The following is a 57,671-nucleotide window of genomic DNA, read 5'->3' as shown; positions in this document are numbered from 1 at the left end:
CAAAAGCATTACCACTGATGTAGACGGAAAATTTACCATCAATGACATTAAAGAAGGTGAATATAGTTTACAAATCAGCTATATTGGTTATACCTCTACTGATATCACCGTTAATTTAAAAACTGATGAAACTACAGACCTTGGAACAATAAAACTTTCGCAACCCAGAAAGAATATTGATGAAGTTATTGTTACCGGAACTTTAAAAAACACTGAGGCAAGAGCCTTAAACTTACAGAAAAATGCCATTAACATCACCAATGTTATTGCTTCTGACGGCATCGGAAAACTTCCGGATAGAAATGCAGCAGAAACTGTTCAGCGTGTGCAGGGAGTTTCTATTGAAAGAGATCAGGGAGAGGGAAGATTCGTTTCTTTAAGAGGACTTCCACCATTTTGGGCATCCACAACCATTAATGGAAACAGGCTTCCCACAGCAGAAGAAGAAACCACTTCCAGAGCTACAGCTTTTGACTTTTTTCCAACGGAACTGATTTCATACGTTCATGTCAATAAGTCTTTTACTCCTGATCTGGAAGCAGATGGAATTGGTGGCGGAGTCAACTTTATTACCAAAACGCCGCCTATGAAAACGGAGTTTAAAGCCACATTAGGAAGCGGTTACAATGCTAAAGCTGATAAAGGAGTCTATAATCTTGGTTTTTTATTTGGTGGTAGAACAAAGGATAAAAAATTCGGATACTTATTCAACTTTGCGCATTTTATCAGAAACTGGTCAACGGATAATTTTGAGGCGAGAAGAAGCGGTGATGAAGGGGTTTTCAGAATGGAGCTTCGTGATTATAACGGTGTGAGAAAGACAACCGGAATTAATGCTGCATTTGAATATGTGCTTTCTCCTAAAAATACCCTGTACTTAAAAGGAATGTATGGAACTTTATCTGATGATGAAACCCATTACAAACACAGAGTGCGGTTTGATAAGTTCAGTTCAGCTAATAATACAGCCAGAGTAGAGCTTCAGAATATCCATAACTTACTGATTACGGAGCTTACTTCAGTCTCATTAGGCGGGGTTCATAATTTAAATAAAGGAAAGATTGACTGGGATTTATCATATTACGACAATCAATTTAAGTATGGAAATATCCCTGATAAACAGAACAATTCTTACTACGTAATTAAATACACCCAATCCGGAGTTGGTATCAATCCTGATTATATTTCTGATCGTGGAAATGGCCCAAGAGCTTATTGGAAAGCCGATGGTGGAAAGCTGGATTACAAAAACCCTGATGCCTTATTTGGCTTCTATAGCAATCCTGATTTTAAAATGGATGCTACTCAGATGAAGTTTACCGATCTTGAGTTTTATAAGGTTTTCGTACAAGAAAAAGATAAGATTGTAGCAGCCTTCAATCATGAGATCAATGCTTCTGATAAACTGACCTTAAAATATGGCTTCAAGTACAGGGATAAAGAGCGTAATGCCAAGTTCTCTGATATTTTCTATAACTGGAGCAACGGAGCCGCTCCTCTTCTATCTGGCTACTCTCAATTTATTACCACCCAACCCAATGGAAGAAAGTACTTGAGCGAAATGAATGCTCATATCGGAAATACTTTCGGGCCAGTACTTTCTACCGGAGGAATGAATCAGTTTTGGTATGACAATCAGGGAAATCTGAAAATCAATACTGCAGATTCTGAATCGTTAGAATACAATAAAGCATTAGGAAGGAACTTCGACGTCTTTGAAAAACATGCGGATGCCTTCGGAATGGCAACTTATAAATTGAATGATAAGATCACCCTTTTAGGAGGAATCAGATTATCAAATACCAACACCAAGGTAAAAGGATATAATGTAATTGATGATGTTCTGACACCAGTAGAGCACACCAAAAATTATCTTGCTGTTCTCCCAATGCTTCATTTGAAATATACTTTGAATGATAAAACTAACCTTCGTTTTGCAGCAACAAGAACTTTTTCAAGACCTAATTTCGGAGATCTGACACCAGGCGGAACTTATAGTGAAGCAGACAATGAGTTTAAGGGTGGAAACCCTAATCTTAATCCGACCTATTCATTGAATTTTGACCTGATAGGGGAATATTATTTCTCAAATGTCGGAATTCTAAGTGGCGGTATTTTCTATAAATCTATTACAGATCCCATCTTCCAGGATTCTTTTATTGGAGAATATAATGGAATGAACGGAGTACAATTCACTGCCCCAAATAATGGAAATGCTGCATGGCTAGGTGGCCTTGAACTAGGAATTACCAAAAGATTTGATTTCCTGCCGGGCTTCCTTAAATATTTCGGAGCTCAGGTAAATGCCACCTTCATGACCTCTGAAATGGAAAAACCAAGCGGAAGAAAGGTAGCTCTTCCTTATCAGGCTAAAGAGCTGTATAACGTACAGCTATTCTTCGAGAAAAAAGGCTTCAATGCCAGAATAGCCTACAACTATAAAGGAAAATACGCTGTAGAATATGCAGAGGACGACATCAACGATTCTTATTATGGAAAATACAGCAGCTTAGACTTCGGAGGTTCTTATCAGTTCACCAAAAATATAGGGCTGTATATGGATATCAACAATATTCTGAACAAACCACTGATCTACCACTTCGGAAAAAATGAAGATCGTCCTGAGCAGGTTGAATACTACGGAGTACGATGTAACCTTGGAATAAAACTGAACTTCTAAACCATCACCATGGCCAGAACCATCAATAAAAAAACAATAGTAACACTAAAGGCAGCCTTTGCCGCCTTTGGTGTATACTTCTGCATGTACGGCTTCAGAAAACCTTTTACTGTAGCCTCTTTTGAAGGACTCTCCTATTTCGGGGTTGATTATAAAATCCTGATTATCATTGCGCAGGCTGTAGGATATTTTATTTCCAAGTTTATAGGAATTAAATTTATTTCTGAATTAAAACCCGCGAAAAGACTAACTTATCTATTTTCTTTTATCGCCATTGCAGAGCTTTCTTTATTAGGATTTGCCGTTGTCCCTGCTCCTTATAATATTCTTTTTATGTTCTTAAATGGAATCCCGCTGGGAATGATCTGGGGTATCGTTTTTTCTTACATCGAAGGCCGCAAAACAACAGAAATCATCGGACTTTTCCTGTGTTCAAGCTTTGTAGTTTCTTCAGGTTTTACCAAGTCTGTAGGAAAATTTTTAATGGATACTTTTTCTGTTTCAGAATTCTGGATGCCTTTTTCTGCGGGATTAATTTTTATTATTCCCTTGATTCTTTTCGGAATCCTTTTGGAAAGAATTCCCAAGCCAAGTGAAGAAGATGTTATGCTTAAAAGTAAAAGACAGCCTCTGAACGGAAAGGAAAGAAAGGCTCTTGTTCAGCAGTTTTTTGTTCCAATCGTGTGCATTATTTTTCTTTATATCTGCCTGACGGTTTTAAGAGATTTCAGAGATAATTTCAACCGTGAGATCTGGGATGGGCTTCATTTTAGTTTTGACAGTTCTATTTTTACCCTTACAGAAATTCCGATTGCGATCATGGTTCTCCTGATCCTGAGTTTCATGGTGAAGGTAAAAAATAATAAAAAGGCTTTCGCTTACTATCATTACATTCTTTTTGCAGGAATTCTTACAGTGGGGCTTTCTACATATTTATTCCAGCAGCAAGCATTATCTCCTTTTTTATGGATGACCATTTCCGGTTTTGGGATGTATATCTGCTATATTCCGTTTAATGGAATTTATTTTGACAGAATGATCGCTGCTTTCGATATTAAAGGAAATGTAGGATTTCTGATCTATATTGTAGATTCTTTCGGATATCTGGGAAGCGTTTTGATCCTGTTGTATAAAAACTTCGGATCTGCACAGACTTCATGGCTTACTTTTTATATCAGCCTGAATTATATTATCACCATCAGTGTTTTAATTCTTTCAATTATTGCTTTTCTGGCTTTCAGAAGAAAGGCAAAACCTAATTCAAATTCTAATCAATTCATCAATTTCGATACGTCGAAAATCTTATAAATTATAGTACAATGACAACAAAATTTGATTTACTCGTTGTGGGCGGCGGAATTTTAGGAACATTCCATGCTTATCATGCGCTGAAGAGAAACCTTAAGGTAGCTTTACTGGAAAGAAACTCAATCCCTCAGGGCGCCACGGTAAGGAATTTCGGACAGGTAGTGCCTTCCGGAATGGATCTTAAATGGCAAAACTTCGGAAGAGAAAGTCTCGCAATATATAATGAACTTCATACTCAGGCAGACCTTACCATCAGACAAAACGGATCGGTTTATATTGCTTCCAATGATGAGGAGCTTCAGCTTATTGAAGAGCTGTATGAGATCAACAGAAATAATGATTATGAATCTATTTTATTATCCAAAAATGACTGCATCAAGAAATATGACGGTCTTCGTTCCGACTATTGTAAAGGCGGATTGTTCTTTCCACAGGAGCTTTCTGTAGATTCTGCGGATATGATTGTAAAACTTCACCAGCTTTTACAGGAAAAAATGGGATTGCAGATCATTTATAACACCACTGTTATTGAAACCCATGAAGACGATCAGAAATGTATTGCCATCACAGCAGACGGAGAAGAATATACAGCCTCAAAGATCATCATTTGCGGTGGGCATGAGTTCAAAACTTTATATCCTAGCGTATTCAATAAAAGTGATTTGGAAGTAAGCAAGCTTCAGATGCTTCAAACCAAACCTCAGGGAATCTATTCTCTTCAGGGAAATATTCTGACTGGGCTTTCAATCAGACGGTATGAATCATTTAGCGAATGTCCTTCTTTCCAGAAAATCAAATCATTAGAAGATCCTAATTCGTTTGAGAAGAAATTTGGAGTTCACATCTTATTCAAGCAGGCATTGGACGGATCTATCATTTTAGGAGATTCTCATGAATATGCTGATGCCAAAAATGCTGATGATCTTGGTTTTGATCTGAATATGGAAATTGATGAATTCATGATTCATGAAGCGAAGAAAATCATCGATCTTCCTACTTATGAAATCCAGAGAAGATGGTTTGGGGTATATTCTCAATGCAAAACAAAGGATATTTTTGAACACAGTCCATCTCCAAACATTCATATTGTAACGGGAATTGGAGGAAAGGGAATGACAGGAAGCGGAGGCTTCTCTAAGTTTAACATAGACAAAATTTACGCATAAATTTCAATGAAAAATATAGAATTATTGGTTCTGGATATGGCCGGAACTACGGTGGATGAAGATAATGTAGTGTACAAAACGGTAGCTGAAGCCGTTAATGAGCATGGTTATGACGTTACTCTGGAACAGGTACTTATTACTTGTGCAGGAATGGAAAAATTGGAAGCCATCACCAGTTTATTAAAGGAAATCAATGGAAATGAAGCGGATGCTCCCACTATTTTTGACAACTTCTCCGGAAAATTAAAAGAGGCCTATCAGAATCTTGAGGTAAAACCCATCAACGGAACGGAAAACTTTCTCCTTAAAATGAAGGCTCAACATAAAAAAGTGGTTCTAAACACCGGCTATACTTCTGAGATTGCCCAGCAGCTTCTGGACAAACTTCAATGGAAGGAAAATATACATTTTGATGCTTTAATCACTGCTGATGATGTTTCAGAAAGCAGACCAAGCCCGGAAATGATTCATCTTGCTATGAAAAAATTCAATATTCAGGAGCCGGAAAAGGTGTTGAAAGCCGGAGATTCCGTGATCGATATTGAAGAAGGGAAAAATGCAGGATGTGGATTAACAATTGCCGTCCTTTCCGGAGCCCAAAACAGATCAGAACTGGAAAAGGCTAAGCCTGATTATATTTTCAATACGATTTCTGAGGCCGAGAATATTCTTTAGTTACTTCTTTTTTAAATACCTAGGCACAAATGTTTTACAGCTAACATTTGTGCCTTTTTAAACCACCCCCCGTCAAATCTACGATTTGCCACCCTTCCAGGGGAGGGGAATTATCACTCTCTCGACGGGATATTTGCCTTCATTGAAACTTTGCTTCCTGTCATTCTGAATGGAGTGAAACGTAATGAAGAATCTCAGAATAACAAATGCCAAATTTTGAATATTTGTCAACTTTAACAATTCTCTTACTCTTTAAATCTTCTTCTATATGCAAAGTTGTATTCTTAAAACAATTTAAAAATTAAAACTCTAATAAACTTATAGTTACAAACACAATTAAGAGACTCACCTTTCAATTTCACCCGACTTTTTTAATTATCAATTAATTAATTTTCAGTTCACACAAGTTTACAAATAGTAAATTAATTTTACAATTATTAAAAATAAATCACTATTTGTAAACTTTTACATTCAAAATCTTTTTCCCCATGAAAACAAAACTATTCTCAATGGCTGTTGTAATGAGCTGTTTCCTTGGAGCTCAAACTAAAAAAGTCCTTTTTATCGGCATTGATGGATGCCGTGCAGATGTTATGATGTCTACCAACACTCCTAATATCAAAAACCTCATCAGTCAATCTATTTATTCACTTGATGGTTTGTGTGCCGCCACAACCTGGAGCGGAAATGGCTGGAGCACAATGCTTACAGGTGTTTGGCATACTAAGCATAATGTCCAGGACAATAATTTTACCAGTCCAAACTATGCAAATTATCCGGATTTCTTAACCAGAGCGGAAAGCCACAACCCTAATCTGAAAACCATTTCGCTGGCACATTGGGCTCCCGTGAATGATAAAATAGTGCAGAATGCAGATGTAAAAACCAATCTGGCAACCGATCTCGCGGTAAAAAATGCAGCAGTAAATGCTTTACAGAATGATAATCCCGATATTTTGTTCGTAGATTTTGATGATGTGGATCATGCAGGACATTCTTATGGATTTTCTTCTGCCGTTCCACAGTATATTTCTTCTATTCAGACAATTGATACTTATATTGGTGAGATTGTAAACGCTATGAAAAACAGAGCCACTTACAATAACGAAGACTGGCTTGTGGTTGTAACAACAGATCACGGAGCAACAGATACTTCTCATGGTGGGGGAAATCTATCTGAGCGAAATATCTTTACCATCTACTCTAATCCTGGATTTACTCCTCAACAAATCAGTAAAACCATTCTGGAGTCCAATAAGACCTTTAATCAACTTAATCTTCCTTCGGGAACTTATGCAAAACCTGCTAACCAGACTTCATTCAATTTTGGTTCAAACCAAGACTTTACAATTGAATTTTGGGTAAAACCTAATGCAGCCTACACCAGCGATCCTGTATTTCTAGGTAATAAAAACTGGGCGAATGGAAAAAACAAAGGAGTCATCTTCTCAGGATTCTCTGGACAGACTTTTAAAATGAATATCGGAGATGGGACCAACCGTATTGATCTTGTGGGCGGAAAATTAGAAACCAATAAATGGAAACATATTGCTGCAAGCTTCGACAGAGATGGTCTTGTTACTTTATATGAAGACGGCGTTCCGGTGACTTTTGCAAAAATGAATACCATCGGAAATATTGATTCTGCGCTTCCATTTACATTAAATCAGGACGGGACCAATACATACAGCGTAAATCTTGCTGCTTCTTATAAGGATGTAAGAATCTGGAAATCTGCACTTCCTAATGACGTAATTGCCAATTGGGCGACCCAGGATATTACCTCTTCGCACCCTTATTATTCTCAGCTATTGGCTAACTGGAAGTGTAATGAGACTTCGGGAAATACTTTGGCTGATTCAGGGCCTAATGCCAATCATATGAGTATTACAGGGGCTCCGAACTATACGGTCAATGCTTCAAACAATTTTAAAGCTTATGATTATACCTCAACCACAAGAGAAACAGATCATTTTCCAACAGTATTAAACTGGCTTTGTATTCCGATTCAGCCTTCATGGGGAATAGATGGTGTTAACAGAGGTCCGGACTGTTCAAAACAGGTATTATCAACCAAAGAAATCAAACTGACGGCTAACGATTTTAAAGTATATCCTAATCCTGCTTCTACTCAAATCAATATCATCTATCAATCAGAGGATAAGGAAATTAAGGCTGAAATATTGGATACTAAAGGATCATTGGTTTCCACCAAAAACTTAAAGTCTTCCCAAGGAAATTACGAGGAGAAAATCAGTATTGAAAATCTTCCTTCCGGAATGTATTTTATTAAGCTTAATGGAACTAAAACATCTATGACAAAAGCATTTATCAAGAAATAAAACAGAACAACAATTAGATTTAAATTTTGATATTGGAACCAGGATATAAATATCTGAGTTCCAATATTTTTTTTAATTAAGATTAAAGGTCCAGTTCCATTTGCACATCTACACGGTCATAGCCGGGATTGGTAATTTCAATATGCTTAAATCCTAGTTTTTCATATAGCTTTATTGCTGGAACCAAGATTGAATTGGTTTCAAGGAATACTTTTTCCGCTTTCAGCTCTTTGGCTTTTTCAACAAGAGCATTTCCCAACAGATAACCGATCTTCTTGCCCTGTGCTTTAGGGCTTACTGCCATTTTGGACAACTCAAAAGCAAGAGGTTCTTCCTGAGCCCTCACTAAGGCACATGTTCCTACAGCTTCGCCATTCAACAAAGCAAAAGCTATATATCCACCTTTATTTATAATATATTCTTCAGGATTATCCAGCAACTTATAATCGCTGCTTTCCATCACAAAAAATGTTTTGATCCATTCTTCATTCAAAGCTTTGAAAGCTTCTTTGTACTGAGGTTCGTAGGCTACAATTTTTACTTCATTATTGATATCATTCATCGCTTTAGGTGTATTATATTCTGTTTTTTATCATTTTCCCCAATTTCTCCAGGTCACTTTCTACACGATCGGTCCATTCCAGTGCATAGTTTAGCCGCATACAGTTCTGATACTGATTATATTGAGAAAACATTCTTCCCGGTGCAAAATTCACTTTCTGGCTGACTGCTTCGTCATATAAATCTTCTGTACATATTCTTTTATCCAGTTCCAGCCATAGCATAAACCCTCCTTTGGGCTCTGAAATTTTGGTATTATCCGGAAAATACTGTGTCACAGACTTTTGAATCTGTAAGTAATTGGCATACAACTTCTTTCTGAACATTCTCAAATGATGATCGTAACGGCCATGCTCAAGGAAATCGGCTATCACATCTGAAAATAAGGATGGACCTGATACAGTCTGAACCAACTTCTGACGGATAATTTTTTCTTTAAATTTCCCTGGTGCCACCCAACCAACACGATATCCTGGTGCTAAAGTTTTAGATACCGAACCTACCCACATCACAATGCCTGCTTCATCATAAAATTTACACGGTTTGGGCCTTCCGGCCCCGAAATAAATGTTTCCATAGACATCATCTTCCACCAAAGGAACATTATGCTCAGTAAGCATTTTTACCAATTCTTTCTTATTCTCATCCGGCATCTGAAAGCCTAATGGGTTGTTATAATTTACTACAAAACAGCAGGCAGAAAGCTTCGGCATTACCTTTTTAAAGCATCCAGATCTATTCCGGTAATGGGATGGGTAGGAATTTCCACAGCCTTCAATCCCAGCAACTGGATAGCCTGAAGAATCCCAAAATAAACAGGACTTTCTACCGCTACATAATCACCCGGCTGAGTTACAGCCATCAGACAATGGTAAACCCCATTCATAGCACCTGAGGTTATCACCAGATCATCTTCAGTAATCCGCCCTTCCATCACGATAGACCACTTGGCAATTTCCCTCCTGAGTCCCACACTTCCCTGCACCGGCTCATAATTGGTTCCACTGTCACTCTTCCGCTTTATTACTTCAATCATACATTTTTTCATTTTGGCTACCGGAAGGAGGCTTTTCCCCGGAATCCCTAATGCAAACTGTGTCATATCTGTTCCGCCAATGGCACCAAACACTTTTCCGATAAGATCTTCCGGGCTGTTTTTTTCTTCCGAAACTTTCATTTTAGCCACAGAAGGTAGTGCCAGCTTTCTTTGAGAGGTTTGGCTCACATAATATCCATATTTAGGGCGTGACTCTACAAGCGAGCGGCTTTCAAGCTCCATATAAGCCTGTTTTACTGTATTCAGGCTGACATTGTAGAGCTTTTGGGCACTCCTCAGCGAAGGCAGTCTGTCTCCAAATTGCAGGGTCTCACTTTTGATCTGCTCCGTGACAGAATTCGCTATTTTAAGGTATAGAACATCTTTCAACATTGAATTACAGTTTTAAGTAAATGTACAATTTTATCCAGATCTTACTGAAGATCAAGCCAGCTCATCATACTTTTGATGCTGCTTTTTAATTGTTCAGGATTTCGAAAATTAGGGGCTGTATTCCTTTTAAAGTAACTTTCAACTCTTGTTGAAAAGGATCTCTTTTCTATTTCACTCGTTCCTTTCTTATCATAGACGACAAATTTGATTTCTCCTTTCTCCCCCATGACAAGACTGGCAAATAATATGATTTCTTTTTTCTTCTTTGCCAAAAGGAATGGTATTCCAAAATCTGAAGCGGTCTTTGAAGGAGTCCATATCTGTAAAAATATGTTTTTCAATGCTAACATGTCTGAAATATAAACTTCAGCATATTGAAGCTGTTCCTGATGTTGTGCCATTGTTTCCATAGTATTTCTTCTTTACCTTAACAAAATTATGGAGTCTATCAGTTTGGATACAGATACAGAAGTATAGAATATTATGGGTACAGGCAATCAGTTAATAAGCCTCAGCTGCAATGAAAATTTTTAAAGCTTGTGTAAAATAATCTATAAATATGTATTTTTATTTTTGAATCTAAACAAGTGAATAAACAATGATGGGAAAATTTTTGAGATTTATTAATCTTCATTTCGGGGAAGAAGATAAAGGGAAGGTTCTAGAAAACATCACCGATAATATCTCGTTTCGGGGCTCAAATTTATGGATTTTAGCGTGTGCGATTGTTATTGCATCCGTGGGACTCAATGTAAACTCCACGGCAGTTATTATCGGGGCAATGCTTATATCTCCTCTTATGGGACCTATAGTAGGAGCCGGGTTTGCCTTGGGCACCTATAATTTTCAATTACTTAAAAGATCTGCTAAGAATCTTCTTATTGCAACTATAGTCAGTTTACTGGTATCTTTTATCTATTTCTCATTAAGTCCTTTTAAAGAAACTCAATCTGAGCTATTAGCCCGTACATCACCGAATATTTATGATGTCCTGATCGCTTTTTTTGGTGGTCTTGTAGGCGTTATAGCCATCACCCGCGTGAAACAAGGTAATCCAATACCGGGAGTTGCTATTGCTACGGCATTAATGCCTCCACTCTGTACGGCAGGATATGGACTTGCTATAGGAAACTGGAGCTATTTTGCAGGAGCCTTTTATCTTTACACCATCAATTGCTTTTTCATTTGCATCGCAACATTTCTTATTATTAAATACCTGAGGTATGAGCCAATTGAACTGGTAGACAGAAAGTATGAAAGACAAATACGATATGGGATAACGGCTTTGATCATTATTATGATTGTACCAAGTTCTTACCTGGCTTATAATCTCTTGAATCAGAAGAAGTTTGCTCAAAATATTGACCAGTTCATCAATAATGAATTTACACAAAAAGGGTATACCCTCATTTATAAAAAAGTAAACTACAATTCTTCTCCAAAAACAATAGAGTTGGCTTTTTTATCCAAAAAATTTAGTAAAAGTGAACTGGATACCATTAATAAAAAAATTAAAGACCTCGGAATTGCCAATACAAAATTGGTGATTAAACAGGATGCTACTGATATTAAATCAGAAATACTTAACGAAATTGGGCAACGGAATAATGTATTGTCTGAAAAAGACCTTGTCATCAACCAATTAAGACAACAATTGGATAAATACACAGTAAAAGACTCAAGCCTTATTAAGGAAATACATATCTTATTTCCGGATTTTAACCATATTTCTATTGGTAAAGTAACCAATTTCCCTAACACAGACAGCGCCAATGTAAGCACCGTAATCCTTTATAGGTCTGAAAAAGAAGAAAAGGAGCAAGAGGAAAAAATGCAACAATGGCTATCGGAAAAGCTATCCGATAAAAATGCTAAAGTTATTCGTCAATAAATATTAATAAAACAGCACCCATATATACAGGGTGCTGTTTTTGCTTTTATGATAAAGTAAGGCTAACTATTATTTTTTCAAAACCTCTTTTATCCCTTCAAGACCATCTCCAAACTGTGCAAGGAGTGCAACAATCTGAGACATTCTATCGTTTTCGCCTAAGCCTTTTAGGGTTTTATTTTTTACAAAGGTCTTCTTGATCTCTTCCCAACGTTCTCTCTCTTCTTCCGAAAGGACTTCTATCAGCTCTTTCAATTTCAACATGTTTGCTTCTGCACCGATTGTCAGCGTTTGGGATTCGTTCTGATAATGGTTCAATACAAGCTGAATAACTTCGCTTTCTTTTAAAATAGGCTGTATCTGAGCAATAAGCTTATTCATATTACGGTAAGATCCCTGAAGTTTAAAGGGCGGTTCATTTCTGTAGTCATCAGACATCGCTGCAGAGGCAATATATTCTTTGTTGACTTTCAGAATCATATTTCTAACCATAATGGTATTTTTCAGTACTGCCCTGAAATCTGATATTTCATTGGAGCTGAAATTTCCTTTCAGATTATCCGCAGGATTATCTGTTATCACACAATCATAGAGTTCATACAGATTTTCCATACCTGGCTGGGTCAGCCTAGTCAGATATTCATTGGACATGAGTGAGTTTTCAATTAAACTCAGATCAAAAAGGTCTGTTTTTGAACCTGATATTTCACCCAGATTGTAGGTATCTGAACGGTTCGCCAGCATATCCGGTATTTTAAACTTCTCCCCGCTTTCCGTATATGGATTTCCTGCCATTACCAGACAAAATCTCTTAGAGCGTAAATCGTATGTTTTACTTTCTCCATTGTAAATTCCTTCAATTTTTCTCTGTCCATCTGCCAGGGAAATGAATTTCTGAAGGAATTCAGGATTACAATGCTGAATATCATCAAGGTAAAGCATTACATTATCACCCATTTCCAATGCAAGATTCAGTTTTTCGAGTTCTTGTCTTGCCCCTGCATTTTTAGCTTCTGCCGGATCTGTAGAAACGATATCATAGCCTAATGAAGGACCATTGATTTTCATAAATACCAATCCCATACGCTCTGCCATATATTCCATGAGGGTGGTCTTTCCATATCCAGGAGGAGATACCAGAAGAAGCATTCCCATTCTGTCTGTCCTTTTATCAGAACCAACAGTTCCAAGCTGTTTGGCAAGATTTGCTCCTATTAAAGGGAAATAGACATCATTAATCAATTTATTTCTTACAAATGAGCTTAAAATCTGAGCCTGGAAAGTATCCAGTTTCAATGCTTTTTTCTTTTCATCTATCCAGCTGTATTTCAATTCCTGAAGTCGTTTGTATTTTGGAACGGTCACTGTATTGAAATGATTCAGTCGGGAAACGAATTCAAAGTAATTAAGATGATACTCTGCATCCTTTTCAAGAGACTTCAGTTCTTTTATCGCTACTTCATAAGTGATTCGGCGGATATTTTTCGGATCAAACTTTTGAGTGATGACAAATGCCAGCACTTCATGGATGATCTCCTTTTCCGCATTCGGATCAAAAGCCTGCAATGCTCCTTCTGCAATATAATAACATGCTGAAGGATAAGAATACATAGCCTGTATTTGAGCGAAAAACTCCAGATCTTTGCCTTTTTCCTTAAGCTCTTTTAAAAATAAACCATACAATGCTCCTGCTTTTTCTGAGATCAGGAAATTTTCTTTGTCTTCCAGTTTTAGGTATATTGCAGCATTGATATAATCTGTCTCTGCAAAAATACCATTCACCGATGCAAAAGATTTCATCTCTGCTGCCAATTCCCTGCTTAGGTATTCAAATCCCTGTTTTACAGCAAAAGATTGAGCAATAATAGCGGCTGCTTCAAATTGCTTGGTATAATATTCTTTTCTTTCCGTATCCAGAAAAAGCCAGAATATCTGCGCCATAGCTCTTTCCTGTGTGGTAAACCTCATCAATCCCAACTCATTATGCATTTGCTGTAACCTTGTTACAATGAGCTGTGCATCTTTATCATGAATTCCTTTCACCAACCCTTCTCCAAAATGCTCGGCAGTAAACTGTTGAACAGCCTTTTCATTTTGTTCTTCTGTTTCTATTTCTTTATGATTTGAAAATACATTCCAGGCAAGGTATTCAAACCTTTTTATCTTCGTATTTTCAGAAACAAATTCCTGGTTCCAGACTTCTTTGAATTCATCTGCCGTATTGAAGTTTAATGGTTCATAGAAGCTTGTTCCGGTGAGATGATAGTAATATTGTGCATTTCGAAGGACAAGGGTAAGATCCAGTTTCTGCTGATTAACGGCAAACTTATAATTTCCCAGTGCAATAACGCTTTCCCCGTCTACGTAGATTTCCTTTTTATCTTTAAGCTTTCTTGCAGATTCCTGCTGGCAGGTTTTTAAAAGAGTCTGAATTTCTTCCGATTTTGCAGAATCTTCTAATTCCGCTAATTGTCTTGAAAGGTCTCTTACTTTTTCAACCATCAGGTCTGAAGCAAAATACCCATTGATTTCATTTTCAGAGTCAAAGGATTCTGCCTTGGTCTGCACTGATTTCAGAATTCTTTGGGCAGCATCAAACAGACTTTGTGTCCTTTTATTTCTAGATTCTGTAAGCTGTACTCTTTTATTCTGGAAATGTCCGTAGACTTCTTCTCTTTTGGTTCCTATCTGCTGTATAAATTCATCAAAATCAATGAATTTGGTTTCCATTTCTTCCAACTGAATGGAAAGCTTGGTGAGATATTCATCACATTTCTCCGGCGTCTGGGAAAGCTCCAGAAAATTAATCACAGATTGATCAAATAAGGTAATCTGTGCCTGGAAATCTGAAGCCAGTTCTTTTCCTGAGATCTCTCTTTTCCTTTTGCTGAGCTCAAGCCTTTCCTGGTTTAGTCTTGCAAAGATCAAAGATATGTTTTCAATGATCTGGGTAGATTGGGAAGTGTCTTCAATTTTAAGGTTATTGACAATATCTACCAACAGTTCCAGCTGTCCTGATAAGGTGCTTATATTTTCATCAATGATTTTAGCATCAATAGCCTTTTGTAATGCAATAATATCCTCTGAAATGGTCTGCGCTTTCTCTTCATAAGGCAATAGTGCCCCTTCCTGCAGCAGAAAATCCACACAGGCATTAGAAAGTTCGGTATAGCGGTCTGAAAGAGCTTTTTCAAGAGAGTCCAACAGATTTGTATCTGCATATTTCATTTCTCTCGCCCCTGTAACCTCTCCTCTTAAGGCTCTTATTTGGGAAAGAGCATCAATATATTCTGTGAGCTGAGAATAATGAAGCCTTTTGGTATCATCAATGATTTTATCACAGGCCTGCTTTATTTTTTCTAAAGCTTCTTCTGTGTTTTTTCTTTGCTCAACTACTTTTTCATATTCGTTGATCGCTGAATGAGCAATTTTTCGGATCTCTTTAAGTGGCTGGTCCAGTTTCTGAACTTCATCTTCACCCAAAAAGTAATAGGTATCGAGAATAAAGGTGGAAAGCTTTACAATATCATCGTATAATCCGCTATAGGAATCCTTTTTATTCAGAAGGGTGATAAGCTCCTGACTTTCTGCCATTACTCTTACAATATCTTTGTTTCCGATCTTGTAAATCAGACTGTCTGCTTTTTCAGCATTCGCTTGCAGTTCTTTGGAGAAAGGAGTCTGCCAGATCTGAGCAAGATGATGCTTGGTTGTTTCAATACTCTCCCGAAGATAAATCAGTTTTCCATCATTGAGAAGTGAGAAACCGCTGCAACGAATGGGTGTTTCTATCGTTTGGGTGATGATATTATAGGAGATCAGCTGATAATTATTCGTTTTATCATCATAGAAAACATATAAGAAGTTCTCTCCGTTGGGTTCTGTAACGGTTTTCAGATAATACAGCCTGTTCTGATCCTGTGAAATCACTTTTAACCCACCTGTCTGCAGAGCATATCCGTTTGAAAACAGTACTCCCTGATTTTCCGGGAGCAATAACCCTGAATATTTAAGAGCATCAGCTCTGGAAACGGTCTTTTCTTTATGATTATAAATAAAATAGCGCTCTGTTTCCTGGTAGGGCTTTATTTTAAACAAGACAAGGTTATCCAGGTCACAGAAATGGATCTCAGCATCATCTAGATTCTGATCTTTATGGATCACATCTTCGGAATAAATTCCTTTTCCGGTATCTGTATTATCTTCAACCTTAATGGTGATATCTCCACCGATACTTTCCACAAAAACCTTATCGGCAAGGGAAATATGCGGATGTTTTCCGGATCGCTGCATGTCTCTTGTCGCTTTCGTCCACGCAAAGCCATGCTGCGGCGGGTATGCAGTTTCTGAAGCACTTCTTGAATCTACATAGATCAACTGATTGTCTTTGATCAGCCATTTGAATGCTTTAATATCTGTAGTGCTTTCCGAAAGCTGGAAAACCATATAAAGGTAGTTCTCTGTAAAAGTAAATCTTGCAAAGAATGTATTTCTGTAATATTTGTAAAGGTTTTTAAACTCATCAATAAAAACTTCATCATTGATAAGGTCATAATCCTGAGGCTCAAACCTGTTTTTATTGATTCTATAAATGGAAAAAACGTCTGAAATATTAATTTCTGTCTGTAAGCCAAAATGAGCATTGGAACCAAATAGCAAATAATCTCCTAATGAATAGATATCCTTGGCTATACAGTTATGGTCTGTGGAAATCCTTTCATTGGCAATCAACGAAAAATCTATTCCACCGAAGATATTTTTACGGTCCTCATTAAGCTGATTCAACCTTTGTATAAGGTCATTTTTCTGCTCATTAAGACGGTTCTGAATAATTTCGTAGGTTCCGGAATTAAGTTGTTCTGACATAGTGTTGGGTTAGATGGTCATGGCTGTTGTTCAACAGCAAATCTTTGTGTAGAACTTATTATACTTTTTATTTTCATGTAAACCCTATAGGTTTTGAAAACCTATAAGGTTTGTCATGCAAACAGCTAACCTATTTTAAAAAATTGATTATCAATAAATTAACTGTTCTTTATATATTAAACATGGTTATTGTTTACCGGTTTATGTTCTACACCCATATGTCTGGCCATATCAAGGGCTCTTTCCAGAATTCCTTTTTCCTGTTGATTGGCTACACCGTTCAGTTTAAAGATCAGGGAGGCGATACTCATGTTCTTGATATCATCTGATGAAATATTGTATTTGTCTACCATTCCCATTACTTTAGCAATGATATTTTCACCGTCTCCCAACAGGTTTTCTCTCACCATCTGTGCATTTTCACTATGGCTCACGAATTTATCCAATCCTTTTCCTGCTGAAACCTGACGGATTACATTATCAAAGAATGTATTATCACCTCCTACAATATCGATCTTCGCTGTTTTGAATGCTTCTGCCAATACCAGAGACTGAGCTTCTGCAATATCTTTCTGGATAGCAATTTCTGCTAACTCTACTTCTTTTTCTTTGTTCAGCTTCAGACGGAATTCCTCGTGATCTTTTCCTGCATCGTTCAGTTTCTTCATCGCTTCTGCTTTTTCATTGATACCCGCAGCTTCTGCCAATGCTTTTTCTTTAATCACTTCTGCCTGTGCAATTCCTTCTTTCCTCACTGCTTCGGCCTTTTTCTCAATGACTACTGCTTCTACAATTCCTTGTCTTTCTGCAGCATCTGCTTTTGCGTGCAGCACCTGAGCTTCAGATAACCCCACAGTAGCTTCTTCTTTTGCTTTAGCATCTGCAATGATCTTACGTGCCTCTGCTTCTTTTTCTGCTGCATCTCTCTTCGCCTGTGCTTCGATCACATATTTCTGAGCATCTTTTTCTGCGGCCAGTTTACGCGCTTCTGCTGCTCTGGTTTCTTCGATTAATCTTTTCTCTGCTTCCTGAGTAGCGACTGTAATTTCAACCTGTTTGTTTCTTTCAGCCGTTTTGAAAGCTTCCAGATCTTTAATTCCCTGCTGCTCTTCCACTACCGTTTTCTCCATGGTCAAACGTTCGCGGATCGCATCCTGAATGCTTTTCTTTTCTATTTCTATCGCTTTCTCTTTTTCAATCTGGGCAAGGGAAACAATTCTTTCTCTTTCTGTAGCCTCTAAAGCTTTGTCTTTTAATACTCTTTCTGTTTCTACCAGATCTGCACGTTCTTTATTTTTAGCGGCAATCACCACCTGGCGAAGTTTATTTTCTTCTGCAATCTGTAATTTCTCTTCCGTTGCAATACGAACGGTTTCATATCTCAGGCGTTCTTCTTCTTCTACTTTTAAGATTTCAGCATTTTCACGGGCTTTGATATTGGCAACTTCTCTTTTTGAGACTCCTGCTTTTCTGCCAGCTGTTTTTCAAGCTCAAGAATAGCTTCTCTGGCTTCTACATTCTGTTTCGTAATTGTTTTTTCCTCATCACGACGAACCTGATTGGCTTTAATATTCTGTGTTGCTGTAAGTTCTGTAATTTTCTTAATTCCCTCAGAATCAAGAATATTGTCTTTATCTAATTTATCGATGGAAGTCTGTTCAAGGTAGTCGATCGCGCAATCATCTAAAACATAGCCATTTAAGTCTGTTCCGATGATATCAAGGATTTCCTGACGGAATTCACTTCTTGCTTCGTATAATTCAGTAAAATCAAATTTCTTTCCTACTGTTTTTAGGGCTTCTGAAAATTTAGCTTCAAAAAGTTCTCTTAGTGTCTGAGCATCAGATGCTCTCTGACAGCCAATCGTTTGAGCTACGTTGACAATATCATCTACTGATTTATTCACACGGATAAAGAATGCCACCTGAATATCTGCTCTCATATTGTCTTTACAGATCAACCCAGCCCTTCCTTCTCTTGATATCTCCAGTTTTTTCACGGAAATATCCATAGATTCCATACGGTGAATGATAGGGATAACGATTCCTGCATTAAAGAAAACTTTTGTGCCACCATAACCGGTTCTTAAAATAACAATTCCCTGAACGGTCTTTTTATACATGGATAAAATCCAGAAAATCAACCCGATTGATGCTACTGCAACAATGATAATTCCAGCAATTAATGGTAAGTTCATAGTTTTATAAGTTTAATAGTTTATATATAAATGTGTTTTTTTTAAAAGGTGTTGAGAAAGATCTGCAACATATAGTTCAACATGATTAAAAATAAGCTGAGCATGGTTATTGTTTTTTTTAGTATCTCATGGACTTCTGTACATAGTAAATTCGTTTATCGAGGTCTTCATCCACAATCATGACATGAGTACCATGTTCCAGCTTCGTTCCGTCATTACTTCTTACCATTAAGGTCATAGGATCACTTCCGATAAAGACTTCCATCATTCCTATTTTATCTCCCTGAATGCTTGATTTCAACCTTCCCTCTCTTCCCAAAAATGCATAAGAGGCTTCTCCTTTGTGGTTAATCTCCTTGAAAAAAGGATTTAAAGGTTTCAGAATTACCTTTGTAATTAACATTCCTGCGATAAAAAGCGGAAATAAGATTAATATTCCTGCCCATGTTGGCAGTGGAATGAAATAGGTAAGATAAAATGATCCTAACCAGGTAATCAATAAGGAAAGGGTAAGAAAATAGGTGACCGGAACAATATCCAGATTGAGAAACTTCAGGAAATGCATCCACGCAGAAGGATCGTGATCTGGTGCATGAAGGTGTCCATCCGGAAGGTGGGTATCTGTACCCATGTCCAAATCGGAATGAATACCTACATCAATATCCAATCCAGTGATAATGGTAAACAGCCAATAGATCACAGACAGTGCAAGCAATACGCTTAATACTGTATTTACTGGTGAAAATGCTATGTTTAAAAATTCCTGAAAGGTCATATATTAGCCTTTTTTAAGTGTTTCCTTTAATCTGCTTAAAGCTTCTTCAGCTTCTGTATCGTTGTTGTTTACAATGGCATCTATCTCTTCATCAATCGTTTTTTCTGATTTTGTAATATCAGAATAAGCTTCTGCCAGTGTTTCCTGCTGTACCACTCTTTCTTTCAGCTTTTCCAGCATGCTTACGGTACTTCCGTTATCCATCTGGGTCATCTTCTGATTAATATCTCTGGTGGCTTCACTCACCTGTACTCTTGCCTTTAAGGTTTTTAATTCGTTTTCCCATTTGGCAATACTGGATTTCAGATGATTGATTGTTACCTGCAATTTTTCGCATTCGGCATGAAGCTTTTCATGTTCTTTGTGCAGCTTTCCGGCATTTTCCTGAGAAGAGGCCTGTCTTTTTAAAGCTTCTTTAGCCAGGCGGTCTGCTTCTGAAGCTTCTACCTCTCCTTTTTCGGCTTTCTGGACGATAACTATTGCTTTATTGTAATAGTCTTGTGCGGTTTGTTCTTCTGTTTCCGCCTCATTTTTCTTACGGATGGCAAGCGCTTTTAACTGAGCAAGTGATTCAACACTTTTTCCCAGTTCTTCTTTCATTTCACGGATTCCCTGTTCCGTTACATTGATAGGATCCTCAAAGTTGTCGATCACAGAATGGATCTCTGCTTTTCCTATTGTTAATAATCTTTTGAAAATGTTCATTTTAAATATCTTTTGTGAATTACTTACTCATTTCAAGCATCTCATTGGTAAACTCGCCTACCAGAATTCCTAATGAATTGATGGATGCCATTACTTCATTCTGTGCCATATGGTCTGTAGGAAGGGTATCTCTGAAAATCACCCGTTTTCCTGTACTGTCTAAAACAAAAGCTCCATGCACGATATCTCTGTTTTTCTGAAGCAGTCTTCTAAAGGTTTGTTCTGTAGGATTTTTTATTTCGAAAAGAAACTGTTCCATAATAAGGATAGAATCTGATATAATAAGGATCATATTTTTGATTCCGTTGGATTCTTTTTCAATGATTAAGATTCTCTGAGCCTCATCTTCCAGGGTAATGTTAAACTCGTAATCTAACAACCACTCTTTGACCGTTCTAAATATTTGATTTTTCATGCTGGCTGGTTTAGTGTTTTGCTTTTTCGTTCTACACAAATATACCATAAAATTTTCAAATTGCAAATATTTTTAGCAATCATTTATTTAAGTTTCTCTATCTTTGCAAAAAGATTAGACAAAAATGAGCTTCTTTGGAACTAATATTAAGAAAATAAGACAGGTTAAAGGGCTAAGCCAAAAGGCTTTTGCTGATTTATTTGACTTAAACAGAGGAGTAATAAGCTCTTATGAAGAAGGACGTGCAGAACCGAAGATTGAAACCATCCTAAAAGTGGCCAGCCATTTTAATCTTGATCTTGATAAATTACTAACCGAAACGCTGCAAGTAAACCAATTAGCAAGTGTTTCAGACATTGACCAACTGATGCTTTTCCCGGAATTAGCCATCAGCGAAAGAAAGGAAGCTGCAAATCCTAGAACAAATAACACTGAAAACAGTTCTGTTTTGCAAAAAATATTAGCATCTGTAGATCTTGTCTATGAATTTACTCCAGAAAAGCAATTGATCTCTCCTTATCATTATGGAGATATTTTATTTCTGAATAAGGGAGATGCCCAAAAAGATTCAATTTTTCAGCTACTGGAGTACACTGATGGTATTTTACATTATGCATCTCCTAAAAGCAAGGATCTTTATAAAATTGTAGGCCATGTTTCTACTGCAGAGAAGAACGTTTTCACAGATATCTTCGAAAGGTTGGAAAGGCTGGAAAGAAGCAACAATAATAATTGATGCTATTCTTACCAATAAAAGAATATATTCAAAGCTCTTTACAATAAAATGTAGGGAGCTTATTTTTTGGATATTATTTTATATTCAATGAATACAAGAAACAAAAAACCCTCCGTATTCAAAATACAGAGGGCTTTGTACCCCAGACGGGACTTGAACCCGTACGTCCTTGCGGACACAGGATTTTAAGTCCTGCGTGTCTACCAGTTCCACCACCAGGGCTGGTGTGTGGTACAAAAAAAGGATTTGAAAACAAATCCTATTGTTTGTATGGTGCGGATGAAGGGACTCGAACCCCCACGCCTCACGGCACCAGATCCTAAGTCTGGCGTGGCTACCAATTACACCACATCCGCTGGTTATATTGATCTGTTTTCACAGATTCAAAATCAATTCTCTTACAAATATAAGAAATTCTATTAAAGAACACTCTCTATATAAACAAAAAACCCTCCGTAACGAAATACAGAGGGCTTTGTACCCCAGACGGGACTTGAACCCGTACGTCCTTGCGGACACAGGATTTTAAGTCCTGCGTGTCTACCAGTTCCACCACCAGGGCATGGTGTGGAGCGAAAAACGGGATTCGAACCCGCGACCCCAACCTTGGCAAGGTTGTGCTCTACCAGCTGAGCTATTTTCGCATAGTGCGGATGAAGGGACTCGAACCCCCACGCCTCACGGCACCAGATCCTAAGTCTGGCGTGGCTACCAATTACACCACATCCGCTGGTTTTTTTGTATTGTAAGTTTTAAAGAGCTTGCTTCGTTTTTGTGAGTGCAAATATAGGACAATTTCCTTTACCTCCAAACTTTTCCGGGAAAAAAATTAAAATTTTTAGTTTTTTTTTCAGCGGCACCTATTATTACATTTCATTTTCTTATTTTTACAACGTTAATAATTACGATATGGAATTACAAGGAACGGTAAAGAAACTTTTTGAAACTCAAACTTTTGCAAGCGGATTTCAAAAAAGAGAATTGGTTATTTTAACCCAGGAACAGTATCCACAGCCGATAAACATAGAATTTTTATCTGATAAAATTAGTTTGTTAGATAACCTTAAAGAAGGTGAAAATGTAAAAATAGGAATCAACATCAGAGGTAGAGAATGGGTTTCTCCGCAGGGTGAAACTAAATACTTCAACTCGATTACAGGATGGAAAGTAGAAAAAGTTTTTGATAATGGATCAGAACCTACTCAGGCTATGCCTCAGCAGTCTGCTTCTCCTGTTTCTAACGAGAATCCGTTTGCCGGAGATGACGATGATGATTTACCTTTCTAATTAAAGAATTAAGATCAAATATAAATCCTGCTTTCCTAAAAGTGGGATTTTTTTTCTAAAAAATGGTCCGACTAGACGAAAACGAGATTTCATTTCCCGATCCTGAAGTATATGATGGGCATGACGGGCTGATTGCCTTTGGCGGAGATCTGTCTGTAGAACGTATTTGGTTTGCTTATCAATTGGGTATCTTTCCCTGGTACAACCCGGGAGAAGAAATTTTATGGTGGAGCCCGGATCCGAGATTTATTTTAATCCCTGATGAAATAAAGGTTTCCAAATCGATGAGAAAGATCTTAAACAGGAATGTTTTTACTTTTTCAGAGAATAAAAACTTCAGGGAAGTCATCAAAAACTGCCAGCAGGCTGAAAGAAAAGGCCAAACCGGCACCTGGCTTTCTGATGAACTGATGAATTCTTTCATCAAGCTTCATGAATATGGCCTTGCCAGAAGCATTGAAGTATGGCAGAGCGGAGAACTTGTAGGTGGTTTTTATGGTTTACAGATTGGAAATGTTTTCTGTGGTGAAAGTATGTTTGCCAAGGTAAGTAATGCTTCCAAAGCAGGATTTATCCATTTTGTAGAAAGCAATAAAGACCAACTAGAATTAATTGACTGCCAGTCTCATACTGAACATTTGGAAAGCCTGGGCGCTAAAATGATTCCCAAGAAAGAATTTTTAAAAATCCTACACGAAAACAATGAACGCAGATAAAGAAAAATGGCTTCTTCTGGCCACTCTAAGTATTATTTGGGGATCGTCTTTTATTTTGATCAAAAAATCACTGGATCATTTCAATCCTTACCAGGTAGGATCGCTAAGGGTTCTTATTGCCGGAATTATTTTACTTCCGGTGGCTATTTCCAATTATAAACTTTTTCCGAAAAAACATTTAAAGTGGCTTATTTTAGCTGCATTTACCGGAAACTTTATCCCGATGTTTCTTTTTCCGATTGCAGAAAAAGAGATATCCAGCAGTATTGCGGGAATCATTAACTCAATGATGCCTATTTTCGTCATTATTGTTGGCGCTTTGGTATGGAAGTTTGAAACCACGAAGAAACAGATCATAGGAGTTATGATAAGCTTTACAGGAGTCTGTATCCTGGCCTTTGGGGGAGGAGACAGTGGTGAGCTTAAGATGATCCCTATTTTGCTGCTATTACTGGCTACTTTATGTTATGCAATGAGTACAACCACTGTGAAATCAAAACTTATGGATGTTTCTTCTGTAGTTTTATCTTCTTTTATATTTTCTTTTGTTTTAATTTTTCCCTCCATAATTGCCCTCACAAGTACCGGATTCTTTTCTGAATTTAGCTTTTCAAAAAACAATATGCTTGGGCTTATGTTTGTAAGTTTACTTTCTATTTTTGGAACCGGCCTTGCCATGACCATGAATTATCGATTATTGAAAGTATCTACTCCTCTTTTCGCCTCAACGGTTACGCTTATCATGCCTATTGTAGCAATTATTTGGGGACTCATTGATGGGGAAAAACTAACGATTATGCAATTTATTGGTGCAGGAATCATTATTGCGGGGTTGATCTTTTTAAGAAGCAATCCGAAAAAATAAGGATAACATGCTGGGAGCTGGAAGATGGAGGCAGGAAGTTTATTGTGGTTATATAATTCACTAATTATTTTCAAATAAATTTTATTTTAACGCAGAGTTCTCAGAGAATTTTAAAAATGGGCTTATGAAACGTTCACAAAGGCGTTTCAATTAGCGATGTTCACATTCCTTGCTGAACAAAGTGCCCTTGCGCACGAAAAATATCCATCTAATTTTATACTCCTTGCGTATTGTTTGCGTTAAAAAGAACATTTTATCAATAAAAAAACCTGCATCTCTGCAGGTTTTTACGTTATTTGGAGTTCATTTAGTTCTTTTTCTTCACTTTACTCACCTTCACTTTTTTTACTTCTTCTTTGATGAAGGGATATTTCTTTTGCATATCCTTTACCAGAGACGGATCCAGTTCTAAAGCTTTCTGAAGCGATTCTATCCCTTTCTCCTGATCTTTCAGATTGAAAAAACAGTTGCTTAGCTGGTAAAATAATTCCGCTCTGTTGTGGTGCTTTATGGCTGCATTTAAAACAGTTACGGCGTCTTCATATTCTCCTACAAGCATCAGAACTTCTGAGTACGCGTACCAGTTGTAAAATCTTGACGGCTCTGCATCTACAAGCTTTTTAAGGCATGAAAGACTCTCTTCAAATTTGCCGGAATCAATGAATAAAAAAGCTAATCTTTTTTGATAATCAAGATTATTTTCATTCAACTGAGTGGCTTCTTTAGCAAAATGAAGGGCTTCAGACATCCCGCCCATTTCTTCATACAGATAAGACTGCTCCATCATCGCCAGATAAAACTGAGGATCTTCTCTCAACGACTTCTGAAATGAGTTTAAAGCCAAAATAGGCTGCTTTAAAGCTTTATTACACAATCCGATTTTATAGAAAGTAAATGCTTTGGTATATTCCAGCTCAAGCATTTCCTCATAGGTATCAATCGCTTTTTGGTATTGTCCTAAAGCTTCATAACAAGCTGCTTTATTGGCATATACTCCTACAGAATTTGAATTGATCGCTAATAAATAGTCATATCCTTTTATCGCTTCATCGAAGTTCTTCCTGTTGAAATAGAATTGTCCGTATTCAAACCAAGCGGTTTCAGAATAAGGAAATTCATCTAAATATTCATTAAGAAAGGCAATCGCCTCCTCACTCTTATTCAGGTCACTGAAGCACACCATTGCGTTTTCCAGTGAATATTCATCGGCTGGATCTTCTTTAAGTGCTTTTCTGTAATGTTTAAGAGCGTTAAAAGGATCACCCAGATTTACATATTCATCTGCAATAAAGTTGTGAAGGAAGTTTTCTTCTTCCTCCAACGTAAGGGCTTTTTTACAGATTTCAATGGATTTTCTAGGGTTACCCAGGTTCGAATAATACTTGGCGTAGCAAACTAAAAAGTCTGTATTCTCCATAGAGGAACCTTTCAGTTCGTCGATAAGATCTTTCGCCGCATTGTATTCTTCCCATTCCAGAAGAATTTCAAGTCTTTTGATCTTGATATCTAATGAATTGGGGTGAAGCTTCAGTCCATAATTAACGGCCATATCAGCGTAATTAAAATCACCAAGCTCCAAATAATAAACAATAATATCTTCCAACTCCTCTGTATCGAAGTAAAATTCGTCATTGTTTTCCATCATTTCTTCGAACTTTTTTACAAGTTCATTTCCAAAATACTCTTCCAATAGTGTCCTCTCCGTCGGCCCAATGCCTGAATTTACTTGCAGACCTCGGCAAACTTTATTAATTAATAATATATCTGAAACTGATATTCAAATATTTATGCAAAGTTGCAACTTTTTTTTGATATATCCATTTCATAAATTTCTATTATAAAAATAGTAAAAAAGAAAACCGATAAAAGAATTGTGGATAAAAAAACGGAAATTGGGGTTAAATTTTTATTACAAGCCTTTTTCCACTTTGTATCTCAGCATTCCATACCGTTTCGATATCTTTTATATCAGCCTCTTCTGTTTCTATTTTAATTTTTCCTTCCACAGCAGCCTGGAATATTTCAGGAATAATTTCTGAAAATAGTAATGCTGATTCTTCCTTCGTCCAGCTTCCCAAACCTGATCCCGAAATATGAATATCTGTTGCTCTGAGAATCTGTGAAGACAATTGGATGGTATCGCCGCTCATTCCGCCTATCGTAATCAGCTTAGTTCTATGCGAAAATGTCCCATCACCTTTAAAGGCTGATAAAATCATTTCCACAGAGTGCCCCCAGATATAATCAATCACAATATCAATAGGAGTTTCATTATGAATTTCCTTTATTTTCTTTTTAAAATCCTCATCACTTAACTTCAGGGAAACCACTTCATCCGCACCCAGCTCACGAAGCGCCTGTAGAGATTCTTCATTTCTTCCTGTAACAATAATTTTTTTAGCTCCATATACTTTTGCAATCTGAACGGCTATTCTGCCTGTAATTCCGGTTGCACCATTCACCAGAACAACGTTCCCAGACTGTATACCGGCCCTGAATTTTAATGCCATTGCAGATCCCATCACCGCATTGGGAAGGGCCGCTGCTATAGAAAAATTCAATCCCTCAGGAATAGCCACCATCATTTTAGGATTGGCAGCTGCCTTTTCTGCAACGGTTCCTTTTTTACTGAAAAAATAAACTTTTGATCCGTTTTCAAGGTAACCTACTCCATCTGAACCTACAATCGTTGGCTGATGGACTTCGTTTTCTGTAGAATAGTGCTTTCCACTGGCTCTTGCTTTATCAAGGTTTTTAATGGATGCTGCCTTTACAGTTACTAAGACCTCGTTTTCATTTGATATTTCCGGTTCCGGAAAATCTGCATATTGAGGGATACCTCCTTTTTCAAATACTACTGCTGCTTTCATTGTTTTAAATTTTTATACAAAATTATGGCAGAGAAAATGGAGGGACGATAACATTTGTTATCAGTTGGGGGAAGAAGGGCTGGAAGCTGGAAGAGGGAGGCTGGAAGTTATATGAGTCATTATTATCAATACAAGGTTAAAAAGATAAAGCCTGCGTGCAAACGAAAAATTACAAAATGCAAAAGTCACAAGATTCTTCAGCGTACTGCTTTATTTTCAGCTCGCAAGGGCGCTTCACTCAGCCATGTTCGGCTTCTTAGCTGAGCGGAGCGCCCTTGCGAACGTTTTTATAAATATTATTTTTTAATTCTTTGCGTAGGCTGCGTTAAAAATTCAATCAATCAATCAATCAATCAATCAACAACCTTCGTTTCTATATGGTCTGCGAGAAACTTCCAGCTTCCTGCATCCCACTCCCCGCCCTAAGAGCTCCTCTCTTTCAATATTTTAGCCTTTATTCGACTGAGGTGTACTGTTGTAATTCCTAAATAAGATGCAATATAATGTTGAGGAACTCTTTTAATGATTTCCGGTTTTTTTTCTGCAAGATTTATATATCGCTGTTGGGGAGTATCTTTTATAAAGGAAAAGAAATGTTTCATATAGTCGAAGATTCTTTCAAAAAGGGCATCCATAAAAAATGTTCTCATTTCAGGACTTTCATAAATCTCTTCCAGAAATGCTTCTACGTCCGGTTTTTTAATTTTATATAAAACACAGGGTTCTACTGTTTCAAAGGAGACCATACTGGGAAGGCCCTTTTTAAAGCTTTCAAGAGAAGAAAACATAGTATTTTCAAGAAAAAACTGGAATGTCACATCTTTACCATCATTATTATACCAGGCTCTTACAATTCCTTTTTCCAGATAGAATGCATTATTGGATACTTCACCTTCGTTTAAAAGCACCGTTTTAGCAGGCACTTCCATCCGCTCAAAGCAGCCTAGGAATTTTCTCCACTTCTGTTTGGAAAAGGGAAATTTGTTTTTGATATGTTCAAACATACAGGTATAAAAAAAGAACGGAGCAAGTCCGTTCTTATGCATTATTTAAATTAAACTTTTAATCTTAGCGATGATATCATCTCCTAATTTATCGGCTTCTTCCTGAGATTTTGCTTCTGTATAAATTCTGATGATCGGCTCTGTATTGGATTTTCTAAGATGCACCCAATTATTTTCGAAGTCTATTTTCACACCGTCTACAGTAGAAACATCTTCGTTCTCATATTCTTTCTCCATTTTGCTTAAAATAGCATCCACATCGATCTCCGGAGTCAGTTCTATTTTCTTTTTACCCATGAAATAGCTTGGATATCCAGCTCTCAATTCGGAAACCGTTTTATTTTCTTTTGCCAGATGGGTAAGGAATAAGGCAACACCTACTAAAGAGTCTCTTCCGTAATGAAGATCAGGATAGATAATTCCACCGTTACCTTCGCCTCCGATTACAGCATTTTTCGCTTTCATTAAGGTTACCACATTTACCTCTCCTACAGCACTTGCAAAGTATTCTGAATCGTGGGACTGCGCAACGTCTCTCAATGCACGGCTTGAAGAAAGGTTAGAAATTGCTGCTCCTTTTTTATGTTTTAGCAAATAATCTGCAACGGCTACCAATGTATATTCTTCACCGAACATTTCTCCTTTTTCATCAATAAGGGCTAGTCTGTCTACATCCGGGTCTACTACCACTCCAAGATCTGCATTTTCTTTTTTACCAATTCGCAGATATCTCCTAAGTGCTCTTTTAACGGTTCAGGATTATGCGGAAAATGGCCTGTTGGATCGCAGTACAATTTAACGGTTTCACAACCTAACTTATCTAATAACATTGGAATCGCAATTCCTCCTGTAGAGTTTACAGCATCCAACACCACTTTAAAGTTTTTAGCTTTAATGGCTTCAACATCTACCATTGGTAAATCAAGGATTTGTTGAATATGAATATCAAAAGCGTCTTCTCTGGTTTCATATTTCCCAAGATGATCTACTTCTGCATAGTTGAAGTCTTCACTTTCTGCCAAAGCAAGTACATCTGCTCCATTTTCACCGGTGATGAATTCTCCTTTTTCGTTTAAAAGCTTAAGCGCATTCCATTGTTTTGGATTGTGGGATGCGGTAAGGATAATTCCTCCATCAGCTTTTAACTCTGGAACCATTATTTCAACGGTAGGAGTTGTGGATAGGCCCAGATCAATCACATTGATTCCTAGTCCTTGTAATGTTGCTGTTACCAGTGAAGAAACCATTTGTCCTGAGATTCTGGCATCTCTTCCGATGACCAACGTTAAGTCTTTTTTATTTTTATTATTCTGAAGCCATGTTCCGAATGCGGAAGCGAATTTTACCACATCTAATGGTGTCAAGTTATCATTTACTTTTCCACCTATGGTTCCTCGGATTCCCGAAATAGATTTTATTAACGACATTCTGTTTTATTTCTTATTGATTAGTGTAATAATTTATGCGAAACAAAGATACTTAAAAAGACATTGTCCTTATAAAACAGGGATCTTTTTTTGAATTTTATCATAGGTATTCGCTACAACTCTCGGAGGTGCAAAACGATAGCCAATGTACAGTAAACCATATACGCTATTGTTCTGTACAGCTTGATTTTTTGTTTGGTTATAAGCATAGGCACTGAAATTCATTTTTCCACCGAATAAAAACCGATCTGTATTGTATCCTATATGAAGCCCGCCTTCCATTCTTAAAGTCAGATATTGGACATTCTTTATAGAGCCATCTCCAAAAACATCGCGATACGTTGAAAATTTTCCTCCGAGTCCGAGAGCCAGGTAAGGGGCAATATTTACATTTTTTCCGAGTACCCAATTGTAGAAGTAGCCCATATTGGCTCCTAATTTATACTGTGTTTCTTTGGCTTTCTGATCTTCTATTTTATTTCTTAAAATCGTAAGGTCATAGTCCAGAAACGGAACCCAGCTGCCACTGCTTTTCTTTTGCCATTCACCCTGGGTGTAGATACTTCTTGCGGAAAAGTTTTTATTCAGAATATAGGCGGTAGAGCCTCCAAAGCTTTGTACTCTTAAATCCGGGAATTGCATATAAGGATCTCCTTCCTTCCAATCAGGAAGGACTTCTTTCATATTTTCAATATAAAAGCCCTTTACATTTTTGTAATAAAGGTTCTGGATCAATCGATTAGGAAAAAACCTGACACTAAAGTCTGTATAAGAACTATTCCCTTTCAGGTCGTTGTCATTATTTCCATCAAAAAATCGGGGAGCAAAGGATATGGTAGCACTTATGATCTTATAATCTATGGAAAAGGAAACTTTTGTTTTATTATTGATAGAAAAGATTTGTTTCTTTTCGTTTCCTTCTTCGCCTTCTGTAAAAATATAACTTTCGATATTGGTATCCAGATTGGCACGAATCATTACCTGATCAGCGTAAGATTTAATATCTGTGGTATCTCTTTGTGCATTGACCTGGATAGTCAACAGTAAAACCGATGCAACAAATATTCCTTTTGTAAGACTCAATCTGGATATTTTAAATTAAAAAAATGAAAATACTACATTTTTTTCAATTACCCTTGAAATCTATATTAGGAACAGACTCTATTCCTTACTCGCTATTAACCCCAAGTACATTGTTTTTTAATAAAACCGCACTAATATTCAATAAAAATAAAAAAAAATACAACATAAATTAAATACATTTAATTATTTAAGCATATAAACTGCTGTTTTTTATAATTTTATCATAAAAAAACTTATTTACTATGAGAACAAATTTAATAAAAACAGCTTTGCTTACCTCATTGCTATTCTTTATGAATACATTAATTTTTGCACAAAAAGTGTACGCAAGTAACCAAACCTCACAAATTTATGGAGTGTGCCTTCTCTGCTCTATTCAAAATCCACAATATGCCGTGGGAAATAATGAAAATGATTATTCTTCTATGCAGATTCCATTGGGAACTATTGCCAGACTCGAGCAGAATCTGATTTTTCCTACAACAACAAAACAAAATAAGGTTGTCATTGGGATCGGAACTGCCCAAGCATTGTCTTTAGCTTTACTAGGAGGAGTAGCAATAGAAACATTCAATGGTAACACTTCAAATAATGATTATAAAATCATCACCAATGATTTACTCAAACTGGAAATATCAAATCCAAGCAGAGGAACTATTGAAGTTTTTGTTTCTAAACCATATGACCGGCTAAAGATAACTTTAAACAGCGGCCTTCTTAACCTTAATGGTGCCCTTAGGATATATTACATCTATCACAAACCCGAAGCCTGTACTTTCCCCCCTTTCGACCCCTTACATTATTATTCTTTCAATGGTAATATTAACGACGCTGTTAATGGCTACAATATGACAAGCACTGCCAGTCCTATATTCCAGAATAATATGCCTTGTGGCCAAGGGCTAGGAACTACATCAGAGACTCCAAAATATAGTCTGACAGCCGGATATAAAAAAGAAAATGGTAAAACGTCCAGCGACTTAGCACTTCATCATACTATTTCTTTTTGGGCAAAAACAGAACAGCAAGAAGGAAGCGAATCTCCAAAGGTAGTTGTTGAGCCAATACTTGATAGACTTATCATACTTCCTGATAGTCTAAAGCTAAAACTTTCGTCGGCATATCCAAGTTTCGGATTTTTCGATAATATAGAGTTTGGTCAAGTACCCAACACATCAACCTCTTTCAACCATTATGTAATTAATACAAAGAATGGTTTGATACTGGTATATAAAAATGGTAAGCAAATAGCTAATAATGAAGCACCATTCTATCTGGAATGGGGAACTATGCCTATATTCTTAAATTTATTAGGAGATGATGTTTCAAATATCATTACGCTCAACCAAGCACAAATTGATGAATTTATAGTATATGACAAAGTACTTACTCCGGAAGAGATTCAGATATTGTATACTTCATATAACTGGTCACCATCAACTCCGTCTGATTCTACTATAAGCAGAATGAAAAACACTTCAGCAGAAGAGTGGTTCACAGTATCTCCCAATCCATCTTCCGGTCAGATTACTTTAGATGGCAATATACTTCTATCAGACTCACAGATCTCCCTCAGAAACCTTTCCGGAAAAGAAGTATACCAATCGAAACTGAATTTTAAAACATTTGATTTGCCGGATATTTTGCCGGACGGAGTATATATTCTTAGCCTTAAAACCAAAGACAACAAAGTATATAGCCGTAAGATTATTCTGACAAGATAACAGGAACAATTAAAATATCTGTACAAGCAGTCTCTTATGTTTACTAAATATAAGAGACTGCTTTTCCTTTTCTATTTACTGTTATCTCCAAACAACAGCTTCTGGCTTACCAAAATTGAATTTTTCATTAAAATGAAATTACTTATTTTAAGAACAGCCGCAATCTTTGTCGCAGCTTGATCTTTTGGAGCTGAATTTTTTAGGGGCAAAATTCTTTTTAAGCACTTTGAATAAAGAATAGCAGGCAAATGCTACCAATAAAGCAATAAGTACATACTGAATAATTAATGAAGAATCCATTATTTTAAAATTTGATATACTATCATCGACACAAAATATGCCAAACCTGTCATCATAGCTACCTGAAAGCCCGTCCATTTCCAGCTTTTAGTTTCTCTATAGACTACTGCCAGTGTAGACACACACTGCATTGCAAACGCGTAAAACAGAAGAACGGAAATTCCGGTTGCAAAACTGAAGACTTTTTCTCCGTTTGGCTTTACATCTCTTCTCATTTTATCAATTACTTTTACTTCCGGAGCATCATCCTCGAGGCTATACAGCGTTGACATGGTTCCAACGAATACTTCTCTTGCGACAAAGCTGGTCAGGATTCCTACTCCCATTTTCCAATCGTAACCCAGCGGAGCGATCAGCGGCTCTATTCCTTTCCCCATTTTAGCCAGGTAAGAATGATCTAAGTGAACATCTGAAGCTACAAACTCATTTGGTTGTTGTTTTGGTCCGAAATAGCTTAAAACCCAGATAATAATACTTACAATGAAGATTATTTTCCCTGCTCCGGTAATGAAATCCCATACTTTTCCTAAAACCATTTTAAGGTCATATCCAAAAAGTGGTTTTTTATAAGCAGGAAGGTCCATTACCAAATATGTTTTTCCATTGTCTTTAATGAATCTTTTCAGAATAGCCGCAGAGAATAAAGCCACTAAGAACCCCAAAAGGTACATTCCCATCAGAACCAAAGCTTTATATTTTATTCCTAAGAACGACCCTTCTGAAATAATTAATCCGATGATAATACTGTATACCGGAAGTCTTGCAGAACACGTCATAAAAGGTGTTACCAATATCGTAAGTAATCTTTCTTTAACGTTCTCAATATTTCTTGTGGAAATCACAGCCGGAATTGCACATGCTGTTCCTGAAACAAGGGGCACAATACTTTTCCCGTTCAATCCAAATGGGCGAAGAAGCCTATCCATCAGGAAAACAACTCTTGCCATATATCCTGAATCTTCCAATAGGTAAAGGAAATATAGTAAAATACCAATCTGTGGGGCAAAGACTACAATTCCACCTATTCCCGGAACAATCCCGTTAGAAATCAGTGAATTGATTGGCCCTTCCGGAAGATGTTCTCCTGTAAAGGCTGACAGCCAAGAGAAAAATTCTTCAATCCAATTCATCGGATATTCTGCAAGGAAAAAAACACTTTGAAATATTATTAATAAAATCAATAAGAAAACTACATATCCCCAGAATTTGTGCACCAAAATTTTATCCAGTTTCTCTGTCAGCAATTCTTTGAACTGAGGTTGTTTGGAAATGACGTTAGCCAGTATTTTATCTACATTCTGATATCTCCTAACTGTCTCCTGAACCTGTAATCTTTTAGGAACCAAACTTTTAACCTCAGAACCATTGATCTGATCCATTGCGGGATCTATTTTTTCAAGATCTGTTCCCAGTGAAAGACTCATCCAGGCCTTATATTCATTCTCAAACCCTTTTTGAGAGATCAGTTTCTGAATAAAATCTTTATGTTCGTTCGGTGTTTCAAAAGAGGCTTTATCAGCCTTCAAAAATGTATTGTTATAAACAGCTTCCCTCACTTCATCAATCCCAATCTGTTCCTTCGCATTGGTTTGAATGATCTTAATCCCTAATGCTTCTGAAAATTTCTGAACATCTATTGTGATCCCTCTTCTTTCCGCCTGATCGATCTGGTTAACGATCAGAATCATCGGGATGCCAAGATCCTGAATCTGCTGGAATAGAAGAAGACCTCTTTTTAAACTTAATGCTTCAAGAATATAAACAACTCCAGCATAGTTCTTTTGTTCATCAATAAGGTATTTTGAGAAAATAGCTTCATCTTCTGAACTTGGATATACACTGTAAGAACCCGGAAGGTCAATAACTTCAACATCCTCGTTTTTATAAGAATAGTTTCCCGAATGACTTGCTACGGTAACTCCGGCATAATTTCCGGTTTTCTGCTTTTTGTTACAAAGCGCATTAAAAACCGTTGACTTTCCTACATTAGGATTTCCGACTAAAAGTATCTGTTTTTTCTTGTTTGCCTGCATTAATTCAATTCTTCAACAATGATATAATCTCCTTCTTCCTCACGAAGAGCAATCCGGCTTTTCTCAGCTCCAAATTCCACATACATCGGTCCATTGAACGGAGCCTGGTACAAAATCCTGAAAACGGTCTCCGGTAGAAGCCCCATTTCAATGATTTTATTGGGCATTTTCAGATGGTCATTATCATATCCCAATATCTTTCCCATTTTGTTTTTAGGAAATCCACTTAATTTATGTAAATCTTTCTCTTTCAAAGCCCTATTTTTTTGTAGTGCAAATATACGCTATTTAAATTTAATCTAAATAACGTTAGGCCGATAAAAAAATCAACCCAAATACATTGCTGTACCTGGGTTGATTCGGAATATAATTTAGTTGATATGAATGCTTATTTTTTCTTTTTGTCTGAAGAAGACTGTCCTTTTTCAATAGGGTTATCATTCGCGTTAAAGTAATCCTTCGTCATTTTTTCCTGTCTTTTAAGGGCGTCCCCAATGGTTACATCTGATCCCGGCATCTTCATATTCATCATTTCCGGAGTCACTCTTTGTCTGATTTCGGCCATGGGATCTTGTTTAAAACTCGCGTAAGCCTTCTCAAATTTTTCTTTTGTGGTAGGTGTCACGGTATTAGAAATACCATATTTCGCATTGATCTTATCCGAATAGGATAATTCCTCATAATTTTCAATCTTTTTATTTCCGCTCAACATCCACGAATAGTTCTTCTCATCATCTTCAATTTTAATGATTAAACCCGGAAGGCCATAAAACTTATAAGGACCATCCTGAAAGGGAATATCTGAGCTGAACCATGCCGTCCATTTTCTTCCTCCATATTCTGTAGTTGCTTTTTGAGTATTATATTCCCCAATTTTTTGTTTTTCAGGCTGAATACTCCAGTTGAACTTAATAGGGTCATCGTATCCAAATAAATTCATGCTTACTCTATCCACATACTGTTCTTTCATTTCTGGATAAGTCTTCACGATTTTATAAGCAAACTTAGGCATTCTGATAAGTTTCGAAATATCTTTCCATGTTTTGGCTTTCTCCATTTCCTCAACAGCAACTCTGATAATAGAATCCTGTGAAGGAATGGTATAATCCTGATAAATAGATTTTTTAGGAGTAATATCCAAAATTGTTATCAACTTATCCAGCTTTGCAGAATCTTTTTTGGCTTAAAAGTAAGCTCATAAAAGAATCGGTTAGCTGTTTCTTTAGTCTCCTGAGCATAAGCAAAGGCAAAAAGTGTAATAAGAAATACTGAAAATAGCTTTTTCATTCCTCAAGTTTTATTAATTAGTAATCACTCTTGGAGATTTGTTACAGTTTTTTTTCATTTTTTTTATGTGGGAAGATGAGGATAGAAATTAATATTGATCAACCTATAATTGCCTGCATGGAAAAATTATGATTCTCTTAAAACATTTTCAGGGATAAAAGCTATAACTTTAATCTTCTCAAAAACAAAATATTATGGATACTTTATCACAATTTAAAAATGAGTTAGAGGCCGAATACCAAACCACCAGAAAATTCTTTGAAAATTATCCTGACGGAAAAAACGACTTTGCGCCTCATGAAAAAAGCATGAAAATGCTGCCCCTTGCCACTCACATCGCTGAAATTTTTGAATGGCCCAACACGATGCTCACCACTTCAGAACTTGATTTCGGCAAAGGAGATTATCAGCCTAAACAACTTTCTACAAAGGCTGATCTTCTTCAAACTCTTGATCAGAATTTTAAATCTGGAAGAGAAGCCCTTGAAAGTGCTAATGAGAACGATCTTACGTCAAGCTGGGCACTGAAAAACAACGGAGAAGAGCTGGCAAAATGGTCTAAGTATGAGTCTATCCGCCACGCTTTGAATCAAATTACCCACCACAGAGCGCAATTGGGTGTTTATTACAGGATTAATAATATCCCTTTACCTGGAAGTTATGGTCCTTCTGCTGATTATCAGGCTTTTTAATTAATGCGTTATATATATCAACAAAAAACCAATCCGTTCTGGATTGGTTTTTATTTTATTTAAAGTTGAATTTTACAGTAAACATCACTTGGCTAGGACGGAGCTGCATTGTTGTTTGTTGAATCGTTGCATCTTTTACGCTCACTTTTTCAAACACTTTTCTGTCTGCAATATTCATCCATTTTAGCTCGAAATCAACTTTTTTCTTAGTCCAGCTAAACTGATAAGATAAGTCAAAAAATCCATTATTGAATTTTGTGTCTCCCAATTTTGAATTGATCTGATCCCAATAGAAACCAAGCGTATGACCTTCCAAAGGATAGAAGAATACATTTAAATTGTGTGTATAGCCTTCAACCTTTCCTAAGTTTCCCGTCAAATAAGCATTTGACTGCTTACTCCAGGTTTTGGTTGCGTTAAAATCTATACTCATCCATGAGAAATAAGTATTATTAAATTTAAATCCCAGTGTATTTGCATCGGTCTTATTATCAATTAAATCCGCATTTCTTATCAACTGTGATTTTGATAAACTATTCGTGAAACTAAAAGAAGCATTAGTTTTAAATTTTGGAAAATACTTACCAATTTCTGCATAATAGCTATTGCTTGTTCTTTTATTTTCTCGTTCGATATATTCAATCACACTAAATCCTAACTCATTAACAACACTTGATGCCAATAAATTGTTTTTAGCGTCACTTAATCTATACCCTACATTAAAAAAGAGATTATTGAGCGGGTTTCTGTACTCCAATCGAATTCCTCCATTTTTAGTGGTGGTCTCAGGTATTGGGTTTTTAGGGTTCATTACATTAAATCCTCCCGGGCTTGTCAAAATATATCCCGCATATGCAGTTTGTATATCTCCAAAATTATTAGTGATTCCTCCACTCATACTTGCTTTAAAGAAAGAAGCAAAGGAATATTGTGCAAAAATATTAGGTGTAAAGGTTACTTTATTTAAAGACTTTGAAACATTTCTGAACTGATCTTCTGCTTTTATATTATTAAAGTTGACTGGAAAGCTGGAAAATATGCTCCATGCTTCTGATTTATAATTTATTCCCACTGAAGCAGATGGATTTACCCTTGTAAATTTTAAATTGTTTTCATAAGCTGGACTGGTAAAATCTGGTTGATTATTATTGGTAATCCCGTAAAAATCACTAGTTAATTTATCTGATGAAAAGTCAATTCCCACTTGCGGCGTAAATGTCCATCCTTTGGCAGAAAAGCTAATGCTTGCGGAATGAGATGTATCTAGATTTTTAATTCTAAAACTTTGTAAAACAGAACTTCCCGGAATAAATTGAATTGTTGAAAACTTTGTACTATCCGGCGCTTTGTAAGGAAACTTTAAATAATCTGCTGGAGTAATTTCCAATACCTGCTTATCATCCTGATAGCTGATATAAGATTTAAAGTTTACCATTTTTTCTTTCCAAGGGATGATAGTACTCAAGGAGTTCTGAAATGAGGATGTTGGAGACTGTAGCGCCTCATTCCCAAATCTATATCCTATTTTGTCATTTCTCTCCGCTAAGGCTCTGTCTGCATTCCAAAACTGAGAGAATGTTGTTGTATTTTTAAAGAAACCCTTTTTGGCATTTTTAGTAAAGATTAATTCTCCTTTTAACTTATCTGTATAAAAATGATTCAAAAATCTCATATTATACTTTGTTCCTTGCTGAATATCTGTAGTTGAAGTATTTGATTCTCTTTCCACCGCGTTGTTTGTATAATTAGCGTTGGCTTTAAGTTCCCATTCTTTTTTCTTATCAATATTGGTAAGGTAATTGGCCGAAAGATAGTGTACACTGTTCAATAAATATCTTTTTACCGGAAGATCTGGTGTTTCAGCATTTTCAACACTCAACCAATTATTTGGGGTAACATTACCCCTTCTTCCTTCCCAGCTATTTCCAAAAGCAAGTATATTCCCTTCATTTTCTACCTGCTCACCCATATTATTCGTCTTGTAATTAACTACCCATTGGCTTTTCTGCCCGAAAAACATGGGAGTCAGTTTTACATTCCAAAGCCAAGGTTCTCCAAAGCCGGTTCCTACTTCGCCACGACCTGTCATCGTTACGGAATTCTTAAGCTTAATATTAATTGCAGCCTGCTCTGAGGGTACTTTATCCTGAAGGATTTTTACCGGCTGGTGGTTTTCAAGGACTTCCACTTTTTGTACAGCATCTTTTGGCAGAGAATTGTTGATGGTCCCATATCCGCCTTCCATAAGGTCTTTCCCGTTAACATAGAATTTATTGATGGCATTTCCCTGATATAAGATGGTTCCGTCTGTATTGACTTCAATTCCAGGAATTTTTTTCATAACATCAGCCAGGGTTCTGTCATTTTTACTGTTGAAAGCTTTAAGATCATAGGAAATGGTATCTCCTCTTGCTGTGATCATTTTGGTTTTCAGCTGTACTTCCTTAATTTCCGTAGCTTCAGACTGCATTTTAAAATTCAGGGTCTGATCGCTGTTGCTTATTTGTTTTGTAAGAGGTTTCTGGTTGAATGCTTTTACTTTAAGATCTACATTGGATTCCGAAGAGGTAAAAGTAACCTTGTATTCTCCTTTTGAATTGGTAATTCCATAAGCAAGAATAGCATCTTTGCCAGGTTCTTCAATGGTTACGCTGGCACTTGGTATGCCTATCCCGTCATCATCTGTAATTTTTCCGGAAATTGTTTTCTGCGCAAAGGTGAATACCACCATAAAAAGCATTAGAAATAAGGAAATATTTTTTTTTCATATTCATGATTTGAATAATTAGTTAATCATTGTTGTTTTTCGTTACACTTTCTTTAAAGATATATTTTTAGCCGAAAAGTTAAATTGTATCACTATAAAAATAGTGATCTTTTGGTTTTTTAGGAAGAAATCAAAGGAAATTATAGTTTGTTTTTACCATCCGGTATAAAAGTACCTATAAAAGATTTTATAACCGCTCTTTACTCCATCTCTTTAAGACATAAAGCATTATTAATCAAAGGATTCGTATTTTATTTAAAAAAGTTGAACATTTTTTTAAAATAAAAAATATTCTTATGTCAACTTTTTTTTAAAATAAAAATCAAAATTATTTCCCCATATGTTGAATTGAAATAATATAAGTACCTTTAAATCTTTATTTTATCCTCTTTTTGCAAAAATTGACTGTGAAATAAAAATAATATCTTTGCATCAGAATGGATTTTTATTCATCTATTTTGTGTTTTTTACCCTGTCATTCAATTGCAGGGTATTTTTATGTATTGATAGGTAAATAAACATTTTAACAGTAATTTTGAGAATATTAAATTTTAATTTAGACTAAATAATATAATTAAAATTGCATGATAGATAAAAAAAAATTTAAACGCTGGTTTGTAAATATTTATTTAATAATTTTGTAACATAAAATTTACAAAATGGGAATTATTTTAAAGCCTATAGATGTTGTAGATGACATTTCTAAAGAGGAATTCTTCGAAAAATATCTAAAGCCAAGAAGGCCCGTTGTCATCAAAAATATGGCAAAAAAGTGGCCTGCTTACCAGAAATGGACAATGGAGTATATGAAGGAGGTAGTAGGAGATGTGGAGGTCCCGTTATATGACAGCTCAAAGGCAGATCCTTCAGCTCCCATCAATGCTTCTGCAGCTCAAATGAAATTCGGTGATTATATAGACCTTATTCAGAGAGAGCCTACTGATCTTAGAATTTTCCTTTTTGACCCCATAAAATATGCCCCAAAACTTCTGGAAGATTATATTTCTCCAAAAGAACTGATGGGAGGTTTCCTTGACAAATACCCGAATATGTTCTTCGGTGGTAAAGGTTCTGTAACTTTCCTGCATTTCGATATTGATATGGCGCATATTTTCCATACTCACTTCAATGGAAGAAAACATATTCTTCTTTTTGATTATAAATGGCGAGAAAGATTATACCAAATCCCTTATGCAACTTATGCTTTAGAGGATTATGATATTGAAAATCCTGATTTCACAAAATTTCCGGCATTGGATGGTGTAGAAGGTATTGAATGCTTCCTTGAACATGGAGATACATTATTTATGCCTACAGGATGGTGGCACTGGATGAAATATCTTGACGGATCCTTCTCTATTTCATTGAGAGCATGGGATAAATCATGGGCAGTAAAGGCACATTCTTTATGGAATCTTACAGTACAGCGTAAATTTGATGACATTATGAAATCTAATTTCAAGAAGAAATACATGGACTGGAAAGAAAAGATGGCGATAAAAAGAGCAGAAATAGCTTTAAAAAGAGGCTTACCAAAATAAATAAAAAGACGTTTCAATGAAACGTCTTTTTATTTAGCTTATACATTAATAATCAATTATTTACAAAACCCTATATACCGGGTACTGCCTGAATGTTTTTTCTTCAAAATAAGGAGAATGTCTGTACACCCAATCCAATTGAGCCTCCCCATCTTCGGACAGCTTTTGATCTGATTTTTTTGCCGCTTCAAAGGCTTCTTTCAGCTTTTGATCTTTTTTTAGCAGTTCTGCTGCAGTGTCTTCAAAGATATATGCTGAATAATATTCTTTCTGAGCCAGAATACCATCAAAGAAATTCCAGTTAAAAAAAGAATCTAATGCTTCAGGTTCAAGAGTTTCTATAATGTATTTAACTCCAGGCTGATCAGTAGAAACAATATAATCCCCTGAAGCAAATATCTGATCTTTTTTGGAAGCATCTACTGTAGTTTCGTAATGCAGATAATGTCCTTCGTAAGGGTTTTTAACGGTTTTAAAGTCTTTGATCTTATAGGATTCGACAGTGATGGTACTGTCCTTTCGAATTGATTTCAACTGAATTCCGTTTCTCTTAAATTCTTCAATGATCCTGTATTGTGACTGTGGAATCACATAGTACTTAGGAATTGTAATGTATCCTGTAGGAACGGCAGTCGTAAAAAGTTTTATATTTTTTGTAAAAGGTTTGTTTCTATCATAATATAATCTTGGTTTTCCTGAGATTTCGCTTGGTTTATATTTGCCTTCATACCCCTTAAAATCCATGGTTGTATACTTTGTAGAATCTATTTTCCAACGGATTCCATATTGTTTACCTGCCTGATACTGTTTAAGATTCTCTATACGAAGCTGTTTTATCTTTTGATAATCTTTATCGAGATTCTGTACATTCACCAACATATATTTATAGGTAGCATCAACTCTTTTATCATAAGGTTTCAGCATGTGTGTTTCAGGAACGGTTCCTAAAGAATTGAATAGAGTGGTATATCCTGTAGAATACCTCGGAGAGTCTTCGAACGAAGCGAAACCAACTTCCGGAACATCCCCATGAATATTGACGTAAGGAGTACTCTCATAACCCAGCTTTTTCATATCATCAAGATTTTTAGCTTGATAATCATTATAGAAATAGGATCCTAATGTGTTTCCTAAACGTTCTTTAAAGGTTGAAATATAGGTAAATGTATATTGATAATCTGCTCCGTTACTGACATGGTTATCTATGAAGACATCTGGTTTCAGCCATTGGTAGATTTCCTGGAAGCTTCTTGCATTTTTAGTGTCAGCTTTGATAAAGTCTCTGTTCAGGTCATAATTCCTAGCATTTCCTCTGAATCCATACTGTTCCGGGCCGTTTTGATTGGCTCTGGAGTGAGACCCTCTGTTCATCATTCCGCTGATATTATAAGCTGAAATAGCAGCAATAATAAAGTTTTGCGGAGTTTTAATTTTTTGGGTTGCCAGATCTCTCATCAACATCATCGTGGCATCAATTCCATCCGGTTCTCCAGGGTGAATCCCATTGTTGACAAAGAGAACTGCTTTGTTTTTTCTCAATTTTTCGAGATCTTTTTCAGGAAAAGGATTGTACACCACTACATAAATAGGCTTTCCATTATCATCTTCTCCTTTTTTAAGGTATTGGATGCTATTAAAATTTTCGGCCAGATCCTGATAATAGGCATTCATTTCATCATAGGTAACGGTTTGATTACCATTTCCTTTTTCAAAAGGGGTCTGAAATGATTTCTGAGCAAAAATAAAAGAAGAGCTTAAGGTAAGCAGGAGATATTTCAGTTTCATTATTGTCATAATTTTCAGGATTTAAAATTAGGCAATATGATTGTGTCAAAAAAACGAAATATGAATCAATCTGTTATTTTTTCTGCATTGTATTCATTGAAAATACGATTACAAATTTCTTGATTTGATTTCTTTATTGACCAGATTTAAGTTGATCAGTAAAGGCATCATCGTTACAGGCATTACGATGAAAGGGGTGAACGCAACAAAGGGAAACCCATTAGTTCCTTTAATAACCAGAAGTGAGATGAAAGCGATGATTCCCAGCGCAAAAATAACTCCGAAGCCAATAGAGACCCCTTTAAGTGTATTTCTTTTTTTAATCAGGTCATTATCCGTTAGTCCTTCGTAAATATTTTTCTTCATGATGCTTACTTTTTACAAATATAACTGGTTTCAGCGATATAAAATATTGGACAGAAAAGAGGAAAAATCACTAAGTTTGAAAAGTGGGTAATAAGATCACTACTCTAACCAGATTATAGAACTTTAATAATGAAGACAGAATTTATCAATGCTTTGCATACCCTGAAAGAATGGATTTCAAAAAATGAAGTTATTTTCGAAACTCTTCAATGGAAAGATAGCCAACAGATTGTAGAATCAGAAATTTTAAAGTTTATTGTTCAACCTATTTCGAATGCAGAAATAGATGAAATAAAAGCTTTTACCCAATATTTGCTTCCTGATTCTTATTATCATTTTTTAGCCGAAATTGGAAGCGGGCAATTTCTAATAGGTGAATATTTACCTTGTTTTGAAATCTATAACCTAAAGCAATTACAAGAATATAACGCTCATGTTCAACAGGAGATTGAAGCTGCAGAAATAAACGATCATTTTATCATGATTGGTTCTCATTGCTCTATGGGTGACTGGATGGGATTCTGCACAACAAGAAAGGATGAGAGAAACTATGATGTCTTTTGTCATGAATATCCTATTGATGAATATACAGAGGTTTCGGATGAATTGAATTCATGGAGAACTTTTGAAGAATGGGTTATCAAAGCTGTTGAAACGAAAGGAAAAGAAACGTTGTAGAATGTATATAGGAACTACCATACAAGGAAGACCGGATCAATTTATTATCCTCGAAAAAGGAGATTTGGCAGAGGACTGTTCTTCGTTAATGAAAGAGAAGGGTATTTACAATCTTATTGTTTCAGGGAAACAAATTGATGAAAACGTCCTGACTAACATCACATTCTCTGAGGTATTCAGCGAAATCAAAATATTGCATATAAAAGATACAGCATTCAATACAAGCGAGGAACTTTATCAATTTAAAAATGTTACACGACTAGAAATCAAAAACTGTAAGTTCAAAGGAAAGGAAGCTATCGAATTGGCCCAATTGAAGCATCTGAGGGAGCTTTTTACAGGTTATTCCAAACGTTTTCAGAATTTATTTAATCATCCTTCACTCAAAACGCTGTTTATTGAAAACTTTGAAGATCCAGGATTTGAATTTCCTGTTAATCATCAGCTGGAAACGCTTTCGATTGAAGAAAGTAAAGAGTGCCTTTGGGCTTCATTACCTAATTTAAAAGCAATAAAATCGCTCTATTTAGTGGATATTCCTTCGGTTGTGGATATTAGCTGGATTACTGAGTTCTCACATTTAACGGATATTGATTTTACTTCCTGTAAAAACATGGAAAATGTAGTGGAAAATATATCTGAAGTCCTCACTTTAAAAACCATTTTCTTAGCGTATTTGGGAGATTTTAATTCATTGTCTCCTTTAAAAAAACTCATCCATTTGCAAGAACTTACCATTGAAAATGGCGGCAGACTAATGAATAAAAAGAATATTGACTTCCTTCATAAAATATCTGATCTGGAATTTAGTATTGACATGAAAAATTGTGTAATGAGTAATGACAATTAAAGAACCCATACAATCCTGTATATCATCTTTTTAACACGTCTCCATTCCTTCCTTTTTCATCAGGATATAAGAAAGGAAGAGGATCACTTTGCCAAAATTCGTTGGTTTCAATATCCATGATGGATAATGCTCCAGTAAATGCAGCTCCGGTATCCATATTCCATATATTGGCTTTCTGGACGGGCGTTTTACTTCCAATATCCAGTGTCGGAGTATGTCCAATAAATATTTCCTTGTAAAGAAGCAGCCTTTTAGGATATAATATGGAGTGTTTTTGCAGTTTCTTATCCATGGCTACCGCTGTTTCCCAAAGAGTTCTGTCCCAGCGGTAATTACTAGAGTAAACTTCTTTCTCAGGGCCATGCATGGAAGAATATCCGGCATGAATAAACAAGCGGTTCTGGTCATCAACATGATAACTTTTCATGCGTTGAAAAAACTCAAGATGAATTTCCAGATCTTCCGGGGAATACTTTTCATAGCTTTCTACGGTGCTTTTTCCTCCATTGGAAAGCCAGACACCAGGTCCCTCCCCACGGGCCAGCCAATCTTCACACCAAACATCGTGATTTCCTTTGATGAAAATACAATCCTGTTTTTCGGAAAGTTCTATTAAAGACTGAATGACCTGGGAAGATTCGCTCCAGCCGTCTACATAATCTCCAAGAAAAATTAATCTGTCATCCGGGGTAACCTCGGCTCTTTTCAGTACCTGCTGCAATGCCTTAGCTCCGCCGTGAATATCTCCTATTACTAATGTTCTGTTCATTTCATGCTTTAGTTGGTGAAAAGATAAGCCATTATCTTTACATAATGGCTCTGTTTTTAATTCAATACTGTTGTTTTTTATTACTTTGAAATGTATTTCGGATCTATAAACTCTGTGAGCCACACTCCGTTCGCAGATTGGAAAAAAGACAATCCATCCTCATGCATTTTTCCTGTTCTGATGGTCAGAATTATAGGTTTCCCATGTCTCATTCCAACCTTTGTAGCCGTCTCTTTATCAGCACTTAAGTGTACATGCTGGCGGGTTCTTTTTTCAATTCCTTTTTCTAAAATGGATGAAATATTGGCTTCTGCGGTTCCGTGGTATAAAAATTCAGGTGGTTGTATAGCTTCCAAGGCTAAATTGATATCAATAGAATGCCCCTGGCTGGCTCTGATTTTCGTTTTATCATCATTAAAGGCAAATCTCTTTTTATTATTGGTTTCTACCACCTCATCTAATTCTTCAACAGAAAAATGCACTCTTTTTTGGGCTGATTTTACTCTCAGCTCTTCTACATCTGCCCAGCCGTTTTCATCCAGCTTTAATCCGATAGTCTCGGGTTGATGCCTCAAAATGAGGCTTAAAAATTTACTTATTCTTTTTGTTTCTATTTCGTTCATAATTTGTTTTTTAATTTTTTAATAAGTCTGCTAACCATAAAATAATCCTGTTTCAAATGATTATAAACAGAGAGCTCATCTCCTGATAATCCTTCCAATATTCTTTTCTGCTCATACATACAATGCTCAAAATCTTCATCACTTACACAGAGATCCATTTGATCTTCAAGTTCCAAATATTCACTGATGATGGCTTCACCAAGATTATACGAAAGCAGTCTCTCCTTTATATAATTAGACCAAGCCAGATCTTCATCATATTTTTCTTTGCGCAATACTTCAATTTTCTTTTTATTTTCATCCGTTATAATGTAATGATTGAGTCTGCGCCATAACAAATCCTCAATAACACCTTCTCCAAACTCGCCCCTGTTTACAGCATATCCAGGATCATAAATGTTCAGATACTTCAGGAAATTATCGTTTTTATTTGGGTAAATAAATACATTTCGCAGATACATTCCCAAGCCAAAAAAGTTTTTCATATCATTAAGCTTTGAAGCTAATGATTCATTCCGGATATCACTGATCCTATCTTCACTCAATTCTTCATAAATCAAAAAATCAACAGCTTCTTCTACTGTTTTTATTTTTGAGGTCTTTTCCTCACGGTATTTTGCATGAGCTTTCTCTTCTTCAATCAAATTTTCAGGCTCTTCTTCTATAGAAACCAGTGGATTGTAAACCTTTCGAAAATAATCATAAGATATAATATCTCTGCTATTTGTTTCCAAATATTCCTTTAGCCTACATTCAAAGAACCTTTTTTCATTTTCCAAAACATCAAAAACTTCTTTCTCAACTTCTTCAGTATAACCAAAGAAATCAACAATTTTTATTTTATCTGCAATTAAAGTATTGAAGAGCGGTATTTGATTAGTTTCTATCCTCAACCCTCCATCCTTCAATATTTTAAAATTACTGGTTGTATTTTCTCCGATCTCGCATTTGATAAGAAACATCCCGTGATCCGGGATATAGTCAGGTTTAGAAACGGTATAGAAATTCAAAGGAATATCGGAAACAAATTCTTTAAAAAAAGTTCTTTCTATTTCCAGCAATTCTTTTTCTGAAATAAATTTATATAGAGTCATCAATGGTTTTTGTTTTTTTAAGCATTATAAAATTCCGGGGAAAAAGTGACGGTAAATCCTGTTGTTCTAGTGATCTCATCTGCATATTGATCAAAATAATAGATCTCTGATGATATTGAAAGCGTTACAAATGATTTTTCATACAGATAAACCCATAAACAAGCTTCTGCTGGTCCTCTTCCTTTCAACATATTTTGAATTTCTATTCCATTGATTTTATTCAAAGGAATTAATAAAGTTCTCTTTTGATCTGAGAAACCCAGCAGACTATTTTGATTATCTATCCAGAGTAAAGACTGATTCTTTAAAATATTCAATACTTGATCCGGCGTCTGAAATAAATAGTCCGGCGAAAAGTGAACCCGGCAGTTTCCTAATTCTACCACTTTATTGATTTCAATTCTTCCTTTATATTTCTTCAAAGGGGTATTCCGAAATACATCCTCAGGGTCGTATTTGGAAAACATATTGAGAAGGGCTTTTAGGAAAGATTTCATTCAATTACAGGGTATTTATTGTTTAACTTTTCACATAGTTTTTCAATATCATCTTTTCTCACCAGTTTATCAACCCATTCCTGAGGAATATTTTCAAATCCATAATAGATTCCTGCCAATCCTCCTGTAATGGCTCCGGTTGTGTCTGTATCTTCACCCAGATTTACAGCTTTCAAAACTGCTTCCGAATAACTTTCCGAATTCAAAAAACACCATAAGGAAGCTTCCAGACTATGCAGTACATAGCCACTTCCTCTTATTTCTTCTTCGGAATACCCTGAAATATCATTTTTTAAAACCTTATGAAAAAGCTCAACCTCACTTAAGCTAAACCATTGTTTTTCTGCATATTTCAGGACCCCATTTTGTACATGTGTATATGCTTCCGTTTTATTTTTTCCTTTTATTAATTGAATCGCAAAAATCACATAAATAAAACAAGCAAAAACAGATCGGAAATGGCCATGAGTGATGGTGGAGACTTCCTTTACCGTTTGGTAAATCTTTTCAATATTTTCTTCGTCTTTTAAATAAAAAGCAAGAGGAAGAATCCTCATCAAAGATCCGTTTCCGTTATCTTCTTCAAAAATATTTCCTGAAAATCTGGCGCTTTCTCCTTTAATTAGTCTTGCAATGGCTTCCCTTGTAGTTCCTCCAATATCGAAAAGTCTTCCGTGGGCAGTCCAGTGACCATCTTTTACCCATTTTACAAAGCTTTCTCCAATTTTTTCGAGATCATAATCTTTTGTAAGGACCTCAGCAAGGCAGAGTGTCAGAGAGCTATCATCACTCCATGTTCCTTTAGGTTGATTATGCGAACCAAATTCCTGCATTTCTGTAACAGGAAACCTTTTCAGATATTCTCTATCTTTAAACTCCACCGGAACACCAAGCGCATCGCCGATGCATACTCCCATAATTCCAGCCTTTACTTTATTTTCCATCAGGCAAGGTTTACCAGTTTATCAAATAACAATTTCATTCCCTGAGTGGCCGTTTCTTTCATCACCACTGCTCTTTGTCCGTAGCCAAAGCCTGTTTCATTAGGGTTAATAACAATTAAAAGACAATCATCTTTGATATCGTGAATCAAACCTGCTGCAGGATATACCTGCAAAGAAGTTCCGATCACCACTAAAATATCTGAGTCTTTTACCATTTCTCTGGCATCCTGATACAAAGGTACATCTTCCCCGAACCAAACGATAAAAGGCCTTAATTGAGCACCATCTTCTGCTTTATCTCCTATCTTAATATCATCTTTCTGCTCATAGATTAGTCTTTTATTATTGCATGAGCATGATTTGAATAATTCTCCGTGGATGTGAAGGATTTTAGTAGAACCGGCTCTTTCATGCAGATCATCAATATTTTGGGTAATAATCTGAACATCAAAGTGTTTTTCCAGCTCTGCCACCAGTTTGTGAGCTTCATTAGGGTGTACTTCATGAAGCTGGCGTCTCCTCTGGTTGTAAAATTCCAATACCAAAGCTCTGTCTTTTCTCCATCCTTCCGGACTCGCCACATCGGTTACATTATGATTTTCCCAAAGCCCGTCTCCGTCTCTGAAGGTTTGTATTCCGCTTTCTGCACTGATTCCGGCGCCGCTTAATATGGTTAGTTTTTTCATTGGTTTTTAATTTTGTTTTGTGCACTGTATTTTTAGCCACTAATGCACGAATATAATTGGTTCTAAAGGGGAAAATTTAAAAGCTTTTTATAAATTTCTTCATTCTCTTCGTCAAAACAGACAAAAATAACTTTCTCTATACTATCTGAATAAAATTTTCTTACTTCATTCAGTGCAATTTCTCCCGCCAGCTCTTTAGGAAACTTATAAATTCCTGTGCTGATATTAGGAAAAGCTTATGGTTTTCACTCCAAGACTTTCCGCCAACTTTAAAGAGTTGTTATAACACTCTGACAAAAGTTGAAGACATTTTTCTTCATCTTCATTCCAGACTGGTCCTACAGTGTGAATGACATATTTTGCAGGAAGATTTCCTGCTGTTGTCACTACCGCTTCTCCTGTACTGCATTTTCCCTGTCTGTTTCTGATCGTCCTGCATTCTTCCAGAATTTGAGGACCTCCGGCACGATGAATGGCTCCATCCACACCGCCGCCTCCTAATAAAGAAGTGTTAGCAGCATTGACAATAGCGTCTGCATGGATCTTTGTGATGTCTCCTTTTATGATTTCAATTTTCATTGTATTTCCTCAAACAGCTTCAGCATTTCTTCTTTCTTGGTAAGCACTGCAAAAACCACTCTTTTAAATTTGTTCTTATATTTTCCGTGAAGATATTTTTTGAACAGGCCGGCGATTTCCTTCGGATCATTTTTGAATACTCCGCAGCCCCAGGCACCTAAAATAAGGGTTTCATTTCCCTGATGTAAGGCCAGTGCAAGCATTTTATCTGTCCGGATATCCATTGCTCCCAATATCTCGTTTTCTCTTTGAGGTTCCTGTCGCTTTACCACACCAGCATTCACCGCTGGAGAAGTAATGAAATTACATAGTACCGGTTTCGATAGTAATTCTCCTTTATCCTTTCTGAAAACAGGAACTTTTGGACTGTAGATCATTGTATCGGTATAAAAACAGGATTCCATTGCTCTGTGGACCTTATAATAATCCCAAGCCTGAAGCAGGCTTTCATGCAGACCTGAAGTTCTTGCCAGGCTTTCTTCCTGTGCTTCGGCTCCATTGATAAATCCACCCCCAGGATTTTTTGCTGAAGCAAAGTTCAGACACATGATCTTCTCCTGATCTTCTTCTTTAGTTAATTCTAAAATAGCTTTTAGCGAGCTTCAACGCCAGGTTTCAAATTGAGTTTCAAAATGAGTTTCCGGCATTGGAGCCGCTGTGAGCTCAGCAAGTTGTTCCGGGGTGAATAGAACCGTTTCTGTTTTACTGATTTCCAGCTCTTTTGCTATATCTATTCTTTGGTTTTCTGTATTTATATAATATTTTCTGGCCAGGATATCCAATGTATCTTTCGCCATTCCTTTATTTGTCATGATTCTTTTTTTGAGCCACGAATACACAAATGTTTTACCATCTTATGGATTCGTGGTGGTTGTTTTTAAAGCCTTTACCAGATTTTCAATGTCATTATTTGCTGATCCCTTAAAATCATTTCCTACAAATACTTTGATGACTTCTATATTTCCAACAATGGCCTGATTGAATGTGTCCAGCTCTTCTGACGGAACCCACAACTCATTATGATTTCTGGCTCCTACATTCTGTGCAGGATATTGGTTGGCTGCTTCTTCCAGCACTTCAAAAAGGGTAACAAAACCAAGATAATTTCCAAACTCATCTCTGGTATTCCATTTTTCAGCAATTTCTGAAGCGTAGTCTTCATCCAAAACCGGGTAAAAGATGGGCTGCCATTCCAGTCTTGGAGGAAATTTTTTATATCCGTTCTCTATAATAAGAACCATTTCCTTTTCTCCTACCGGTCTGTACAATCTTGTTGTTTTCATTTTGCTAATCTTAATTTTATGATCCTATCCTTTGAGCCATTTCTCTGGATACGGATCTATTTTTCAATCTTCTATTTTTATGATCCTGCCTTCATTAAATTTTTCTATCAAGCAGCAATTCCAATTTGGAGGATGATGCTTTAATTTTAAGTTCTTTCATCTTACCTAATCAAAATCATATATGTATACTTCAACATTTTTGCTGAGCAATGTTCTTTCGATGATAGGTTCTACTTCTTCCCATTTCCCGCCAGCCAGCCCACAACCAATTCTCGGCATATGGATACTTGCATTTAATTCTAAAGCATTATTGGCTAATGTTCCCAGACATTTTTCAATAGCTTCATATCGAACGGGAACGCCGTTGCTTCCGGTTTTCATTCCTTTTTGGCCGATCATATTGGCAACATACATGTATTTTTCAACCTGTACGATCTGAATTTCTCCCAGCCCAAAATTATTTTCACTTCTGAAACGGTGCCAGTTCCTATATTCTTTCTCCGGTGCTTCCCATCTTTTGGAAACGGCCAGTACAAAGCCTTTTCCCCAACCTCCCAGATCATTACAGATATGAGCGATGATTTTTACCCCTTTTGCCTGTGGAACGGTAGCATCTCCTTTTAAATAGTGTATCGTTTTCATTTTTTCTTTTTCAAAATGCATTATTTACCTCATCATTCTATTCCTACGATAAATATAGGATTAAAACCTATGTATTCAGTATTAAATCAGTCTTTTAAAATCTTTTGAATAAGGAGAATAGGATCCGAAAACGGTATCAAATTTCATTTCCAATTGATCAAATTTAAAATCTTCATCGATCTGATCCATGCAGGTTATCACTAAAGTCTTTTTTGTTGAACTTATATAGGCTCCGTCCAATTTTAAAGCATAATCCAACAATTTATAATCTAAACTTCCGAATCTCAGTTCTTTCTGAAATTCATTAAAGGTACAGGTTTCCTCTTCATTGTTTTTTAAAATGACCTCTTTTTCATTACTCATCCAGCCATTTCCATGGCGGGTTGCATAGCTTCTGGTCACATAAAACATCTCAATATCTTCAATATGAAGTTTTTTACAGATCTCATAAGCATTTTTGGAAGTGGTATGAGCATAGGTCACATTCGGAAAAATACCGTGATCCATATCTAATAAAATACCTTGACTTCCCTCAAAAATGAGATTTTCAAATGAATTCAGATAGTCATAATCATTAATCTTCCAATCTACCTGATCAATTGCTTCTAAAAAAGGTTTTATCTGTTCGTCAATTTGCTCCTCTTCCATAAAACCGTAGTAATAGGCAATTCCTTTCAGCTTTTCTACCAACATTTCCCTTGGAGCAATAAGATCAATTGCAAACAGTTTATAAGGACTTTCATTTCTTTTCATAGTGGCTCCTACTCCTTTTCCGCAGGTTCCGTGTTCCAGATTTTTGCAGTTGGTTCTGTTTTGCCAGACATCAAAAGGCGTAGTTATCTTGGCTAAAGGATGAATATGAAGTTCTGTGCTTCCTTTTTTTGCTTTTAATTCTTCCCTTTCATTCAATAGAAATTGTGGATGAATGGTGCAGTGTTCGGTAAAATAAGATGGCAATCCACGAAGTGCCCCACTGGCAAAACTGGAATGAACATGTTTTCTGTTGTCTATCATTACGGTATGAGCAGCCTGCTGTCCTCCTGAAAATCTGATGATCACAGACTCAGGATTTTGCTGAGCCAGGAAATCTGTTGTAATTCCTTTTCCTTCATCTCCGAAACCTAATCCTATAACTATTTGCGCCTTTTTCATGTCTGGTATTTTAAAATTATTGCCCTTTCTGCAATTGATGATCTAAAGCATCTGTATGTTGTCTAACCCTTTCAGGTTTGGAGCAGCAAAAGTGGTATCTTTATATTTCTCACAGATAATTCTTTTGATCACTTCAGGAATATCTCTATGATCTTCTATTGATATACAATTCTGTCCCAATAGTTCTTTCCAGCCTCTATCTGCTCTTACAGCCTGATCAGAATGCAGGACACTGATGTGGTATACTTCATATCTCTTTTTAGCTTCTTCCAATAGTTCATAATGGGTATATGTTTGCTGTCCCGAGCCCATAATTTCCCTGATGGCTGATGCCGGAAGTACTTTCAAACAAGGTTCGTCCCCTACAGTAAATAACAACCCTTTTTGATTTCTTTTTTCAAAGGCATCTGTTCTGGTATGAAAAGCAGCAAAATACCATGCTAATAGATAGCTCTCGCCCCCATTTCCACCTCCTCCTGATTCAATATAAGTTCGCGTAAGCCACATATCCAGTTCTTCGTCTCCTGACTCAAACTGCCCTATCTGCAATGGGTAGCTGTCACATTCATGATCTCCTATTCCCAGGAAAAGCAATGCCGGATCCGGAACTCCACCCTGGATAATACCACCCATCAGTTTTGGTAGTCCTTCCTTGATAAGTTGATGGGGAATATGCCCCATGCTTCCAGTGACATCCAATCCCAGAATAATAGGAATTGAATGAGGATGCACTTCTGAATCTCTGGATTCTCTGAAAGAAATTCCGTGGGGAATCATTGATGGATGTGCCTGTCTCTTGGCATTCTGTGTGAAAATTTCACCTGCGGATTTTGTTCCGTAACCTGCTTTGCTTGCTCTGTCATAACGAGCGTCTATATCATATCTTGTACTTCCCATGACTAAAATGTTTTTCCGAATAAATATTCAAATCTCTTTTGAGAAACTTCCAGCTGAATATTTAGATTTCTGATTGTTAATGATAATTCCATGTCTTTCTGAACGAATGCTTCGGGATTAAAATCCACAAAAGTCAAACTGTTTCTATCCAAAGGACTGATATCAATAAGCCCTTCCTGCTCACGCTCGAGTCTTTTTATTTTCAACTCAATGTCTTCTACCCTGCGCCTGTAGATCAATTCTGAATCTTCTCCGATCGTTCGCGCACGGTCTTCTCTGATCTGATCATTATTTCTTTGTAATGACTCGATAAATCTTGGTTTTAATTCATCTTCCATATCCGATCATTTTTTGTGTTATTATTACGCTAATTAAATAAAGCATAGTTATGTATTATTCCTGCATTCATTTTAACAGGAAAACATTACATCAGTTCTTAAAACATATTTTAATCCGCTTATCAGAATTTTTCCTTCATGCCGTAAAGGATGATAAAAAACTAAGGCTGTCCCTTTCTTTGGAGCGACTGTGAACAGGTTTTCAAATTCTGTTTCTCCACCTTCAAAATCATCATTCAGATAGATTAAAAATGTATAGAAACTTTTTTTCTTTTCATTTCTGATATAGCTTCCGTCACGGTGCATTTTAAATTGCTGCCCAGGAGAATATTTATAAACCCTGAACATCTCATTAAAGTTCAAAACTTTATAGTTTTCATGCTCCTTTGGAAGATAGTCAACCGCTTTTTTAAAGAGATCTTCTGCCAAATTATTATCAAAAATCATCAGCCTGTCATTGTTTCTGATCCCTTTGCTCATCATCTGGCGCCCACCTATATTAATTTTTGCTTCTTCAAAAGTTTCCCTTTGTGCCAAAGCAATGTATTGGTCACATTCTGCTTCCGAAATAAAGTCTTCAATTAGGAATATCTGCGGATGTAGGTCTGTTTTTTCCATGATTAATATTCTGTGACTGGTTATTGTGTTTTTACCCTCTTAATTCATCTCTTACTTCCATCAAAGCAAATCCTAAAAGGTTCTTTCCGTTCCATAATAAAGGATTTTCTGCTCTTGAATCTGTTTCCAGCATCCCGATTCCCCAAATGGTATCATAAGGACTGGCTTCTACCAGTATTTTATCTCCTGTTGACAAAAGAAAGTCTTTATACTTTTTGTTTTGTGAGAATTTTAAAAGGTTTCCCTGCTTTACAATCTCATATTTATGTTCATCCCAAAGTTTCGGATCAAAATTTTTGACTTTTCTTCCCAAAGATTTCACCTGGTTAGGGCTGGGTGCTTTCAATATTTTTTCTAAAATTTCAGCATCATTAAATAATCTTGCTTTACCAGCCATCATATAATGTTCTGCTGTTTTGTAAACAATCCCATTTTCTTCAAAAGGTCCTGTAAACCATTGGCTAAAGCATGACTTGGTGATTTCATCCTTAACCGTGTGTCCCCAGAAAAATAAAAACTTTATCCTTTCTTTTTTCTGAAATCTGTCTTTGATATTTTGTATGGTGTATTTCATATTGTGTTATTTCTACGCAAATGTAATGCAATATCATTTTATCCGCCAAATTTATTTGCGTCTATTTTACACTAATAAATATAACAGACTGATTATCAAAGAGTAAAATTTATCTACATTTCAAGATTTGACAAAATATAAATACTTTTTGCTCAACAAATTACAATTGTCATAATTCATAAAGTGCCCAAAAACTATGTTTCAATGTGGTTTAAAAGATATAACCACATTGAAAAGACTCGTGTATTAGTAGCGTTTCTTATTTAGGGTCCTTATGAACAAGCAAAATGATCAGCTCAAATTGAGCTGATCATATGATTTTAAGTATAATTTGTAGTTTTAAAACTATTTGATTTCGAAATAAAATCCCTGTTCTTCCAGTTCTTTATATTTTTCCTGATTAAAGGTGAAAAGTTTTCCGGGTCTTCCGCTGCCTTCTTTTTTAACGTTATTGGTTTCATTAAGCAATCCATAGCTCATGATTTTTTTACGGAAATTTCTGCGGTCTATCTCCTGCCCTACAATGGTTTTGTAAAGGTTTTCAAGGTCTGAAAAAGGAAATTCTTCATTGAGAAGATTGAAACCGATCGGTTGATATTGAATTTTGGTACGAAGTCTTTTTAAGGCAATATCAATAATATTTTTGTGGTCGAAAGCCACAGTTGGAAGAGCATTTACACTAAACCATTGTGCATCATCTGCATCAGAATCTGCAAAAAGTTCGTGATAAGATGGGTTGACAAGGCCCAGATAAGCCACAGAAACCACTCTATTTCTAGGATCGCGGCCTACGTTACCAAATGTATAAAGTTGTTCTAAAAAATCGGGTTTTATGCCTGCCTCTTCATGAAGTTCTCTTTTTACGGCATCATCCAGATTTTCATCATCCAGAACGAGGCCCCCGGAAGAGCCCAACCACCTTTAAAAGGTTCGATGTTTCTTTTGATTAAAAGGATTTGAAGGTCTTTTTATCGAAATATCCAAAGATAACGGCATCTACCGCTACTTTGATATCCTGTATTTTTTTTGGAGACTCCATAAATTAGTTTGCGTTACGAATACGCAAAGCTAAGAATAAATATTTAGTATTTTTACTAAATGATAAAAAAGCTGCTTTACTTTAGTCTTATCCTTGGATTATTCTCTTGTAAAAAAGAATCCTCATTTGCAGACCCCATCATTTTACACCATGAAAAAAATGAGAAGCTAACCTTCCAAAAGTTTAACGAAGGGATAGGGGAAGGAGAAACTGGATTAATATACTTAGGCAAAGATACTTCCAATGTTGAAGTAAAATATTACAACTCAATGATACCTGCTCCGCCACCTCCACCAGATACAGAAGTTGAGAGCAACCCTGCTCGTAATGCCGCATATTTTCATGGATATTTTGAAAGAATGAAGTTTTCTAAAACACCAGTTAGTTTTGATTCTTTATCTGAAAATAATGTCAAAATTGTCATCAAGCCCAATGACACGATTCCTAAATATGCATACAATTTAGAAACAGGAACCCTTAAAAAATATAAAGCTTTTCCTGTATTTATCAAGAATATTTCAAATCGGAAATTAATACTTTCTGGTCTGAAAAATCTACCACTTGCTATACTCAACGATAAGCAAAAATGGCAAATGATATGGAACGACGATGCCATTATTTGTGGAACCGGTTGGGGTATGCATTATTGGGAATTTGAACCTAATGAAATCATGATATTTTCAGTTAACTATCTCACAGGAAAAGACCGAGGAAAATTTAAAGTCACGCTGTTCCATAGTTCTTCTGAATCATTTATGATGAATTATGACAAAAATATACTCAAAGTGCAGAGAAGGTATGACGAAGTAAAATAAAAACGATCCCTTTAAAGGAAGTATTTTTAGTTTGTTTTAGTTTTGATTTTCATTAAGGAAAAATAAAAATATTTTACTAGTAATAAAACTTCATACCTTT

General features: G+C 36.3%; 50 protein-coding genes, 5 tRNA genes and 4 pseudogenes (1 of these 59 running past the window's edge). 16 read left to right on the top strand and 43 right to left on the bottom strand.

The window, feature by feature from the left end; all coding sequences use genetic code 11:
• The 5 genes from H5J24_RS23880 to H5J24_RS23860 form a co-directional block, all read left to right on the top strand.
• Positions 1 to 2,680, top strand: partial view of a TonB-dependent receptor gene (locus tag H5J24_RS23880; RefSeq protein ID WP_068941319.1) — the 3' portion only. The gene continues 146 nt to the left of window position 1, outside the view; only the last 2,680 of its 2,826 coding nucleotides appear in the window; its start codon lies beyond the left edge, outside the window; it ends in the stop codon at positions 2,678 to 2,680.
• Positions 2,681 to 2,689: 9 nt separating this feature from the next.
• Positions 2,690 to 3,988, top strand: coding sequence for a DUF5690 family protein (locus H5J24_RS23875; RefSeq protein WP_068941317.1), 1,299 nt, complete (start codon positions 2,690 to 2,692; stop codon positions 3,986 to 3,988).
• Between the two features lie 11 nt (positions 3,989 to 3,999).
• The gene (locus H5J24_RS23870; protein ID WP_068941315.1) at positions 4,000 to 5,154 is read left to right on the top strand and encodes a TIGR03364 family FAD-dependent oxidoreductase; all 1,155 of its coding nucleotides are present in this window, start codon (positions 4,000 to 4,002) and stop codon (positions 5,152 to 5,154) included.
• A gap of 6 nt (positions 5,155 to 5,160) precedes the next feature.
• The gene (locus tag H5J24_RS23865; RefSeq protein ID WP_068941312.1) at positions 5,161 to 5,829 is read left to right on the top strand and encodes an HAD-IA family hydrolase; all 669 of its coding nucleotides are present in this window, start codon (positions 5,161 to 5,163) and stop codon (positions 5,827 to 5,829) included.
• 488 nt (positions 5,830 to 6,317) lie between these two features.
• Complete coding sequence (locus H5J24_RS23860; RefSeq protein ID WP_068941310.1) at positions 6,318 to 8,171, top strand: alkaline phosphatase family protein; 1,854 nt, start codon at positions 6,318 to 6,320, stop codon at positions 8,169 to 8,171.
• 82 nt (positions 8,172 to 8,253) lie between these two features.
• Here H5J24_RS23860 and H5J24_RS23855 read toward each other — a convergent pair whose 3' ends face one another.
• From H5J24_RS23855 to H5J24_RS23845, 4 genes are read right to left on the bottom strand one after another with little or no spacing between them, the layout of a single operon-like run.
• Positions 8,254 to 8,733, bottom strand: a complete 480-nt coding sequence (locus tag H5J24_RS23855) for a GNAT family N-acetyltransferase (protein WP_068941308.1) — start codon at positions 8,731 to 8,733, stop codon at positions 8,254 to 8,256.
• Between the two features lie 13 nt (positions 8,734 to 8,746).
• Positions 8,747 to 9,445 (bottom strand): aminotransferase-like domain-containing protein, encoded by a 699-nt coding sequence (locus H5J24_RS25775; RefSeq protein WP_283250750.1) that lies wholly within the window; start codon positions 9,443 to 9,445, stop codon positions 8,747 to 8,749.
• The gene (locus H5J24_RS25770; RefSeq protein ID WP_283250749.1) at positions 9,445 to 10,161 is read right to left on the bottom strand and encodes an aminotransferase-like domain-containing protein; all 717 of its coding nucleotides are present in this window, start codon (positions 10,159 to 10,161) and stop codon (positions 9,445 to 9,447) included. Before H5J24_RS25770 ends, H5J24_RS25775 begins: the two co-directional genes overlap by 1 nt.
• A 41-nt stretch (positions 10,162 to 10,202) precedes the next feature.
• Positions 10,203 to 10,571, bottom strand: coding sequence for a hypothetical protein (locus H5J24_RS23845; protein ID WP_068941304.1), 369 nt, complete (start codon positions 10,569 to 10,571; stop codon positions 10,203 to 10,205).
• 188 nt (positions 10,572 to 10,759) lie between these two features.
• On the opposite strand from H5J24_RS23845, the gene H5J24_RS23840 reads away from it, so the two are divergent.
• Positions 10,760 to 12,052, top strand: coding sequence for a DUF389 domain-containing protein (locus H5J24_RS23840; RefSeq protein WP_082811062.1), 1,293 nt, complete (start codon positions 10,760 to 10,762; stop codon positions 12,050 to 12,052).
• Positions 12,053 to 12,121: 69 nt separating this feature from the next.
• Here H5J24_RS23840 and H5J24_RS23835 read toward each other — a convergent pair whose 3' ends face one another.
• The 5 genes and pseudogenes from H5J24_RS23835 to H5J24_RS23815 all read right to left on the bottom strand — a co-directional run bounded on the left by H5J24_RS23835 (position 12,122) and on the right by H5J24_RS23815 (position 21,010).
• A complete protein-coding gene (locus H5J24_RS23835) occupies positions 12,122 to 16,918 on the bottom strand; it encodes a DNA repair ATPase (protein WP_068941300.1) in 4,797 nt (1,598 codons plus the stop codon).
• Positions 16,919 to 17,094: 176 nt separating this feature from the next.
• Positions 17,095 to 19,115 (bottom strand): annotated as a pseudogene (locus tag H5J24_RS23830) (flotillin family protein).
• A gap of 118 nt (positions 19,116 to 19,233) precedes the next feature.
• Positions 19,234 to 19,890 carry a hypothetical protein gene (locus H5J24_RS23825; protein ID WP_068941296.1) on the bottom strand — a complete coding sequence of 219 codons (657 nt, stop codon included), beginning with the start codon at positions 19,888 to 19,890 and terminating at the stop codon, positions 19,234 to 19,236.
• 3 nt (positions 19,891 to 19,893) lie between these two features.
• Positions 19,894 to 20,595 carry a PspA/IM30 family protein gene (locus H5J24_RS23820; RefSeq protein WP_068941293.1) on the bottom strand — a complete coding sequence of 234 codons (702 nt, stop codon included), beginning with the start codon at positions 20,593 to 20,595 and terminating at the stop codon, positions 19,894 to 19,896.
• A 19-nt stretch (positions 20,596 to 20,614) separates the two neighbouring features.
• Positions 20,615 to 21,010 carry a YbjN domain-containing protein gene (locus H5J24_RS23815; RefSeq protein ID WP_068941291.1) on the bottom strand — a complete coding sequence of 132 codons (396 nt, stop codon included), beginning with the start codon at positions 21,008 to 21,010 and terminating at the stop codon, positions 20,615 to 20,617.
• 124 nt (positions 21,011 to 21,134) lie between these two features.
• Between H5J24_RS23815 and H5J24_RS23810 the strand changes: the two genes are divergently transcribed.
• Complete coding sequence (locus H5J24_RS23810) at positions 21,135 to 21,746, top strand: helix-turn-helix domain-containing protein (protein WP_068941289.1); 612 nt, start codon at positions 21,135 to 21,137, stop codon at positions 21,744 to 21,746.
• Positions 21,747 to 21,884: 138 nt separating this feature from the next.
• Here the strand turns inward: H5J24_RS23810 and H5J24_RS23805 are convergent.
• The 5 genes from H5J24_RS23805 to H5J24_RS23785 all read right to left on the bottom strand — a co-directional run bounded on the left by H5J24_RS23805 (position 21,885) and on the right by H5J24_RS23785 (position 22,476).
• Positions 21,885 to 21,968 (bottom strand) — tRNA-Leu (locus H5J24_RS23805).
• 49 nt (positions 21,969 to 22,017) lie between these two features.
• Positions 22,018 to 22,102, bottom strand: a tRNA-Leu gene (locus tag H5J24_RS23800).
• Between the two features lie 122 nt (positions 22,103 to 22,224).
• Positions 22,225 to 22,308, bottom strand: a tRNA-Leu gene (locus H5J24_RS23795).
• Between the two features lie 6 nt (positions 22,309 to 22,314).
• Positions 22,315 to 22,390: transfer RNA gene (locus tag H5J24_RS23790), tRNA-Gly, on the bottom strand.
• A 4-nt stretch (positions 22,391 to 22,394) separates the two neighbouring features.
• Positions 22,395 to 22,476: transfer RNA gene (locus H5J24_RS23785), tRNA-Leu, on the bottom strand.
• Positions 22,477 to 22,655: 179 nt separating this feature from the next.
• Here H5J24_RS23785 and H5J24_RS23780 point away from each other — a divergent pair.
• The 3 genes from H5J24_RS23780 (at position 22,656) to H5J24_RS23770 (ending at position 24,614) form a co-directional block, all read left to right on the top strand.
• A complete protein-coding gene (locus tag H5J24_RS23780) occupies positions 22,656 to 23,033 on the top strand; it encodes a DUF3127 domain-containing protein (RefSeq protein WP_045492249.1) in 378 nt (125 codons plus the stop codon).
• Positions 23,034 to 23,095: 62 nt separating this feature from the next.
• Complete coding sequence (gene aat / locus H5J24_RS23775) at positions 23,096 to 23,749, top strand: leucyl/phenylalanyl-tRNA--protein transferase (RefSeq protein ID WP_068941288.1); 654 nt, start codon at positions 23,096 to 23,098, stop codon at positions 23,747 to 23,749.
• Positions 23,736 to 24,614, top strand: coding sequence for a DMT family transporter (locus tag H5J24_RS23770; protein ID WP_068941286.1), 879 nt, complete (start codon positions 23,736 to 23,738; stop codon positions 24,612 to 24,614). The genes aat and H5J24_RS23770 overlap by 14 nt, the downstream gene beginning before the upstream one ends.
• 307 nt (positions 24,615 to 24,921) lie before the next feature.
• On the opposite strand, the gene H5J24_RS23765 is transcribed toward H5J24_RS23770, so the two are convergent.
• The 5 genes and pseudogenes from H5J24_RS23765 to H5J24_RS23745 form a co-directional block, all read right to left on the bottom strand.
• On the bottom strand, positions 24,922 to 26,304 hold the full coding sequence (locus H5J24_RS23765; RefSeq protein ID WP_068941284.1) for a tetratricopeptide repeat protein: 1,383 nt from the start codon (positions 26,302 to 26,304) through the stop codon (positions 24,922 to 24,924).
• Positions 26,305 to 26,512: 208 nt separating this feature from the next.
• Positions 26,513 to 27,484, bottom strand: coding sequence for a quinone oxidoreductase family protein (locus tag H5J24_RS23760; RefSeq protein WP_068941282.1), 972 nt, complete (start codon positions 27,482 to 27,484; stop codon positions 26,513 to 26,515).
• Positions 27,485 to 27,906: 422 nt separating this feature from the next.
• Positions 27,907 to 28,530 carry a Crp/Fnr family transcriptional regulator gene (locus H5J24_RS23755; protein ID WP_228407587.1) on the bottom strand — a complete coding sequence of 208 codons (624 nt, stop codon included), beginning with the start codon at positions 28,528 to 28,530 and terminating at the stop codon, positions 27,907 to 27,909.
• A gap of 3 nt (positions 28,531 to 28,533) precedes the next feature.
• Positions 28,534 to 29,915 (bottom strand): annotated as a pseudogene (gene glmM, locus H5J24_RS23750) (phosphoglucosamine mutase).
• Between the two features lie 69 nt (positions 29,916 to 29,984).
• On the bottom strand, positions 29,985 to 30,998 hold the full coding sequence (locus H5J24_RS23745) for a DUF4421 family protein (RefSeq protein ID WP_068941278.1): 1,014 nt from the start codon (positions 30,996 to 30,998) through the stop codon (positions 29,985 to 29,987).
• Positions 30,999 to 31,240: 242 nt separating this feature from the next.
• On the opposite strand from H5J24_RS23745, the gene H5J24_RS23740 reads away from it, so the two are divergent.
• Complete coding sequence (locus H5J24_RS23740; RefSeq protein WP_082811060.1) at positions 31,241 to 32,722, top strand: T9SS type A sorting domain-containing protein; 1,482 nt, start codon at positions 31,241 to 31,243, stop codon at positions 32,720 to 32,722.
• 147 nt (positions 32,723 to 32,869) lie between these two features.
• On the opposite strand, the gene H5J24_RS23735 is transcribed toward H5J24_RS23740, so the two are convergent.
• From H5J24_RS23735 to H5J24_RS23715, 5 genes are all read right to left on the bottom strand, one after another.
• Entirely contained in the window at positions 32,870 to 33,022 is a 153-nt protein-coding gene (locus H5J24_RS23735) for a hypothetical protein (protein WP_167386964.1), read from the bottom strand.
• Positions 33,022 to 35,055, bottom strand: a complete 2,034-nt coding sequence (gene feoB / locus H5J24_RS23730) for a ferrous iron transport protein B (protein ID WP_068941269.1) — start codon at positions 35,053 to 35,055, stop codon at positions 33,022 to 33,024. The genes H5J24_RS23735 and feoB overlap by 1 nt, the downstream gene beginning before the upstream one ends.
• The gene (locus H5J24_RS23725) at positions 35,055 to 35,309 is read right to left on the bottom strand and encodes a FeoA family protein (RefSeq protein WP_082811058.1); all 255 of its coding nucleotides are present in this window, start codon (positions 35,307 to 35,309) and stop codon (positions 35,055 to 35,057) included. Before H5J24_RS23725 ends, feoB begins: the two co-directional genes overlap by 1 nt.
• Positions 35,310 to 35,443: 134 nt before the next feature.
• The gene (locus tag H5J24_RS23720; protein WP_232815917.1) at positions 35,444 to 36,208 is read right to left on the bottom strand and encodes a GLPGLI family protein; all 765 of its coding nucleotides are present in this window, start codon (positions 36,206 to 36,208) and stop codon (positions 35,444 to 35,446) included.
• Positions 36,205 to 36,342, bottom strand: a complete 138-nt coding sequence (locus H5J24_RS23715) for a hypothetical protein (RefSeq protein ID WP_232815916.1) — start codon at positions 36,340 to 36,342, stop codon at positions 36,205 to 36,207. The genes H5J24_RS23720 and H5J24_RS23715 overlap by 4 nt, the downstream gene beginning before the upstream one ends.
• A 194-nt stretch (positions 36,343 to 36,536) precedes the next feature.
• Between H5J24_RS23715 and H5J24_RS23710 the strand changes: the two genes are divergently transcribed.
• Positions 36,537 to 37,034 carry a DinB family protein gene (locus H5J24_RS23710; RefSeq protein WP_068941265.1) on the top strand — a complete coding sequence of 166 codons (498 nt, stop codon included), beginning with the start codon at positions 36,537 to 36,539 and terminating at the stop codon, positions 37,032 to 37,034.
• Between the two features lie 55 nt (positions 37,035 to 37,089).
• Here H5J24_RS23710 and H5J24_RS23705 read toward each other — a convergent pair whose 3' ends face one another.
• A complete protein-coding gene (locus tag H5J24_RS23705) occupies positions 37,090 to 39,765 on the bottom strand; it encodes a MipA/OmpV family protein (RefSeq protein WP_232815915.1) in 2,676 nt (891 codons plus the stop codon).
• 695 nt (positions 39,766 to 40,460) lie between these two features.
• Here H5J24_RS23705 and H5J24_RS23700 point away from each other — a divergent pair.
• Positions 40,461 to 41,342, top strand: coding sequence for a cupin-like domain-containing protein (locus tag H5J24_RS23700; RefSeq protein ID WP_068941263.1), 882 nt, complete (start codon positions 40,461 to 40,463; stop codon positions 41,340 to 41,342).
• 60 nt (positions 41,343 to 41,402) lie between these two features.
• On the opposite strand, the gene H5J24_RS23695 is transcribed toward H5J24_RS23700, so the two are convergent.
• Together H5J24_RS23695 and H5J24_RS23690 are read right to left on the bottom strand one after the other, a co-directional pair.
• Positions 41,403 to 43,127, bottom strand: coding sequence for a M14 family metallopeptidase (locus H5J24_RS23695; RefSeq protein ID WP_068941261.1), 1,725 nt, complete (start codon positions 43,125 to 43,127; stop codon positions 41,403 to 41,405).
• A gap of 108 nt (positions 43,128 to 43,235) precedes the next feature.
• Positions 43,236 to 43,493 (bottom strand): hypothetical protein, encoded by a 258-nt coding sequence (locus H5J24_RS23690; RefSeq protein ID WP_068941259.1) that lies wholly within the window; start codon positions 43,491 to 43,493, stop codon positions 43,236 to 43,238.
• Positions 43,494 to 43,622: 129 nt separating this feature from the next.
• On the opposite strand from H5J24_RS23690, the gene H5J24_RS23685 reads away from it, so the two are divergent.
• Both H5J24_RS23685 and H5J24_RS23680 read left to right on the top strand, forming a co-directional pair.
• The gene (locus H5J24_RS23685; RefSeq protein ID WP_068941255.1) at positions 43,623 to 44,171 is read left to right on the top strand and encodes an SMI1/KNR4 family protein; all 549 of its coding nucleotides are present in this window, start codon (positions 43,623 to 43,625) and stop codon (positions 44,169 to 44,171) included.
• A gap of 1 nt (position 44,172) precedes the next feature.
• Entirely contained in the window at positions 44,173 to 45,021 is an 849-nt protein-coding gene (locus H5J24_RS23680) for a hypothetical protein (RefSeq protein WP_068941253.1), read from the top strand.
• A 22-nt stretch (positions 45,022 to 45,043) separates the two neighbouring features.
• Here H5J24_RS23680 and H5J24_RS23675 read toward each other — a convergent pair whose 3' ends face one another.
• The 16 genes and pseudogenes from H5J24_RS23675 to H5J24_RS23600 all read right to left on the bottom strand — a co-directional run bounded on the left by H5J24_RS23675 (position 45,044) and on the right by H5J24_RS23600 (position 56,738).
• A complete protein-coding gene (locus H5J24_RS23675) occupies positions 45,044 to 45,790 on the bottom strand; it encodes a metallophosphoesterase family protein (RefSeq protein ID WP_068941251.1) in 747 nt (248 codons plus the stop codon).
• A gap of 80 nt (positions 45,791 to 45,870) precedes the next feature.
• Positions 45,871 to 46,413 carry an RNA 2'-phosphotransferase gene (locus tag H5J24_RS23670; protein ID WP_068941248.1) on the bottom strand — a complete coding sequence of 181 codons (543 nt, stop codon included), beginning with the start codon at positions 46,411 to 46,413 and terminating at the stop codon, positions 45,871 to 45,873.
• Positions 46,410 to 47,507 (bottom strand): hypothetical protein, encoded by a 1,098-nt coding sequence (locus H5J24_RS23665; protein WP_068941246.1) that lies wholly within the window; start codon positions 47,505 to 47,507, stop codon positions 46,410 to 46,412. The genes H5J24_RS23670 and H5J24_RS23665 overlap by 4 nt, the downstream gene beginning before the upstream one ends.
• Positions 47,508 to 47,524: 17 nt before the next feature.
• Entirely contained in the window at positions 47,525 to 48,004 is a 480-nt protein-coding gene (locus tag H5J24_RS23660; protein ID WP_096788275.1) for a hypothetical protein, read from the bottom strand.
• Entirely contained in the window at positions 48,001 to 48,948 is a 948-nt protein-coding gene (locus H5J24_RS23655) for an ADP-ribosylglycohydrolase family protein (RefSeq protein ID WP_068941242.1), read from the bottom strand. The genes H5J24_RS23660 and H5J24_RS23655 overlap by 4 nt, the downstream gene beginning before the upstream one ends.
• Positions 48,948 to 49,634 (bottom strand): SIR2 family NAD-dependent protein deacylase, encoded by a 687-nt coding sequence (locus H5J24_RS23650; protein ID WP_068941240.1) that lies wholly within the window; start codon positions 49,632 to 49,634, stop codon positions 48,948 to 48,950. Before H5J24_RS23650 ends, H5J24_RS23655 begins: the two co-directional genes overlap by 1 nt.
• 225 nt (positions 49,635 to 49,859) lie before the next feature.
• Positions 49,860 to 50,213 carry a macro domain-containing protein gene (locus H5J24_RS23645; RefSeq protein WP_346729935.1) on the bottom strand — a complete coding sequence of 118 codons (354 nt, stop codon included), beginning with the start codon at positions 50,211 to 50,213 and terminating at the stop codon, positions 49,860 to 49,862.
• Positions 50,210 to 51,010: pseudogene (locus H5J24_RS23640) on the bottom strand (TIGR02452 family protein). Before H5J24_RS23640 ends, H5J24_RS23645 begins: the two are co-directional and overlap by 4 nt.
• A 57-nt stretch (positions 51,011 to 51,067) precedes the next feature.
• Positions 51,068 to 51,496 carry an ADP-ribosylation/crystallin J1 gene (locus H5J24_RS23635; protein ID WP_068941236.1) on the bottom strand — a complete coding sequence of 143 codons (429 nt, stop codon included), beginning with the start codon at positions 51,494 to 51,496 and terminating at the stop codon, positions 51,068 to 51,070.
• Positions 51,497 to 51,661: 165 nt separating this feature from the next.
• Complete coding sequence (locus H5J24_RS23630) at positions 51,662 to 52,138, bottom strand: macro domain-containing protein (RefSeq protein WP_068941500.1); 477 nt, start codon at positions 52,136 to 52,138, stop codon at positions 51,662 to 51,664.
• Between the two features lie 81 nt (positions 52,139 to 52,219).
• Complete coding sequence (locus H5J24_RS23625; protein ID WP_068941234.1) at positions 52,220 to 53,290, bottom strand: adenylosuccinate synthetase; 1,071 nt, start codon at positions 53,288 to 53,290, stop codon at positions 52,220 to 52,222.
• 42 nt (positions 53,291 to 53,332) lie between these two features.
• Positions 53,333 to 54,187 (bottom strand): hypothetical protein, encoded by an 855-nt coding sequence (locus H5J24_RS23620; protein ID WP_068941232.1) that lies wholly within the window; start codon positions 54,185 to 54,187, stop codon positions 53,333 to 53,335.
• A gap of 2 nt (positions 54,188 to 54,189) precedes the next feature.
• Positions 54,190 to 54,525 carry a hypothetical protein gene (locus H5J24_RS23615; protein WP_068941230.1) on the bottom strand — a complete coding sequence of 112 codons (336 nt, stop codon included), beginning with the start codon at positions 54,523 to 54,525 and terminating at the stop codon, positions 54,190 to 54,192.
• Positions 54,526 to 54,597: 72 nt separating this feature from the next.
• On the bottom strand, positions 54,598 to 55,143 hold the full coding sequence (locus tag H5J24_RS23610) for a 2OG-Fe(II) oxygenase (RefSeq protein WP_232815914.1): 546 nt from the start codon (positions 55,141 to 55,143) through the stop codon (positions 54,598 to 54,600).
• 31 nt (positions 55,144 to 55,174) lie between these two features.
• Complete coding sequence (gene ybiA / locus H5J24_RS23605) at positions 55,175 to 55,717, bottom strand: riboflavin biosynthesis intermediates N-glycosidase (RefSeq protein ID WP_068941226.1); 543 nt, start codon at positions 55,715 to 55,717, stop codon at positions 55,175 to 55,177.
• A gap of 345 nt (positions 55,718 to 56,062) precedes the next feature.
• Positions 56,063 to 56,738 (bottom strand): annotated as a pseudogene (locus H5J24_RS23600) (NUDIX hydrolase).
• A gap of 77 nt (positions 56,739 to 56,815) precedes the next feature.
• Between H5J24_RS23600 and H5J24_RS23595 the strand changes: the two are divergent.
• Positions 56,816 to 57,571 carry a hypothetical protein gene (locus H5J24_RS23595; protein WP_068941224.1) on the top strand — a complete coding sequence of 252 codons (756 nt, stop codon included), beginning with the start codon at positions 56,816 to 56,818 and terminating at the stop codon, positions 57,569 to 57,571.
• Positions 57,572 to 57,671: the final 100 nt, after the last annotated feature.

The sequence above is a fragment of the Chryseobacterium capnotolerans genome (assembly GCF_021278965.1).
Lineage (GTDB): Bacteria > Bacteroidota > Bacteroidia > Flavobacteriales > Weeksellaceae > Chryseobacterium > Chryseobacterium capnotolerans.
This window is presented reverse-complemented; position numbering and strand designations above follow the sequence as displayed.

Excerpts from the sequence above, each read along its gene's own strand:
- H5J24_RS23875 (WP_068941317.1), top strand. The coding sequence starts at position 2,690 with ATGGCCAGAACCATCAATAAAAAAACAATAGTAACACTAAAGGCAGCC.
- H5J24_RS23870 (WP_068941315.1), top strand. The coding sequence starts at position 4,000 with ATGACAACAAAATTTGATTTACTCGTTGTGGGCGGCGGAATTTTAGGA.
- H5J24_RS23865 (WP_068941312.1), top strand. The coding sequence starts at position 5,161 with ATGAAAAATATAGAATTATTGGTTCTGGATATGGCCGGAACTACGGTG.
- H5J24_RS23860 (WP_068941310.1), top strand. The coding sequence starts at position 6,318 with ATGAAAACAAAACTATTCTCAATGGCTGTTGTAATGAGCTGTTTCCTT.
- H5J24_RS23855 (WP_068941308.1), bottom strand. The coding sequence starts at position 8,733 with ATGAATGATATCAATAATGAAGTAAAAATTGTAGCCTACGAACCTCAG.
- H5J24_RS25775 (WP_283250750.1), bottom strand. The coding sequence starts at position 9,445 with ATGCCGAAGCTTTCTGCCTGCTGTTTTGTAGTAAATTATAACAACCCA.
- H5J24_RS25770 (WP_283250749.1), bottom strand. The coding sequence starts at position 10,161 with ATGTTGAAAGATGTTCTATACCTTAAAATAGCGAATTCTGTCACGGAG.
- H5J24_RS23845 (WP_068941304.1), bottom strand. The coding sequence starts at position 10,571 with ATGGAAACAATGGCACAACATCAGGAACAGCTTCAATATGCTGAAGTT.
- H5J24_RS23840 (WP_082811062.1), top strand. The coding sequence starts at position 10,760 with ATGATGGGAAAATTTTTGAGATTTATTAATCTTCATTTCGGGGAAGAA.
- H5J24_RS23835 (WP_068941300.1), bottom strand. The coding sequence starts at position 16,918 with ATGTCAGAACAACTTAATTCCGGAACCTACGAAATTATTCAGAACCGT.
- H5J24_RS23825 (WP_068941296.1), bottom strand. The coding sequence starts at position 19,890 with ATGACCTTTCAGGAATTTTTAAACATAGCATTTTCACCAGTAAATACA.
- H5J24_RS23820 (WP_068941293.1), bottom strand. The coding sequence starts at position 20,595 with ATGAACATTTTCAAAAGATTATTAACAATAGGAAAAGCAGAGATCCAT.
- H5J24_RS23815 (WP_068941291.1), bottom strand. The coding sequence starts at position 21,010 with ATGAAAAATCAAATATTTAGAACGGTCAAAGAGTGGTTGTTAGATTAC.
- H5J24_RS23810 (WP_068941289.1), top strand. The coding sequence starts at position 21,135 with ATGAGCTTCTTTGGAACTAATATTAAGAAAATAAGACAGGTTAAAGGG.
- H5J24_RS23780 (WP_045492249.1), top strand. The coding sequence starts at position 22,656 with ATGGAATTACAAGGAACGGTAAAGAAACTTTTTGAAACTCAAACTTTT.
- aat (WP_068941288.1), top strand. The coding sequence starts at position 23,096 with ATGGTCCGACTAGACGAAAACGAGATTTCATTTCCCGATCCTGAAGTA.
- H5J24_RS23770 (WP_068941286.1), top strand. The coding sequence starts at position 23,736 with ATGAACGCAGATAAAGAAAAATGGCTTCTTCTGGCCACTCTAAGTATT.
- H5J24_RS23760 (WP_068941282.1), bottom strand. The coding sequence starts at position 27,484 with ATGAAAGCAGCAGTAGTATTTGAAAAAGGAGGTATCCCTCAATATGCA.
- H5J24_RS23755 (WP_228407587.1), bottom strand. The coding sequence starts at position 28,530 with ATGCATAAGAACGGACTTGCTCCGTTCTTTTTTTATACCTGTATGTTT.
- H5J24_RS23740 (WP_082811060.1), top strand. The coding sequence starts at position 31,241 with ATGAGAACAAATTTAATAAAAACAGCTTTGCTTACCTCATTGCTATTC.
- H5J24_RS23735 (WP_167386964.1), bottom strand. The coding sequence starts at position 33,022 with ATGGATTCTTCATTAATTATTCAGTATGTACTTATTGCTTTATTGGTA.
- feoB (WP_068941269.1), bottom strand. The coding sequence starts at position 35,055 with ATGCAGGCAAACAAGAAAAAACAGATACTTTTAGTCGGAAATCCTAAT.
- H5J24_RS23715 (WP_232815916.1), bottom strand. The coding sequence starts at position 36,342 with ATGAAAAAGCTATTTTCAGTATTTCTTATTACACTTTTTGCCTTTGCT.
- H5J24_RS23710 (WP_068941265.1), top strand. The coding sequence starts at position 36,537 with ATGGATACTTTATCACAATTTAAAAATGAGTTAGAGGCCGAATACCAA.
- H5J24_RS23705 (WP_232815915.1), bottom strand. The coding sequence starts at position 39,765 with ATGGTGGTATTCACCTTTGCGCAGAAAACAATTTCCGGAAAAATTACA.
- H5J24_RS23700 (WP_068941263.1), top strand. The coding sequence starts at position 40,461 with ATGGGAATTATTTTAAAGCCTATAGATGTTGTAGATGACATTTCTAAA.
- H5J24_RS23695 (WP_068941261.1), bottom strand. The coding sequence starts at position 43,127 with ATGAAACTGAAATATCTCCTGCTTACCTTAAGCTCTTCTTTTATTTTT.
- H5J24_RS23690 (WP_068941259.1), bottom strand. The coding sequence starts at position 43,493 with ATGAAGAAAAATATTTACGAAGGACTAACGGATAATGACCTGATTAAA.
- H5J24_RS23685 (WP_068941255.1), top strand. The coding sequence starts at position 43,623 with ATGAAGACAGAATTTATCAATGCTTTGCATACCCTGAAAGAATGGATT.
- H5J24_RS23680 (WP_068941253.1), top strand. The coding sequence starts at position 44,173 with ATGTATATAGGAACTACCATACAAGGAAGACCGGATCAATTTATTATC.
- H5J24_RS23675 (WP_068941251.1), bottom strand. The coding sequence starts at position 45,790 with ATGAACAGAACATTAGTAATAGGAGATATTCACGGCGGAGCTAAGGCA.
- H5J24_RS23670 (WP_068941248.1), bottom strand. The coding sequence starts at position 46,413 with ATGAACGAAATAGAAACAAAAAGAATAAGTAAATTTTTAAGCCTCATT.
- H5J24_RS23665 (WP_068941246.1), bottom strand. The coding sequence starts at position 47,507 with ATGACTCTATATAAATTTATTTCAGAAAAAGAATTGCTGGAAATAGAA.
- H5J24_RS23660 (WP_096788275.1), bottom strand. The coding sequence starts at position 48,004 with ATGAAATCTTTCCTAAAAGCCCTTCTCAATATGTTTTCCAAATACGAC.
- H5J24_RS23655 (WP_068941242.1), bottom strand. The coding sequence starts at position 48,948 with ATGGAAAATAAAGTAAAGGCTGGAATTATGGGAGTATGCATCGGCGAT.
- H5J24_RS23650 (WP_068941240.1), bottom strand. The coding sequence starts at position 49,634 with ATGAAAAAACTAACCATATTAAGCGGCGCCGGAATCAGTGCAGAAAGC.
- H5J24_RS23645 (WP_346729935.1), bottom strand. The coding sequence starts at position 50,213 with ATGAAAATTGAAATCATAAAAGGAGACATCACAAAGATCCATGCAGAC.
- H5J24_RS23635 (WP_068941236.1), bottom strand. The coding sequence starts at position 51,496 with ATGAAAACAACAAGATTGTACAGACCGGTAGGAGAAAAGGAAATGGTT.
- H5J24_RS23630 (WP_068941500.1), bottom strand. The coding sequence starts at position 52,138 with ATGAAAACGATACACTATTTAAAAGGAGATGCTACCGTTCCACAGGCA.
- H5J24_RS23625 (WP_068941234.1), bottom strand. The coding sequence starts at position 53,290 with ATGAAAAAGGCGCAAATAGTTATAGGATTAGGTTTCGGAGATGAAGGA.
- H5J24_RS23620 (WP_068941232.1), bottom strand. The coding sequence starts at position 54,187 with ATGGGAAGTACAAGATATGATATAGACGCTCGTTATGACAGAGCAAGC.
- H5J24_RS23615 (WP_068941230.1), bottom strand. The coding sequence starts at position 54,525 with ATGGAAGATGAATTAAAACCAAGATTTATCGAGTCATTACAAAGAAAT.
- H5J24_RS23610 (WP_232815914.1), bottom strand. The coding sequence starts at position 55,143 with ATGGAAAAAACAGACCTACATCCGCAGATATTCCTAATTGAAGACTTT.
- ybiA (WP_068941226.1), bottom strand. The coding sequence starts at position 55,717 with ATGAAATACACCATACAAAATATCAAAGACAGATTTCAGAAAAAAGAA.
- H5J24_RS23595 (WP_068941224.1), top strand. The coding sequence starts at position 56,816 with ATGATAAAAAAGCTGCTTTACTTTAGTCTTATCCTTGGATTATTCTCT.